Annotated in this window: 51 protein-coding genes (2 of these 51 only partly in view); 35 read left to right on the forward strand and 16 right to left on the reverse strand. The window is 75.6% G+C overall.

All coding sequences use genetic code 11. The features are described from left to right. Positions 1-1,085 carry the 3' portion of an NAD(P)/FAD-dependent oxidoreductase gene (locus SH587_RS07055; protein ID WP_320669879.1) on the forward strand. It extends 283 nt beyond the left edge of the window, so only the last 1,085 of its 1,368 coding nucleotides appear in the window; its start codon lies off the left edge, out of view; it ends in the stop codon at positions 1,083-1,085. Between the two features lie 4 nt (positions 1,086-1,089). Here SH587_RS07055 and SH587_RS07060 read toward each other — a convergent pair whose 3' ends face one another. Continuing rightward, a complete protein-coding gene (locus SH587_RS07060; RefSeq protein ID WP_320669880.1) occupies positions 1,090-1,848 on the reverse strand; it encodes an SDR family NAD(P)-dependent oxidoreductase in 759 nt (252 codons plus the stop codon). A gap of 157 nt (positions 1,849-2,005) precedes the next feature. Between SH587_RS07060 and SH587_RS07065 the strand changes: the two genes are divergently transcribed. Next, a complete protein-coding gene (locus tag SH587_RS07065; RefSeq protein WP_320669881.1) occupies positions 2,006-2,953 on the forward strand; it encodes an AraC family transcriptional regulator in 948 nt (315 codons plus the stop codon). Here the strand turns inward: SH587_RS07065 and SH587_RS07070 are convergent. From SH587_RS07070 to SH587_RS07080, 3 genes are all read right to left on the reverse strand, one after another. Beyond that, positions 2,941-3,966 (reverse strand): glucosaminidase domain-containing protein, encoded by a 1,026-nt coding sequence (locus SH587_RS07070; RefSeq protein ID WP_320669882.1) that lies wholly within the window; start codon positions 3,964-3,966, stop codon positions 2,941-2,943. The genes SH587_RS07065 and SH587_RS07070 overlap by 13 nt on opposite strands. A gap of 95 nt (positions 3,967-4,061) precedes the next feature. Beyond that, positions 4,062-5,987 carry an ABC transporter ATP-binding protein gene (locus SH587_RS07075; RefSeq protein WP_320669883.1) on the reverse strand — a complete coding sequence of 642 codons (1,926 nt, stop codon included), beginning with the start codon at positions 5,985-5,987 and terminating at the stop codon, positions 4,062-4,064. Next, positions 5,984-7,804: an ABC transporter ATP-binding protein gene (locus tag SH587_RS07080; protein ID WP_320669884.1), complete on the reverse strand. Its 1,821-nt coding sequence runs from the start codon at positions 7,802-7,804 to the stop codon at positions 5,984-5,986. The genes SH587_RS07075 and SH587_RS07080 overlap by 4 nt, the downstream gene beginning before the upstream one ends. Before the next feature lie 151 nt (positions 7,805-7,955). Between SH587_RS07080 and SH587_RS07085 the strand changes: the two genes are divergently transcribed. Next, positions 7,956-8,144, forward strand: a complete 189-nt coding sequence (locus tag SH587_RS07085) for a hypothetical protein (RefSeq protein WP_320669885.1) — start codon at positions 7,956-7,958, stop codon at positions 8,142-8,144. A gap of 28 nt (positions 8,145-8,172) precedes the next feature. Here the strand turns inward: SH587_RS07085 and SH587_RS07090 are convergent, their stop codons facing one another. Further along, on the reverse strand, positions 8,173-8,610 hold the full coding sequence (locus SH587_RS07090) for a VOC family protein (RefSeq protein ID WP_320669886.1): 438 nt from the start codon (positions 8,608-8,610) through the stop codon (positions 8,173-8,175). A gap of 15 nt (positions 8,611-8,625) precedes the next feature. Beyond that, entirely contained in the window at positions 8,626-10,257 is a 1,632-nt protein-coding gene (locus SH587_RS07095) for a DHA2 family efflux MFS transporter permease subunit (RefSeq protein WP_320669887.1), read from the reverse strand. Positions 10,258-10,375: 118 nt separating this feature from the next. Here SH587_RS07095 and SH587_RS07100 point away from each other — a divergent pair, with 118 nt between their 5' ends. Further along, positions 10,376-11,359 (forward strand): glutathione S-transferase family protein, encoded by a 984-nt coding sequence (locus SH587_RS07100; RefSeq protein ID WP_320669888.1) that lies wholly within the window; start codon positions 10,376-10,378, stop codon positions 11,357-11,359. Positions 11,360-11,416: 57 nt separating this feature from the next. Here the strand turns inward: SH587_RS07100 and SH587_RS07105 are convergent, their stop codons facing one another. Next, the gene (locus SH587_RS07105; RefSeq protein WP_320669889.1) at positions 11,417-12,232 is read right to left on the reverse strand and encodes a class I SAM-dependent DNA methyltransferase; all 816 of its coding nucleotides are present in this window, start codon (positions 12,230-12,232) and stop codon (positions 11,417-11,419) included. Positions 12,233-12,559: 327 nt separating this feature from the next. On the opposite strand from SH587_RS07105, the gene SH587_RS07110 reads away from it, so the two are divergent. The 3 genes from SH587_RS07110 to SH587_RS07120 are packed head-to-tail and all read left to right on the forward strand — an operon-like array spanning position 12,560 to position 16,680. Then, positions 12,560-14,890 carry an MMPL family transporter gene (locus SH587_RS07110; protein WP_320669890.1) on the forward strand — a complete coding sequence of 777 codons (2,331 nt, stop codon included), beginning with the start codon at positions 12,560-12,562 and terminating at the stop codon, positions 14,888-14,890. Beyond that, positions 14,880-16,007 (forward strand): sensor histidine kinase, encoded by a 1,128-nt coding sequence (locus SH587_RS07115; RefSeq protein WP_320669891.1) that lies wholly within the window; start codon positions 14,880-14,882, stop codon positions 16,005-16,007. Before SH587_RS07110 ends, SH587_RS07115 begins: the two co-directional genes overlap by 11 nt. A gap of 16 nt (positions 16,008-16,023) precedes the next feature. Then, positions 16,024-16,680 carry a response regulator gene (locus SH587_RS07120; RefSeq protein WP_375341740.1) on the forward strand — a complete coding sequence of 219 codons (657 nt, stop codon included), beginning with the start codon at positions 16,024-16,026 and terminating at the stop codon, positions 16,678-16,680. A gap of 4 nt (positions 16,681-16,684) precedes the next feature. Here the strand turns inward: SH587_RS07120 and SH587_RS07125 are convergent, their stop codons facing one another. Then, a complete protein-coding gene (locus tag SH587_RS07125; protein WP_320669893.1) occupies positions 16,685-17,449 on the reverse strand; it encodes an SDR family NAD(P)-dependent oxidoreductase in 765 nt (254 codons plus the stop codon). Positions 17,450-18,222: 773 nt separating this feature from the next. Here SH587_RS07125 and dinB point away from each other — a divergent pair. Beyond that, positions 18,223-19,506 carry a DNA polymerase IV gene (gene dinB / locus SH587_RS07130; RefSeq protein WP_320669894.1) on the forward strand — a complete coding sequence of 428 codons (1,284 nt, stop codon included), beginning with the start codon at positions 18,223-18,225 and terminating at the stop codon, positions 19,504-19,506. Here the strand turns inward: dinB and SH587_RS07135 are convergent. Both SH587_RS07135 and rlmN read right to left on the reverse strand, forming a co-directional pair. Continuing rightward, a complete protein-coding gene (locus SH587_RS07135; protein WP_320669895.1) occupies positions 19,487-20,173 on the reverse strand; it encodes an FHA domain-containing protein in 687 nt (228 codons plus the stop codon). The genes dinB and SH587_RS07135 overlap by 20 nt on opposite strands. 12 nt (positions 20,174-20,185) lie before the next feature. Then, entirely contained in the window at positions 20,186-21,172 is a 987-nt protein-coding gene (gene rlmN, locus SH587_RS07140) for a dual-specificity RNA methyltransferase RlmN (protein ID WP_320669896.1), read from the reverse strand. A 42-nt stretch (positions 21,173-21,214) separates the two neighbouring features. Between rlmN and SH587_RS07145 the strand changes: the two genes are divergently transcribed. Next, positions 21,215-22,090 (forward strand): LysR family transcriptional regulator, encoded by an 876-nt coding sequence (locus SH587_RS07145; RefSeq protein ID WP_320669897.1) that lies wholly within the window; start codon positions 21,215-21,217, stop codon positions 22,088-22,090. A 90-nt stretch (positions 22,091-22,180) separates the two neighbouring features. On the opposite strand, the gene SH587_RS07150 is transcribed toward SH587_RS07145, so the two are convergent. Continuing rightward, entirely contained in the window at positions 22,181-22,510 is a 330-nt protein-coding gene (locus tag SH587_RS07150; protein WP_320669898.1) for a thioredoxin family protein, read from the reverse strand. An 85-nt stretch (positions 22,511-22,595) separates the two neighbouring features. Here SH587_RS07150 and SH587_RS07155 point away from each other — a divergent pair, with 85 nt between their 5' ends. The 8 genes from SH587_RS07155 to SH587_RS07190 all read left to right on the forward strand — a co-directional run bounded on the left by SH587_RS07155 (position 22,596) and on the right by SH587_RS07190 (position 29,243). Continuing rightward, positions 22,596-23,387: a class I SAM-dependent methyltransferase gene (locus SH587_RS07155; RefSeq protein ID WP_320669899.1), complete on the forward strand. Its 792-nt coding sequence runs from the start codon at positions 22,596-22,598 to the stop codon at positions 23,385-23,387. Positions 23,388-23,396: 9 nt separating this feature from the next. Continuing rightward, a complete protein-coding gene (locus SH587_RS07160) occupies positions 23,397-24,116 on the forward strand; it encodes a pseudouridine synthase (protein WP_320669900.1) in 720 nt (239 codons plus the stop codon). Positions 24,117-24,186: 70 nt separating this feature from the next. Next, on the forward strand, positions 24,187-25,545 hold the full coding sequence (locus SH587_RS07165; protein ID WP_320669901.1) for a histidine kinase: 1,359 nt from the start codon (positions 24,187-24,189) through the stop codon (positions 25,543-25,545). After that, positions 25,542-26,159, forward strand: a complete 618-nt coding sequence (locus SH587_RS07170; protein ID WP_320669902.1) for a response regulator transcription factor — start codon at positions 25,542-25,544, stop codon at positions 26,157-26,159. The genes SH587_RS07165 and SH587_RS07170 overlap by 4 nt, the downstream gene beginning before the upstream one ends. 50 nt (positions 26,160-26,209) lie before the next feature. Next, positions 26,210-26,575, forward strand: coding sequence for a chorismate mutase (gene aroH, locus SH587_RS07175; RefSeq protein ID WP_320669903.1), 366 nt, complete (start codon positions 26,210-26,212; stop codon positions 26,573-26,575). 87 nt (positions 26,576-26,662) lie between these two features. Beyond that, positions 26,663-27,763 carry a histidinol-phosphate transaminase gene (gene hisC / locus SH587_RS07180; protein WP_320669904.1) on the forward strand — a complete coding sequence of 367 codons (1,101 nt, stop codon included), beginning with the start codon at positions 26,663-26,665 and terminating at the stop codon, positions 27,761-27,763. A 69-nt stretch (positions 27,764-27,832) separates the two neighbouring features. After that, positions 27,833-28,234, forward strand: coding sequence for a DUF4259 domain-containing protein (locus SH587_RS07185; RefSeq protein ID WP_320669905.1), 402 nt, complete (start codon positions 27,833-27,835; stop codon positions 28,232-28,234). A 55-nt stretch (positions 28,235-28,289) separates the two neighbouring features. Next, a complete protein-coding gene (locus SH587_RS07190; RefSeq protein ID WP_320669906.1) occupies positions 28,290-29,243 on the forward strand; it encodes a hypothetical protein in 954 nt (317 codons plus the stop codon). Here the strand turns inward: SH587_RS07190 and SH587_RS07195 are convergent. Further along, on the reverse strand, positions 29,240-30,244 hold the full coding sequence (locus tag SH587_RS07195) for a LacI family DNA-binding transcriptional regulator (protein WP_320669907.1): 1,005 nt from the start codon (positions 30,242-30,244) through the stop codon (positions 29,240-29,242). The genes SH587_RS07190 and SH587_RS07195 overlap by 4 nt on opposite strands. Positions 30,245-30,388: 144 nt before the next feature. Here SH587_RS07195 and SH587_RS07200 point away from each other — a divergent pair, with 144 nt between their 5' ends. Next, positions 30,389-32,167 carry an amidohydrolase gene (locus SH587_RS07200; RefSeq protein ID WP_320669908.1) on the forward strand — a complete coding sequence of 593 codons (1,779 nt, stop codon included), beginning with the start codon at positions 30,389-30,391 and terminating at the stop codon, positions 32,165-32,167. Between the two features lie 7 nt (positions 32,168-32,174). On the opposite strand, the gene SH587_RS07205 is transcribed toward SH587_RS07200, so the two are convergent. Next, complete coding sequence (locus tag SH587_RS07205) at positions 32,175-33,812, reverse strand: aminotransferase class I/II-fold pyridoxal phosphate-dependent enzyme (RefSeq protein ID WP_320669909.1); 1,638 nt, start codon at positions 33,810-33,812, stop codon at positions 32,175-32,177. 198 nt (positions 33,813-34,010) lie between these two features. Between SH587_RS07205 and SH587_RS07210 the strand changes: the two genes are divergently transcribed. The 3 genes from SH587_RS07210 (at position 34,011) to aroA (ending at position 36,808) form a co-directional block, all read left to right on the forward strand. Beyond that, a complete protein-coding gene (locus tag SH587_RS07210; RefSeq protein ID WP_320669910.1) occupies positions 34,011-34,139 on the forward strand; it encodes a hypothetical protein in 129 nt (42 codons plus the stop codon). A gap of 198 nt (positions 34,140-34,337) precedes the next feature. Further along, positions 34,338-35,375, forward strand: coding sequence for a 3-deoxy-7-phosphoheptulonate synthase (gene aroF / locus SH587_RS07215; RefSeq protein ID WP_375341738.1), 1,038 nt, complete (start codon positions 34,338-34,340; stop codon positions 35,373-35,375). Between the two features lie 125 nt (positions 35,376-35,500). Then, complete coding sequence (gene aroA / locus SH587_RS07220) at positions 35,501-36,808, forward strand: 3-phosphoshikimate 1-carboxyvinyltransferase (protein ID WP_320669912.1); 1,308 nt, start codon at positions 35,501-35,503, stop codon at positions 36,806-36,808. Between the two features lie 26 nt (positions 36,809-36,834). Here the strand turns inward: aroA and SH587_RS07225 are convergent, their stop codons facing one another. Together SH587_RS07225 and SH587_RS07230 are read right to left on the reverse strand one after the other, a co-directional pair. Then, positions 36,835-38,100 carry an MFS transporter gene (locus SH587_RS07225; protein ID WP_320669913.1) on the reverse strand — a complete coding sequence of 422 codons (1,266 nt, stop codon included), beginning with the start codon at positions 38,098-38,100 and terminating at the stop codon, positions 36,835-36,837. 72 nt (positions 38,101-38,172) lie between these two features. Continuing rightward, positions 38,173-38,730, reverse strand: coding sequence for a hypothetical protein (locus tag SH587_RS07230; RefSeq protein WP_320669914.1), 558 nt, complete (start codon positions 38,728-38,730; stop codon positions 38,173-38,175). A 163-nt stretch (positions 38,731-38,893) separates the two neighbouring features. Between SH587_RS07230 and cmk the strand changes: the two genes are divergently transcribed. From cmk to SH587_RS07255, 5 genes are all read left to right on the forward strand, one after another. Continuing rightward, positions 38,894-39,529 carry a (d)CMP kinase gene (gene cmk, locus SH587_RS07235; protein ID WP_320669915.1) on the forward strand — a complete coding sequence of 212 codons (636 nt, stop codon included), beginning with the start codon at positions 38,894-38,896 and terminating at the stop codon, positions 39,527-39,529. Further along, on the forward strand, positions 39,526-40,926 hold the full coding sequence (gene der / locus SH587_RS07240) for a ribosome biogenesis GTPase Der (protein WP_320669916.1): 1,401 nt from the start codon (positions 39,526-39,528) through the stop codon (positions 40,924-40,926). The genes cmk and der overlap by 4 nt, the downstream gene beginning before the upstream one ends. 4 nt (positions 40,927-40,930) lie before the next feature. Next, entirely contained in the window at positions 40,931-42,430 is a 1,500-nt protein-coding gene (locus SH587_RS07245; protein WP_320669917.1) for a hypothetical protein, read from the forward strand. After that, positions 42,427-43,647: a methionine adenosyltransferase gene (gene metK, locus SH587_RS07250; protein WP_320669918.1), complete on the forward strand. Its 1,221-nt coding sequence runs from the start codon at positions 42,427-42,429 to the stop codon at positions 43,645-43,647. Before SH587_RS07245 ends, metK begins: the two co-directional genes overlap by 4 nt. 181 nt (positions 43,648-43,828) lie before the next feature. Then, positions 43,829-44,476 carry a pyridoxamine 5'-phosphate oxidase family protein gene (locus tag SH587_RS07255; protein ID WP_320669919.1) on the forward strand — a complete coding sequence of 216 codons (648 nt, stop codon included), beginning with the start codon at positions 43,829-43,831 and terminating at the stop codon, positions 44,474-44,476. Between the two features lie 18 nt (positions 44,477-44,494). Here SH587_RS07255 and SH587_RS07260 read toward each other — a convergent pair whose 3' ends face one another. After that, positions 44,495-45,079: a PH domain-containing protein gene (locus tag SH587_RS07260; RefSeq protein ID WP_320669920.1), complete on the reverse strand. Its 585-nt coding sequence runs from the start codon at positions 45,077-45,079 to the stop codon at positions 44,495-44,497. Positions 45,080-45,168: 89 nt separating this feature from the next. Between SH587_RS07260 and priA the strand changes: the two genes are divergently transcribed. From priA to SH587_RS07305, 9 genes are all read left to right on the forward strand, one after another. Beyond that, positions 45,169-47,265 (forward strand): replication restart helicase PriA, encoded by a 2,097-nt coding sequence (priA, locus tag SH587_RS07265; protein WP_320669921.1) that lies wholly within the window; start codon positions 45,169-45,171, stop codon positions 47,263-47,265. A gap of 73 nt (positions 47,266-47,338) precedes the next feature. Beyond that, positions 47,339-47,911: a peptide deformylase gene (gene def, locus SH587_RS07270; protein ID WP_320669922.1), complete on the forward strand. Its 573-nt coding sequence runs from the start codon at positions 47,339-47,341 to the stop codon at positions 47,909-47,911. Beyond that, positions 47,908-48,753 carry a methionyl-tRNA formyltransferase gene (locus SH587_RS07275; RefSeq protein WP_320669923.1) on the forward strand — a complete coding sequence of 282 codons (846 nt, stop codon included), beginning with the start codon at positions 47,908-47,910 and terminating at the stop codon, positions 48,751-48,753. The genes def and SH587_RS07275 overlap by 4 nt, the downstream gene beginning before the upstream one ends. Further along, entirely contained in the window at positions 48,750-50,201 is a 1,452-nt protein-coding gene (locus tag SH587_RS07280; RefSeq protein ID WP_320669924.1) for a transcription antitermination factor NusB, read from the forward strand. Before SH587_RS07275 ends, SH587_RS07280 begins: the two co-directional genes overlap by 4 nt. A 70-nt stretch (positions 50,202-50,271) precedes the next feature. Further along, positions 50,272-50,490 (forward strand): YfgJ family double zinc ribbon protein, encoded by a 219-nt coding sequence (locus SH587_RS07285; RefSeq protein ID WP_007572672.1) that lies wholly within the window; start codon positions 50,272-50,274, stop codon positions 50,488-50,490. An 18-nt stretch (positions 50,491-50,508) separates the two neighbouring features. Beyond that, the gene (rpe, locus tag SH587_RS07290; RefSeq protein ID WP_320669925.1) at positions 50,509-51,222 is read left to right on the forward strand and encodes a ribulose-phosphate 3-epimerase; all 714 of its coding nucleotides are present in this window, start codon (positions 50,509-50,511) and stop codon (positions 51,220-51,222) included. A 93-nt stretch (positions 51,223-51,315) separates the two neighbouring features. Then, positions 51,316-53,754 (forward strand): RCC1 domain-containing protein, encoded by a 2,439-nt coding sequence (locus SH587_RS07295; RefSeq protein ID WP_320669926.1) that lies wholly within the window; start codon positions 51,316-51,318, stop codon positions 53,752-53,754. Positions 53,755-53,921: 167 nt separating this feature from the next. Continuing rightward, complete coding sequence (locus SH587_RS07300; protein WP_320669927.1) at positions 53,922-54,674, forward strand: ABC transporter ATP-binding protein; 753 nt, start codon at positions 53,922-53,924, stop codon at positions 54,672-54,674. Then, positions 54,674-56,755, forward strand: the 5' portion of a protein-coding gene (locus SH587_RS07305; RefSeq protein WP_320669928.1) for an ABC transporter permease. 468 nt of this gene lie beyond the right edge of the window; only the first 2,082 of its 2,550 coding nucleotides appear in the window; its start codon is at positions 54,674-54,676; the stop codon falls past the right edge of the window. Before SH587_RS07300 ends, SH587_RS07305 begins: the two co-directional genes overlap by 1 nt.

Consider the following 56,755-nt stretch of genomic DNA (forward strand, 5'->3'; position numbering starts at 1 on the left):
GCCGCGAGCTGGAGCTGCCCTACGACCAGCTGATCGTCGCGGTCGGCTCGGTCTCGCGGACGCTGCCGATCCCCGGCCTGGCCGAGCACGCGGTCGGGATGAAGACGCTGCCGGAGGCGATCGCGCTCCGCAACCGGCTGCTCCAGAGCCTCGAGGTCGCCGAGGGGATCGACGACCCGGCCGACCGCGAGGCGTGGCTGACCTTCGTCTTCGTCGGCGCCGGCTACGCGGGCCTGGAGGGGCTGGCCGAGCTGCAGGACTTCGCCACCGACCTGCTCGACCGCTATCCGCGCTGCCGCGTCCAGGGCGTCCGCTTCGTGCTGGTCGAGGCCCGCGACCGGGTGATGCCGGAGATCCCCGAGTCGCTGGCCAGCTTCGCCACCGACGAGCTGCAGCGGCGCGGGATCGAGATCCGGACCGGGACCACGATCGACGCGATCAGCGAGTCGACCGCGACCCTCGCCGGCGGCGAGGTGGTGCCGACCCGGACCGTCGTCTGGACCGCCGGGGTCAAGCCGAGCCCGGTCGTCCAGCGGCTGGGGGTGCCGCTGCACGAGCAGAGCGGCCGGATCGTCGTCGACCGGACCCTGCGGGTGCCCGGCGTCGACGGGGTCTGGGCGATCGGCGACGCCGCTCACGTGCCCGACCCGCGCGACCTGACCAAGCCGGCCCCGCCGACCGCCCAGCACGCGATCCGGCAGGGCCGGCGGGTGGCGGAGAACGTCGCCGGCGCCCTCTCCGGGACCCCGCCGCGGACCTTCCGCTACAAGACCCTCGGCGTCTTCGTCGACCTCGGCCGCGGCAAGGCGGTCGCCTCGACCCTCGGCCTCCGCTGGCGGGGCGTGCCGGCGTGGTTCCTGGCCCGCACCTACCACCTGCTCTCGATGCCGGGCCTGACCCGCAAGATCCGGCTGGTCGCCGACTGGACCGTCGGGCTGTTCTTCGGCCGCGACGGCTCGGAGCTGGGCCGGCTGGGGCACCCGGGACGGCTCGACACGCCCGACCGGATCGCGCTCGAGCGGGACGCCGCCGCGGCCGAGCAGCCGGTGGAGGAGCTGGCCGCCGGCCAGGCCGCGGGCGCCTAGCCGGTCAGAGCCGGAAGCCGCCGGAGACCTCGAGCAGCTCGCCGGTGACCCAGCCGCACTCGTCGCCGAGCAGGGCGGCGATCGCCCCGGCCACGTCCTCCGGCTCGCCGAGCCGGCCGAGGGTGGTCTCGGCGGCCAGCGGCGGGATCAGCTCCGGGTGGCGCTCGAAGGCGTCGCCGCCGAGCCGGGTCCGGGTCGGGCCCGGCGCCACGGCGTTGACGCGGATCCCGCGCGGTCCGAGCTCCTTGGCCAGGTAGCGGGTGAGGACGTTGAGCCCGCCCTTCATCGACGCGTAGGCCGCGTAGCCGGGCGAGACCGCCACCGGCAGCGCCGCGTTGCTGCTGGTGCTGACCACCGCGCCGCCGTCGGCCAGCAGCGGCAGCAGCCGGCGGGTCAGCAGGAACGGGCCCTTCAGCAGCACCCGGTAGAGGTCGTCGAGCAGCTCCTCGTCGGTCTCGGTGAACGGGGCGGCCCGCGCGAGGCCGCCGTTGTTGACCAGGTGGTCGAAGGTCGTCCGCCGCCAGCGCTCGCGCAGCTCGTCGGCGAGCCGGTCGGCGAAGGCGGGGAAGGCAGCGGCGTCCGCCAGGTCGAGCGGCAGCGCCACGGCGCTTCCGCCCTCGCGCTCGATCTCGGCCACGGCCTGCTCGGCGCCGGTCGGGTTGGCGTTGTAGGTCAGGACGACCCCGGACCCGCCCGCGGCGAGCCGGACGGCGGTGGCCCGGCCGATGCCGGAGCTGGCCCCGACGACGACGGCGATCTTCATGCGTGCTCCCTTCGTGGTGGACGCCGCCCAGTCAACCGCCGGAGGCCCCGCGGGTGGCAGAACAGAGACCGCCGATCATTGCCTGATCCTGCTCCATTGAGCTGTCGATGGTCGGAACGACCCGTATGGACCGCAGCACGGATGTACGATCCTGCCGATGGAGGACGACCCCGCGACCGCTGCCCTGCTCGCCGAGCTGCGCGAGCTGATCGCCCGCCACGTGCGCGACGACGAGACCACGGCAATCGACGGCGTGTTGCTGTCGGCGGCGACGGCGCCGCGATCGCCGCGGGCGGCCAGCTCCGGCTCGGTGCTGGCGGTGATCGCCCAGGGGCGCAAGCGGCTGGCGCTCGGCGAGCAGGTCCACGAGTACGGCCCGGGCCAGTACCTGGTGGCCTGCGTCGACCTGCCGGTGACCGGCCACTACGTCGGCGCCAGCCCGCAGCGGCCGGCGCTCGGGTTCGGCCTGGCGCTGCGGCCGGCCACGATCGCGGCCCTGCTGCTGGAGGCCCCGGTGCCGCCGGGTGCCGCCGCCCCGCGGCCGGGTGCCGCCCCGCGGCCGGGTGCCGCGCCGCCACTCGGGGTCGCCGACGCGCCCGCGCCGCTGCTCGACGCGGTCGTCCGGATGGCGCGGCTGCTCGACGCCCCCGCCGACCAGGCGATCTTGGCGCCGATGCTGGAGCGCGAGATCGTCTGGCGGCTGCTGGCCGGACCGATGGGGGCCAGCGTGCGCGAGATCGGCCTGGCCGACAGCAGCCTGACCCAGATCAGCCGCGCGGTGCGCTGGATCACCGAGCACTACGGCGAGCCGTTCCGGGTCGACGAGCTCGCGCGGCGGAGCGCGATGAGCGTCTCGGCGTTCCACCGGCTCTTCCGGGCCGTCACCGCCTCGACGCCGGTCCAGTTCCAGAAGCAGATCCGGCTGCAGCGGTCGCGGCTGCTGCTGATGGCCGGCGCCGACGACGTCGCCACCGTCGCCCACCGGGTCGGCTACGAGAGCGCCTCGCAGTTCAGCCGCGAGTACCGCCGCCAGTTCGGGCAGCCGCCCGGCCGCGACGCCGCCCGCCTGCGGGGCGCGGCCGCGACCGCCGATCAGCGGTCGTAGCGGGTCAGCTTCTCGTTCCGCATCAGCCGGATCAGGCTGTTGCTGTACGCCGGGTCGGTCGCGTAGCCGGCCTTGTGGACCTCCTTGGCGAACCGCTCCGGGTCGTCGCTGTAGTCGAAGGCCTTGGCGTAGCGGCTGTTCTGGCGCAGGAAGAGCCCGTGGTCGTCGAACGAGTCCTGCATCCCGCGGTACATCCGGAACGCGGCCAGCTGGCGGACCAGGCGCCCGGACTCGCTCTCGTAGGTCGGCTTCAGCACGCAGCCGACCGCCTCGGTCGCCCAGCGGTAGATCCCGTTCTTGCTGTCGACGGCCTGGGCCTTGATCCCGAAGTAGTTGTTGGCGCCGGCGGTGGCGGTGCCCGAGGCCGACTCGAGGATCGCCTGGGCCAGCGTCACCGAGGCTGGCACCTGGGTGGTGCGGCTGGAGGCCTGGGCCAGCGGCCCGGCGGTGGCGATGAACGCCGCCCGGTTGGCCGGCGCGGCCACCAGCGGGACCGTCGCGTAGGAGCCGCAGCGGCCCTGCTGCGGGTTGACGTCGGCCGGCGGGCCCGGCTCCGACCAGCGGCAGTAGTGGGCCACCATCGCCGTCTTCTCGTTCTGGACCGAGGCGTCGGGCACGTAGCCGTGGCGGCCGCTGGGCAGCCGCACCCGGTCCCAGATCCGCGAGGTCCCCGAGTAGCCCGAGGCCCGGACCGAGTTCATCTGGCAGAGGACCTTGACCGTCGCGCCATTCTTCAGCGAGCCGACCGTCCGCTTCTGGTTCGGCAGGTAGCGGACCTTGATCTTGCGCGACGACTGGAGCTTGATCGTGCCCACGTTCGACGGTCGCGACGACGCCTGCCGGAGGCCGGCGGTGGCGCGTCCGGCGGCGCGACGCTCGCTCGGCCCGTTCGGCGGCGAGCCGGCCGCGGGGCCGGCCAGCGCGGTCCCGCCCGGCCCGGTCGGCGAGGCGGCCGCGGCGGGGCCGGCGGCGATGGTCGCGAGCGCGCCGGCGGCCACGGTGGCGGCCAGCATGCGCATGGTCGTGGGCGCGAGGCGTGGGGTCATCTCGTCTTGCAACCGATGGGGGGTCGGGATGTTGCGGCGCCGGTCGGCGTCCGCCCGCAGTCTTACGGAGCGGCCGGGGACGGTGCGTCGGTCGTGCCCCGTTGCCAGTCCTCGTGCAGCTTGGCGTAGACGCCGCCGCGAGCCAGCAACTCGTCGTGCGTGCCGGCCTCGCAGATCCGGCCGCGCTCGACGACGGCGATCAGGTCGGCGGAGCGGATCGTCGACAGCCGGTGGGCGATCACGATCGCGGTCCGGTCGGCCAGCAGCCGCTCCAGCGCCTCCTCGATCCGGCGCTCGGTCCGCAGGTCGACGTTCGCCGTCGCCTCGTCGAGCAGCAGGATCGACGGGCCGCCGGGCCGGCCGTCGGCGGCCGGGGCGCCGGCGATCAGCGCGCGGGCGAAGGCCACCAGCTGCCGCTGGCCGGCGGAGAGCGAGCCGCCGCGCTCGCCGACCTCGGTGTCGAGCCCCTGCGGCAGCTGGTCGAGCACGTCGCCGGCACCGAGGTCGGCCACCACCCGCTCGACCTCGGCCCGGGTCGCCCCGTCGCGGCCGAAGGCGATGTTCTCGGCCACGGTGCCGGTGAAGAGGAAGCCCTCCTGGGGCACGATCCCCATCCGCGAGCGCAGCTCCCGCTGGCGCAGCTCGCGCAGGTCGACCCCGTCGAGCAGCACCCGGCCGACGGTCGGGTCGATGAAGCGGGCGGCGAGCTTGACCAGCGTCGACTTGCCGGCCCCGGTGCTGCCGACCAGCGCGACCGTGGCGCCGGCCGGGATCGTCAGGTCGATCTCGTGCAGGACCAGCGGCGGCGCCTGCCCGGCCGCGGCGGCGAACGGCGCCCCGTCCGCGGGCGAGCGGGTCGGGGCCGGCACGCCGTAGCCGAAGCTGACCCGCTCGAACCGCAGCTCGCCGCGCAGCGGGTCGGGCAGCGGCCGCGGGTCGTCGGGGTCGGTCAGCGTCGACTGCTGGTCGAGCAGGCCGCCGATCTTCTCCAACGCGGCCATCCCCGACTGGAAGGTCGTGTAGACGTTCGAGAGGTCGGCGATCGGGCCGAAGAAGTTGTCGAGCGCGGTCACGAAGCCGATCAGCACGCCGATCGTCACCGCCCCGTCGATCGCCTCGGCGCCGCCGACCAGCAGCACGATCACGATCGCCGCCGTCGACAGGTACTCGACGGCGGGGAAGTAGGCCGCGTTCAGGTAGACTGTCTTCATGTTCGCCCGGCGGTTGTCGTCGCCGAGCTCGTGGAAGCGGTCGAGGTGGCCGCGCTCGCGGCCGTAGGAGCGGATCACGCGGACGCCGGAGAGGGTCTCCTGGAGGTGCGCCGTGATCGCGCCGATCGTCTCGCGGGTGCGGGCGAAGGCGTCGACCGACGCCAGCCGGAAGGCGAGCGAGCCCAGCAGCAGCACCGGGATCGTGGTGAAGGTGATCAGGGCCAGCTTCAGGTCGAGCGAGATCAGGATCACGATCGACCCGATCAGCATCAGCAGCGACGAGAGCAGCGTCACCAGGCTCGAGCTGATCATCGTCTGCAGCGCGTCGACGTCGTTGGTCATCCGCGAGACGAGCACCCCGGCCCGCTGGCGCTCGTGGTAGCTGACCGGCATCTGCAGCAGGTGGCGGAAGATCCGCTCGCGGAGGTCGCTCAGCAGCCGCGCCCCGAGCCAGCCGACCAGCCGGTCGCGGACGACGCTCGCCACCAGCCCGACCAGCGAGACCCCGAGCAGCACCGCGACCAGCAGCGTCAGGTGGTCGAGGTTGCCCTTCGCCAGCCCGTCGTCGACCGCCTTCGCGGCCAGCGGCGCCGGCGCCAGGCTGGCGGCGGTGGCGATCAGCAGCGCCACCACCAGGATCGCGATCCGGCCGCGGTAGGGCCGCATCATCCCGAACAGGCTGCGGGTCCGGCGGCCACGGCCGCGGGTGGCGGCCCGTCGCCGGCGGAGGTCGGCCAGCGCGTCGCGGACGGCCGAGGAGCGGGCGGGGGCGCTCATGCCTCCGGCACCTCGACCGGCTCCTGCTTGCGGGTCAGGAAGACCTGGCCGGCCATCCCGTAGGTGACGATCTCGCGGTAGAGCGGCGACCGCTCCAGCAGCTCCTCGTGGTCGCCGACGGCGGCGACCCGGCCGCGCTCCAGCACCACCACCCGGTCGGCCAGGCGGACGGTCGACAGCCGGTGGGCGATCACCAGCGTCGTGCGGCCGGCCATCACCTCGTCGAGGCCGGCGGCGATCGCCTGCTCGGTGCTCGCGTCGACGTTGCTGGTGGCGTCGTCGAGGACCAGGATCCGAGGCCCGCTCGCCCCGCGGGCGGGCGACCCGGCCGGCCGGTCGGGGCGGGCCAGCAGCGCACGGGCGATCGCCAGCCGCTGCCGCTGGCCGCCGGAGAGGGTCAGGCCGCGCTCGCCGACGACCGTCTCGTAGCCGTCGGGCAGGGCGGCGATGAAGTCGGCCGCGCGGGCCTGCTCGGCGGCCCGCTCGATCTCCGCCCGGGTCGCGCCGGGGGCGGCGTAGGCGATGTTCTCCGCCACGCTGGCGGTGAAGAGGAAGGGGTCGTCGTCGACGATCGCGATCTCGCGCCGGAGCGCGATCGGGTCGAGGTCGCGGACGTCGACCCCGTCGATCAGCACCCGCCCGGCGGTCGGGTCGTAGAGCCGCGGCAGCAGCTGGATCAGGGCGGTCTTGCCGGAGCCGGTCTCGCCGACGATGGCGATCCGCTGGCCGGCGGGGATGGTCAGGTCGACCTCCTCCAGCGCCGGCCGGGTCTGGCCGGGGTAGCGGAGGGTCACGCCCTCGAAGCGGATCGCGCCGCCGCCGTCGGCCGGCAGCGTCAGCGGCGGCCGGTCGCGCGGGGCGACGATCGTCGGCTCGCGGTCGAGGACCTCGAACAGCCGCATCCCGGAGGCGGTCGCGCGCTGGCCGAGGCCGAGCATCACGCCGAGCGACCGCAGCGGCTGGATCAGCATCAGCACGTAGACGTAGAAGGCCGCGAACTGGCCGATCGTGAGGTCGCCGTCGACGACCATCCGGCCGCCGGCCAGCAGCACGATCGCGAGGCTGATCTGGGGCAGGAACTGCACGAACGGCTGGAACGCCGACTCGATCCGGACCGCCCGCAGCTGCTTGGCGAAGGCGTGCTCGACGGTCGCCTCGAAGGCCTGGCGGCGGCGCTCCTCGGCCGCGAACGCCTTCACCACCCGGATCCCGGAGATCGACTCCTCGGCGGCGGCGGTCAGCTCGGCCACCGCCTGCTGGGCGTCCTGCTGGGCCGGTCGGCCGCGGGTGCCGTAGGCGTGGCCGACGAAGACGATCAGCGGCGCCGGCAGCAGCGCCAGCAGCGCCAGCAGCGGCTGCTGGATCGTCATCGCGATCGCGGCCAGGACCACGGTCAGCAGCGACTGGACGATGAAGATCAGGCCGTAGCCGAGGAAGAAGCGGACCGCGCTCAGGTCGACGGTCGCCCGCGACATCAGCTGGCCGGTCTGCCAGCGGTCGAAGAAGCCCAGCTCGAGCGCCTGCAGGTGGCCGTAGAGCCGGTCGCGGAGGTCCTGCTCGACCCCGAGCGAGACCCGCCCGGCGACCAGCCGGCGGCCGATCGTCAGCAGTAGCCGCCCCAGCCCGAGCAGCGCGATCGCGACCGCGAAGAAGGTCAGCCCGCCGCGGTCGCCCTCGCGGATCTGGTCGATCCCGCGGCCGACCAGGTAGGGGCTGAGCACGGTCACGCCCATCGCGAGCAGCGCGAGGCCGAAGCTGATGGCCCAGGTCCCGCGGTACGGCCGCAGGAACCCGAGCAGACGACGGAACGTGGGCACCGGGAGCGAGTCTAGGGAGCGACGATCGCCGGCCCGTGGAGGCGGGCCGGCGGGTGACGGTCGCCCGACCTTAGGACTTCGAGCAGGGTCGAGGTCAAGGGTTGTGGGTCCGTCCGTGGTCGTGCGCGGCGCGGCGGGCGATACTGGACCGGTGCCGTCCCCCTTCGGTCTCTGCGACCGCTGCCTCCACCAGCGCCTGATCCGCAACACCCGCGGCTCGACCTTCTCGCTCTGCGGCCGCTCGAAGACCGACGACCGCTTCCCCCGCTACCCGCGGATGCCGGTCCAGGCCTGCCCGGGGTTCGAGGCTGGCCGCGGGCAGGAGCAGAGCTCGGCCTGAGCCGGCCGCCGGCCGCCGGCCGCCGGGCTCAGTCGCGCTGCTCGGCCAGCCCGATCAGGATCCGCTCGGGGCCGCGGACGTAGCAGAGCCGGAGCGCGTCGCCGTAGCGGACCACCTCGTCGACGACCTCCGCGCCGTGCCGCGCCAGCCGCGCGAGCGTGTCGTCGAGGTCGTCGACGGCGAACATCACCCGCAGGTAGCCGAGCGCGTTGACCGGGGCGTCGCGGTGGTCGGCGACCACCGGCGGCGCGACGAACCGCGACAGCTCGATCCGGCTGTGGCCGTCCGGGGTCCGCAGCATCGCGATCTCGACCTGCTGGCCGCGGAGGCCGGTCACCCGCCCCGACCAGTCGCCGTCGATCGTGGCCCGTCCCTCCAGCTCCAGGCCCAGCTCGACGAAGAAGGCGATCGCGACGTCGAGCGACTCGACCACGATCCCGACGTTGTCCATCCGTTGCAGCGCCATCTTCGACAGCCTCCCCTAGATCGCCTCGGCCCGCTCCGGATGGGCGGCCTCGCAGGGCTGGCCGACGAGCTGGCCGCCGGAGCACTCGCGGGCGGCGACGACCCGCCGCGGGTTGCGGATCCCGGCCGCGCCGAGCGCGCCGCCGAGCAGCAGCAGGCCGGCCGCGACGGCCATCCCGATCCGGAAGCTGTGGGTCGAGGCGCCGACCGCGGCCTCGTCGATCGCCTGCGACTCGGCCGCCGGCAGCCCGCGGACGTCCGGGCGCTTGAGCGGTGTCCCGCGGGCGTCGGCGACGACGGCACGGGCGGCGGGGGAGAGGTCGCGGCCGGCCAGGCGGGCGTCGACGTCGGCCGCGAAGCTGGTCGCCACCACCACCCCGACCGCGGCGATCCCGATCAGGCCCGCGACCCGCGCGATCGCGTTGTTGACGCCCGAGGCGGCCCCGGCGTTGGCCGCGTCGGCGTCGGCCAGCACCGTCGCCGTCAGCGGCGCGACCGCGATGCAGAGCCCGAGCCCGAAGACGACCATCGCCGGCAGCACGTCGCCCAGGTACGAGACGTCGCGGTCGAGCCGCAGGAGCAGCAGCAGGCCGACGCCCGAGACCGCCGGACCGGCGCCCATGAACCAGCGCGGCCCGATCCGGTCGGCCAGGGCGCCGAAGCGGCTGGCCAGGAACAGCATCAGGATCGTCACCGGCAGCGACGAGAAGCCGGCCTCGAGCGCGTCGAAGCCGGCGACCTGCTGGAGGTAGATCGTCAGGTAGAAGAAGACCAGCGCCAGCCCGGCGTACATCACCAGCGTCTCGACGTTGCCGACCGCGAAGTTGCGGCGCCGGAACAGCTCCAGCGGCAGCATCGGCTCGGCCGTCCGCGCCTCGTAGACCAGGAACGACGCGAAGACGGCGACGCCGCCCAGCAGCGGCCCGAGCACCGACGGCGAGCCCCAGCCCGACAGCGGCTGCTGGATCAGCCCGAAGGTGATCCCGCCGAGGCCGATCGCGCAGAGCGCCGCGCCGACCAGGTCGAGCCGGCGGGCGCTGCGCTCGGCCGAGCCCGGGATCGCCCGCACGATGATCGCCAGCGTCACCAGCACCAGCGGGACGTTGATCAGGAAGACCCACGGCCACGACGCCTGGTCGACCAGCCAGCCGCCGAGCAGCGGCCCGATCGCCGCGCCGATCCCGCCCCAGGCCGTCCAGGCGCCGATCGCCCGGTTGCGCTCGTCGGCCTCGAAGGTGGCCACGATCACCGCCAGCGCGGCCGGGGTCAGCAGCGCCCCCGACGCGCCCTGCAGCGCCCGGCCCGCCACCAGCACGCCGATCGACGGCGCCAGCGCGCAGAGCAGCGAGGTGATCCCGAACCCGGCCACGCCGAGCAGGAAGATCCGCCGCTCGCCGAAGACGTCGCCGAGCGAGCCGGCCACCATCAGCAGCGAGCCGAGCGTCAGCAGGTAGGCGTTCGAGGTCCACTGCTGACCGGCGAGCCCGCCGCCGAGGTCGTCGCTGATGTGCGGGAGGGCGACGTTGACCACCGACCCGTCGACCATCACGATCGTCGAGCCGAGGATGCAGGCCAGCAGCGTCAGCCGCTTGGTGCGGGCGTCGGCGTCGACCTTCGGGGGCGGGGCCGGCTGGGACGGACGGGGCATCGCCCGCCCAGCATCGCCGATCGGGCGCGCGCCGACCAGCCCGCCCGACGGCGCCCGCGCGGCCTGCTAGCCTAGTCGTTGCGTCCGCAACAATCAGCGACGAGCGCCAGGAGCCACGATGAGCAGCGACACCTCCCAGACCCCCTCCGCCGGCGGCTGGACCCGCGAGATCGACCGCGGCCGCTTCCAGCGCCAGCAGAGCGCCTTCCGCGAGCGGGTCACCGCCGACGGCTCCAGCGGCTACCCGGCCGCCGCCGGCCGCTACCACCTGTACGTCTCCTACGCCTGCCCGTGGGCCTCGCGGACCCTGGTCGTCCGCAAGCTGAAGGGCCTGGAGGAGGCGATCGGGGTGACGATCGTCGACCCGATCCGCGACGACCGCAGCTGGGCCTTCAGGGGCGCCGGCGTGCCCCACGCCGACCCCGACGACGCGCTGGTCGAGGTCGACCCGCTGAACGGCTGGAGCTTCCTCGCCGAGGGCTACCGCGCCACCGATCCGGCCTTCGACGGCCGCGTCACCGTCCCGGTGCTGTGGGACACGGAGACGGGTCGGATCGTCAACAACGAGTCGGCCGAGATCGTGCGGATGCTGAACGCCGAGTTCGACGCCTTCGCGAAGCACCCCGAGGTCGACCTCTACCCCGAGGACCTGCGGGAGCAGATCGACGCCCTCAACGAGCGGATCTACGCGACGGTCAACAACGGCGTCTACCGGGCCGGCTTCGCCACCACCCAGGAGGCCTACGACGAGGCGGTCGTCGAGCTGTTCGACTCGCTCGACTGGCTGGAGGAGCGGCTGGCCACCCGCCGCTACCTGACCGGCGACCGGATCACCGAGGCCGACTGGCGGCTGTTCGTGACCCTGGTGCGGTTCGACCCGGTCTACGTCGGCCACTTCAAGTGCAACCTGCGGCGGATCGACGACTACCCGAACCTGTCCGGCTACACCCGCGACCTGTACCAGCAGCCGGGGATCGCCGAGACCGTCGTGCTCGACCACATCAAGCGCCACTACTACGTGACGCACCCGTCGATCAACCCGACCCGGGTGGTGCCGAAGGGCCCGGAGATCGACTGGGACGCGCCCCACGGGCGCGGCTGACCCCGGTTCGCCGCCGGCCGGGCCACGGTGGTCCGGCCGGCCGGCGCGGCTCCGGCCTCAGTCGGCGGCGACGGTGCCGTCCAGCTCGTCGAGCCACTGCGGCACGATCTCGTCGCGCTTGCGGGCCACGTAGGCGTGGTAGTGGAGCGGCTCGCCGCTGACCGCCAGCCGGTGGCGGTAGCGGCTCTCGGCGCTGACCTCGAGCACGCCCTCGTCGTTCATCCGCCGGATCAGGCGGCTGAACCCCGACGGGTCCTCGTCGGTCACGAAGTCGTCCTTGATCGTCATCGCCAGCCAGGCGTCGTCGGCCAGGTAGTCGAAGGCGTTGGCGAAGGCCCGCGGCGGGATGTCGCCGAAGCCGAGCGCGGCGACCGTCGTCAGGCAGGTCGGGTCGAGCGCCCGCAGCGCGTCGTCGACGTCGGCGCCGGGCTCGGTCAGGTCGCAGACGTGGTACTCGTCGTAGACCTGCGGACGGTCGCGCTCGGCGGCCATCCGCGCCTCGGGCAGGATATCGACGGCGACGATCTCACCCGCGCCGAGCTGCTGCAGCTCCTCGCCGACCATCCCGTTGCCGGCCCCGAGGTCGAGGATCCGCAGCGACGCCGGATCGGTCCCCTCGCGCTCGAGCTGGCCGTGCAACAGCTCGCGGACGACCGTCGGCGAGCAGCACTCCAGCTGCTCGTAGAAGAGCCGCTCGTAGAGCCCGGGGACGGAGAAGATCCGGTCGTAGTCGTGGAAGCGCAGCCGTTCGCTGGCGCCGTCGGCGGTCACCAGCTCGCACCACTCCTCGTCCTGGTCGAGCCCGGCGGCGCGGGCGTGGGCGCGAGGCAGGCGGATCTCCAGGTCGTCGGCGTGCGGCTCGGGAACGGGCATGCGGGGGCTCCTGGGGGCGGGGGATCGTTGGGCGATCGAACCCCGTCGCGCACGCCGTGAACCGGCGCGACCGCGGCGGGATCAGGGCGACGAGCGGCACCGCGCGGTCACGATGGCGGTGCCGATGGCCCGCCGCGGCGTCGCGGGGACGCCGCAGGCCGGCCGGCCGTCGCCGACGCTATCGCAGCGGCCGGCGGTCCGCGGCGGTCGCCGGCGGCCCGGGCGCGAGGGTGGGGGAAACCCCACCGTCGATCCGGGGGCCGACCCGGGTCGGGACGGTGTTCTGCCCCAGCGACGCGGCGGCGGCCCGGCGGCAGGCTGGCGAGCATGTCCTCCACCCGCATCACGTCCCCACCGGGCGGGCCGTCCCGACCGCCCCGGACCGAGACCCACGGCCTGCTGGCCCGGGTCGTCCGCCGCACCTCGCGCGCCGCGGCCAAGCGCCCCAAGTTCACGATCCTGCTCTGGATCCTGCTGGTCGTCGGCCTGACCGTCGCCGGCGGGATGACCGGCACCAAGACGATCGACAGCTCGAAGTCGGGCGTCGGCGAGTCGAAGGTCGCCGACGAGCGGATCGCCGACGCCGGCCTCGAGGGCCGCGCGAGCGAGACGATCCTGGTCCGCTCGGGCGACGCCGCCACCACCGCCGCCACCGCCCGCGCCGTCGAGGCCCGGGTCGCGAAGCTGCCCGAGGTGGCCTCGGTCCTGAGCCCGGTCGGCCGCTCCGGCGGGGACGCCGCCGGCATGAGCCGCGACGGCGGCCGCGCGGTCCTGCTCCGCGCCGAGCTGCGCGGCGATCCCGAGGACGCCGGCGAGCACTCGAAGCCGGTCACCAAGGCGGTGGGCGCGGTCCGGGCCGAGCACCCAGGCGTGACGATCGCCCAGACCGGCTCGGGCAGCGTCAACGACGCGATCGACACGATGGTCGGCGACGACCTCCAGAGGGCCGAGCTGTTCTCGGTTCCGGTGACGCTGATCATCCTGGTGCTGGCGTTCGGCGCCCTGGTCGCCGCGTCGGTCCCGCTGCTGCTGGGGATCACCTCGGTGATCGGCGCGATGGGCGCCTCCGGCGTGGTCTCGCAGATCGCGCCCAGCGGTGACTCGACCGCCTCGCTGCTGGTCCTGATCGGGCTCGCCGTCGGCGTCGACTACTCGCTCTTCTACATCCGCCGCGAGCGCGAGGAACGGCGCCGCGGCAAGGGTCCGGAGGCCGCGCTCGACGCCGCCGCCGCGACCGCCGGCCGCGCGATCCTCGTCTCCGGCGTGACCGTGATGGTGGCGCTGGCCGGGCTCCTGATCACCGGCGTCCCCGACTTCACCTCGATGGCGCTCGGCACGATCCTGGTGGTCGCGATCGCGCTGCTCGGCTCGCTGACCGTGCTGCCCGCGATCCTCGGCCTGCTCGGCGACCGGATCGACAAGGGCCGGATCCCGCTGATCGGCCGCCGTCGGCGGCCGCGGATGGTGGCCAACGGCCGTGGCGGCGTCCAGGCCGCGGCGGCCCGCGAGCACCGGGTCTGGGGCGCGATCGCGCGCACCGTCACCCGCCGGCCGGCCGTCTCGCTGACGGTCGCCGTCTGCCTGCTCGGCGCGCTGGCGGTGCCGGCGCTGAACATGCACACGGCCGAGCAGGGCGTGAACTCGCTGCCGCCCGGGATCCCCGCGGTCGAGGCCCAGAAGCAGATCGAGCGCTCGTTCCCCGGCGCGCCCGGCAGCTCCGACATCGTCGTCAGCGGCCACGGCCTCGACGGCGCCCGGCAGACGGCCGCGCTCCACCAGCTCGGCGAGCGGGCGATCCGCGTCACCGAGGGCCGCGGCCCGATCGAGGTCCGGATCGCCGAGGACGCCCGCACGGCGGTCGTCTCGGTGCCGATGCCGGACGTCGACAACGACACCACCAAGGGCGTGGTCAAGCAGCTGCGCCGCGACGTCGCCCCGACCGCCGCCGCGATCGGCCCCGGGACGAGCGCCAAGATCACCGGCGACGGCGCCGGATCGCTCGACTTCTCCGAGCGGGTCTCGGAGTCGATGCCGCTGGTGCTGGCGTTCGTGCTCGGCCTGGCCTTCCTGCTGCTGCTGGCGAGCTTCCGCTCGGCGCGGCTGGCGGCCGCGGTGATCGGGCTCAACCTGCTCTCGATCGCCGCCACCTATGGCGTGATCACGGCGGTCTTCCAGAACAGCTGGGCGGAGGATCTCCTCAACTTCCACTCGACCGGCACGATCACGGCCTGGTTGCCGCTGATGTCCTTCGTGATCCTCTTCGGACTCTCGATGGACTACACGATCCTGGTCCTGGAGCGGATCCGCGAGGCCCGCGCCAACGGCCGCTCGCCGCGCGACGCCGCCGCCGAGGGCGTGGCCGCGACGGCCAGCACGGTCACCAGCGCGGCGGTGGTGATGGTCGCGGTGTTCGCGATCTTCGCCACCCTGCGGCTGCTGGAGATGAAGCAGATGGGCGTCGGCCTGGCCTCGGCGATCCTGCTCGACGCGACGATCGTGCGGGCGATCGCCCTGCCGGCGGCGGTCGCGCTGCTCGGCGAGAAGGGCTTCCCGCCCGCGCGGGCCCGTCGCCGGCGGCGGGCGAGCGACGAGCGCACCTGGGAGGATCGGCGGACCGTCGGCGCCCCGCAGCCGATCGTGGAGCAGCATGCCCGCTGAGCACCCGCACCCCCTCGCCGCTCCCGGGCCGTCCGCCCGGGAGCGGGACGCGGCCGGCGCCGACGCGCCGGCCGCCGGGCCGTCGGTGGCCGAGCCGGTCGCGGCCGACGCGGCGCTCGCGCTGCACGGCGCGCTGGCCGCCGTCGCCGGCCTGGTCGTGACCCTGATCTGGGGCCTGACCTCGGCCGGCTACTTCTGGCCGATGTGGGCCTGGTTCGGGCTCGCGGTGACGGTCGTCGTCCACGCGCTGGTGCGGGCCGCCGACGCCGGTCCCGGAGACCGCACGCCGACCGAGCACCGGCTGCGGATCGCCGGCGCGGCGGTCGCGGCCCTGCTCGGCGGACAGGTGCTGCTGTGGGCGATGGGCGGGGGCGGCTACTTCTGGCCGATCTGGCCGCTGCTGACGATCGGCACCGTCTTCGCCGTCGTCGCGCTGATCGCCAACCGCGGCGAGCTGCGGTGGGCACGGGCCCGCGAGCTGGCCGAGCGGGTCGACGTGCTGACCCGCACCCGCAGCGGCGCGCTCGACGTCCAGGCCGCCGAGCTGCGGCGGATCGAGCGCGACCTCCACGACGGCGCCCAGGCGCGGCTGGTGGCGCTCAGCATGCAGCTGGGCCGGGCCGAGCAGCGGCTGGAGGCGTCCGGCGACGACGCGACCCGCACGCTGGTGCTCGGCGCCCAGCGCGACGCGACCGCGGCGATCGCCGAGCTGCGCGACCTGGCCCGCGGGATCGCCCCGCCGGTGCTGGCCGACCGCGGCCTGGTGGCGGCGGTCGAGGCGCTCGCCCGCCGCAGCGCGATCCCGGTCGCGGTCGACGGGGCGGTCCCGCAGCGGCCGCTGCCGGTGGTCGAGTCGGCCGCCTACTTCGTCGTCTCCGAGGCCCTGACCAACGCGGCCAAGCACGCCGGTGAGGCGGTCGCGCGGGTGCGGCTGGCCCAGGCCGGCGGGCGGCTGACGATCGAGGTCGCCGACGACGGCCGCGGCGGCGCCGATCCGCACGGGACCGGGCTGACCGGCCTCCGCCACCGGGTCGAGGCGCTGGACGGGACCCTGACCGTCGAGCAACCGTCCCACGGCGGGACGATCGTGCGCGCGGAGCTGCCCGATGGCACCTGAGCGCGAGGCGGGCCCGCTGCGGGTGGTGATCGCCGAGGACCACGCGCTGCTGCGCGAGGGGATCGTGGCGCTGCTGCGCGAGCACGAGTTCGACGTCGTCGCCCAGGCCGAGGACGGCGAGGGGCTGCTGCGGATCGTCGGCGGCCACCGTCCCGACCTGGCGATCGTCGACGTGCGGCTGCCGCCGACCTTCAGCGACGAGGGCCTGCGGGCCGCGATCGCGGCCCGCGAGCGGCAGCCGGGGCTGGCGGTGCTGGTGCTCTCGCAGTACGTCGAGCCGGTCTACACGGCCGAGCTGCTGGAGGCCGGCGCCGGCGGGGTCGGGTACCTGCTGAAGGAGCGGGTCGGCGACGTCCGCGGCTTCCTCGACGCGGTCCGGCGGGTGGCGGCCGGCGGCACCGCGCTCGACCGCGAGGTGGTGGCCGAGCTGGTCCGCGGCCGCGACGCCGGCGGTGCCCCGGCGCTCGACGGCCTGACCCCGCGCGAGCGCGAGGTGCTGGCGCTGATGGCCGAGGGCCGTACCAACGCCGCGATCGCCGAGGCGCTGGTGGTGACCCCGAAGGCGGTCGAGAAGCACGTCTCGAACCTCTTCGCCAAGCTCGACCTGCCGGTCGGCCACGGCGACCACCGGCGGGTGCTGGCGGTGCTCGCCTACCTGCGGGCGAGCGGCTAGGGGCCTAGGCCTGCTGCTGGGTCGGGCGCACCAGCAGCTCGTTGATCGCCACGTGGCGGGGGCGGGTGACGACGTAGGCGACCGCGTCGGCGATGTCCTCCGCCCGCAGCCGCTCGACGTCGGCGAACCGCTGCCGCAGGTGGGCGAGGATCTCGGGCCGGTTGTGGTCGGGCAGCTCGGTGTCGACCGCGCCCGGCTCGATCAGCGAGACCCGCACGTGGCGCTGGGTGACCTCCTGCCGCAGGCCCTCGCTGAAGGCCCCGACCGCGTGCTTGGTGGCGTTGTAGACGGCGCTGCCGCTGCGGGCCACGCGGCCGGCGACCGAGCTGACGTTGAGCAGGTCGGCGACCTGGCGCGGGCCGTCCTCGGCGGCGGCCAGCAGGTGGGGGAGGGCGGCGTGGGCGACGTACATCAGCCCCTGGACGTTGAGCGCCAGCATCCGCTCCCACTCGCCGAGGTCGGCGTCGACCACCGGTCCCAGCAGCATCACGCCGGCGTTGTTGAGGACCGTGTCGATCCGGCCCAGCTCGGCGGCGGCGGTCGCGACGGCCTCGGTCGCCTGCGCGCGATCGGTGACGTCGGCCTCGATCGCCAGCGCCCGCCCGCCGCCGGCCTCGATCCGGGCGGCCAGCGCGTCGAGCCGGTCGCGGCGACGGGCGACCAGCGCCACCGCCGCCCCCTCGGCGGCGAGCGCCACCGCCGCCGCCTCCCCGATCCCCGAGCTGGCCCCGGTCACCAGGGCCGCCGTTCCGGTCAGTCGCTGCGCCATGCGGTCGACCCTAGAGCACGCCCGTGGCGGTCCTGGGGCGGATCGGGGTCTGGGGGGGCGGGCGGGGCCGGCGGGGCGGGGCCGGGCGAGGCGGAGCCGGCCGGGCGGGGCCGACGCGGAGGTCGTGGCGCGAGGACGCGAGGGCGAACCGCGGTCTCACCACCCTCCCAGGCGCGAGACGGCGTTCCGCCGTCCCGGCGGCGGCGAATCGCGATCTCGGCGGCCGGGCGGCGCGAGAACGCGATTGGTTGGCCGGCCGCGCGGCTGACCGATCGACCGGCCAGCCGGCGGCGGCAGCGGGCCGGCGGGGCGGGGGGCAGGGGCCTACGGCGAACCGCGGTCTCGCCGACGGCCGCGGCGCGAGGCGGCGTTCCGCCGTCCCGGCGGCGGCGAATCGCGATCTCGGCGGCCGGGGCGGCGCGAGAACGCGATCGGCCGGCCGGCGCCGCGGCCCGTCGCCCACGGCGGCGCGCGCGTCCGGCCGCGGCGGGGCAGGCCCGCGGCAAACCGCGGTCTCGCTGACGGCGCCGAGTGCGAGATGGCGATCGGCCGTCCCGACGACGACGAATCGCGATCTCGGCGGCCGGGGCGGCGCGAGAACGCGATCGGCTGGCTCGCTCGCCGCCCGCCCGCCGGCTTCGCCGGCCGGCCTCCGCCGGCCGCCGGCTCCACGGGCCGCCCCGCCGCCGGCCGGCCGCCGCCCGGTGGCCGCGAACGGCCGGCGCGGCCCGGCGGCCGGCCCGTTCCGCCGCCACGGAGGCGAACATACGTTCGTGGCGACCCGGTCGATCCTGCACGCCGATCTCGATGCGTTCTTCGCGTCGGTCGAGCAGCGGGACGATCCGGCTCTCCGCGGTCGGCCGGTCGCGGTCGGGCCGGGGGTGGTGATGGCCGCCAGCTACGAGGCCCGGCGGCGCGGGGTGCGCGCGGGGATGGGGGTCGAGCGGGCCCGCCGCCGCTGTCCGGGGCTGGTGGTGGTGCCGTCGCGGTTCGACGCCTACCTGGAGGCCAGCCGGCGGGTGCTGGCCGTGCTCGACGAGATCGCTCCCGACGTCGAGCAGCTGTCGGTCGACGAGGCGTTCCTCGACGTCACTGGCCTGGAGCGGATCTGCGGTCCTCCGCCGGTGATCGCCCAGCGGCTGCGGCGGACGGTCCGCGAGCAGGTCGGGCTGCCGATCAGCGTCGGCGGCGGCACCACCACCCAGGTCGCGAAGCTGGCCAGCGGCGCGGCCAAGCCGGACGGCGTGCTGGTCATCCCGCCCGGTCGCGAGCTGGAGTTCCTGCACCCGCTGCCGGTCGAGCGGATCTGGGGCTGCGGACCGGCGACCGCGGCCAAGCTGCGGGCCTGCGGGATCGCCACCGTCGCCCAGCTCGCCACCATCCCGCCGCCGGCGCTGGCGACGATCGTCGGCAAGGCGGCCGCCCGCAGCCTCCACGCCGTCGCCCACAACCGCGAGGGCCGGCCGCTGCAGCCGCGTCGCGGGCGGCGCTCGTTCGGCACCCAGAGCGCGGTCCGGATCCCCGCCGGCTCGCCCGAGCGGCTCGACGCGCACGCGATCGCCCTCGCCGAGCGGGTCACCCGCCGGATGCGCGGCGCCGGCCGCGAGGGGCGCACCGTCGTCCTGCGGCTGCGGTTCGAGGACTACTCGCGGCTCTCGCGGGCCGTCACGCTGCCGCGGCCGACGGCGGCCACCGTCGCCGTCCTGACCGCCTTTCGCGGGCTCCTCGCCGCCGCCCGCGAGCTGACCGACCAGCGCGACCTGACGCTGGTCGGGATCGCGGTCACCAACCTGGTGCCGGTCGCGCCCCGCCAGCTGGAGCTGCCGTTCGACGAGGACCCGGCCGCCGCCGCGCTCGACGGCGCCGTCGACGCGGTCCGCGACCGCTACGGCGCTCGCTCGCTGAAGCGCGCGCGGCTGCTCGACGCCGGTCCCGGCCTGGCCGCCTGGAGCCTGGCCGACCAGGACGGCGACGAGACCGGCCGGGTCCGCGACGCCCGCCGCCGCGACGCCCGCCGGCAACGCGCCGGCCCGCCGATCAACGGTCCGAGGGGGTGACGACCGCGGCCTGCAGCGCCGCCCGCGCCAGCCGCAGCCGCTTGGCCGCCTGCGGCACGTCCTCGAGCCCGAAGGCGGCGTAGAGCGCCTTCAGGTGCGAGCGGACCGCCTCGGCGCTGACCACCAGCTCGGCCGCGATCTCGCCGTTGCCCGCCGGCAGCGCGTCGCGGTCGCCGTCGAGCAGCGGCCGCACCAGCGCCACCAGCACCCGCCGCTGGGCGGGCGTCACCTCCGGTCCGGCGGCAGCGTCGAGCGCGGTCACCGTCCGCTCGGCGTCGGCCCGTCCGCCGGGCGCGCGGAAGACGACCGTCGAGGAGCCGAGCCGCAGCACGTCGCCGTCCTCCAGCCGCCGGCGGCCGACCACCCGCTGGCCGTCGATCCAGGTGCCGTTGCGGGAGAGCCCGTCGTCGAGCACCGCCCAGGCGTCGCCGGTCGCGACCAGCTCGGCGTGCTGGCGCGAGAGCCGCCCGTCGCCGTCGAGGACCACGTCGCAGCTGGCGGCGCGGCCGATCCACAGCCGCTCGTCGCCGGGCTCCAGCAGGTAGAGCCGCTGGGCGCCGTCGCCGTCGTGGGCGACGAGGAACGGCCGGCCCTCGCGCTCGGCCAGGATCACCGCCCGCAGCCGCACGGGGGTCGAGTCCTCGGGCCGGCCGGTGCGGACCTCCATCGGCGGCGTTGGTCAGGCCGCGGCCTTGGCGGCCAGCTGGCCGCAGGCGGCGTCGATGTCGCGGCCGCGGATCAGGCGGATCGTGGCGTTGTAGCCGCGCTCCTCGAGCGCGTCGCGGAAGGCGTCCATCGCCCCCCGCGAGGAGCCGTCGTAGATCGAGTCGGTCGGGTTGTACGGGATCAGGTTGATCTTGTACTTCCACGGCTCCAGCAGGTCGGCCAGCTGGCGGGCCTGGGCGATCGAGTCGTTGACCCCGGCGAGCATCACGTACTCGACGAAGATCATCTTGCGGCGGCGCTCGTAGAAGCGGTCGCAGGCGGCCTTGACGTCGGCCAGCGAGTAGCGGTCGTTGACCGGCATCACCTCGCTGCGGAGGTCGTCCTCGGGCGCGTGCAGCGACCACGCCAGCCGCACCGGCACGTCGCTCTCGGTCAGCCGGTCGATCCCCGGCACCCAGCCGACGGTCGAGATCCCCGTGCGGCGGTTGGTGATCCCCAGGTCGGGCAGCCGCCGGCAGACCTCGAGCACGGCGTCGAGGTTCATCATCGGCTCGCCCATGCCCATGAAGACGCAGTGGTTGAGCGCGTCGAGCCGCCGCAGGGCCAGCGCCTGGTCGAGGATCTCCCAGGCGGTCAGGTTGCGGCCGAACTTCATCTGGCCGGTGGCGCAGAAGGTGCAGGTCAGCGGGCAGCCCGACTGCGAGCTGACGCAGATCGAGCGACGGCCGTCCTTATAGCGCATCAGGACGGTCTCGATCGGCCGCCCGTCGTGGGTGGTCAGCAGCAGCTTCTCGGTCCCGTCGGAGGCCTTCGCGCTGCGCACCTGGTGGAGGGTCGAGAACGGCACCCGCTCGGCCAGCTGCTCGCGGAGGGCGGCCGGCAGGTTGGTCATCTCGTGGTAGCCGGAGACGCCGCCGGCGGTCCACTTCCAGATCTGGTCGAACCGGAAGCGCGGCTGCTCCAGCTGCTCCAGCGTGCTGCGCAACAGGTCGAGGTCCACGGGTCGATGATCGCAGGCGCGGCCGCCCGTCACGATGTGGCGATGGAGCTGCGTCAGCTGCAGTACTTCGTGGCCGTCGCGCGCCACCGCCACGTGACCCGCGCGGCGGAGGCGCTGCACGTCACCCAGCCGGCGCTCTCGCAGCAGATCCGGCGGCTGGAGGCCGAGCTGGGCGTGACCCTGCTGCACCGGACCCCGAAGGGCGTCGAGCCGACCGCCGCCGGCGACGAGCTGCTGGCCCGCGCCGAGCGGATCCTGGCCGACGTCGCCGGTACCCAGGCGGCGATGGACGCCCACGCCGGGGCCCTGCGCGGGGTGGTGCGGGTGGCGGCGCCGGCCGGCGAGGCGGCGGGGCTGCCGGCGGCGCTGGCCGCGTTCGGCGGCGACCACCCCGGGATCGGCCTGGCGCTGCGCCACGCCGGCGCCGGAGAGGCGGCCGAGCTGCTGCGCCACGGGACCGTCGACCTGGCGGTGGTGGCGACCACGCCGGAGGCCGCCGCCGGCCCGGGGCTGGAGGCGACGACGCTGGTCGACGAGCCGCTGCGGGTACTGGTGGCCGCCGGCGACCCGCTGGCCGCGGCCGGCGAGCTGGCGCTGTGGGAGCTGCGCGAGCGGCCGTTCGTGCTGGCGCCCGCGGGCAGCGCGCTGCGCGAGCAGGCGATGGCCGCCTGCGCGGCGGCCGGCTTCGGGCCGATCCCGCGCTTCGCCGTCGGCGATCCGGGCACGGTCCGGCACCTGGTGGCGGCCGGGCTGGGGGTGGCGCTGGCGCCGCGCTCGTGGGCGGGGGAGGGCACGGCGGCGGTCCGCCCGGCGACGGCGGCCGGCGTCCACCGGCTGGCGCTGCTGGCCGCCGCCGGCGACCGTCCGCCGGCCGTCGAGCTGCTGCACGAGGCGCTGACCGCCGCGCTGGCGGCCTGAGCGGGCGCGGGCGGCGGGTCGGGCGTCGCCGGCCGTGACGTTCCGGTCGCCGATCGTCCGGAACGTCACAGCGGGCCGGAGCGGGCCGGGTCAGCCGTCGAGCTCGAGGTCGGCGAGCAGGCGGGCGTAGGGGCGGAAGCCGACCAGCGTCCGGACCGGCGCGCCGTCGCGGAAGAGGATCATCGTCGGCGCGGAGAGGATCCCGTAGGCGGCCGCCGTCCGCTGGTGCTCGTCGATGTCGAGGGTCATGACCCGCAGGTCGTCGCGCTCGTCGTCGAGCCGCTCCAGCAGCGGGCGCAGCCGCCGGCAGGGCGGGCACCAGGCGGCCCAGAACTCGACCAGGACCGGCTGGTCGGCCTCCAGCACGTCGGCGGCGAAGCGGTCGTCGGTGACGGCCGGCAGGGGATGGGTGGTGGTCATCGCCCCAGGCTGCGGGTCGCGGGCGCCGGCGTCCAAGTGGTTCTCGTGATGACGTCGATCAGCGGCGTGGCATCCTCCGACCGAGATGGACGAGCACGACCACCAGATCGGCCTCCACGGCCTGGCGCTGCTGCGGGCCGGCGTCCGCGGCGACGCGCTCGGCGTCCACCGCCACCGGACCGTGATCGCCGAGCTGCTCGGCGACCCCCAGGAGGCGGCGTCGCGGCGGCTGCCCGAGGTCGGGGTCCAGGAGGGCTACGCGGCCTGGGCGACCAGCTACGACCAGCGGCGCAACCCGACGATCCAGGCCGAGGAGCCGGTCGTCCGCGAACTGCTCGCCGGCCGCCCGGCGGGGGTCGCGATCGACGTCGGCACCGGCACCGGCCGCCACGCCACCTGGCTGGCCGAGCAGGGCCACCGGGTGACCGGGGTCGACGCCTCGCGGGCGATGCTCGACGTCGCCCGCGGCCGCGCGCCGCAGCTGCGGTGGGTCGAGGCCGACGTCCGCGAGCTGCCCTTCCCCGACGGTGCCGCCGACGTCGTGGTCTGCGGGCTGACGCTCTCGCACCTGCCGAACCTGGAGGCGATCGGCGAGCTGGCACGGCTGGTCGCGCCGGGCGGGCGGCTGGTGATCTCGAACCCGCACCCGCTGGCGACGGCCGTCCTCCACGCCCGCGCCTGGACGACCACCGCCGACGGGATCCGGGTCCAGGTGCCGGAGTGGCCGCACGCGCTCGGCGACTACGTGGCCCGGTTCGTCGCCGCCGGCCTGGTGCCGGTGGCGCTCCACGAGCCGGCCCACGGCGGCGAGGACCCGCTGCTGGAGGGGATGCCGGCGGCGGTCGTGTGGGCGGCGGACCGGCCGGCCGGCGGCTGAGGCACGGCCGTGCGGCTGCAGAAGTACCTGGCCCACGCCGGCGTCGCGTCGCGGCGGGCGGCCGAGGAGATCGTCCGCGCCGGCCGGGTGACGGTCGACGGCGCGGTCGTCACCGACCCGGCCCGCGACGTCGACCCCGAGGCGGTCCCGCCGGCCGACGTGCGGGTCGACGGACGGCCGGTGGCGCCGGTCCGCCAGACGGTCGTCTTCGCCGTCCACAAGCCGGCCGGCGTGGTCTCGACGGCCAGCGACACCCACGGCCGGCCGACGGTCGTGGGCCTGGTGCCGGCCGGCGAGCGGCGGCTCTACCCGGTCGGCCGGCTCGACGCGGAGACCACCGGCCTGATCCTGCTGACCGACGACGGCGCCCTGGCCGACCTGCTCACCCACCCCCGCTACGAGGTGCCGAAGACCTACGTCGCCCAGGTCCGCGGCGGCCGGGTCGGCGAGGCGGCGCTGCGGCGGCTGCGCGAGGGCGTCGAGCTGGACGACGGCCCGACGCTGCCGGCCGAGGTCGAGCAGCCGGCCCCCGGCGAACTGCGGCTGACGCTGCGCGAGGGCCGCAAGCGGCAGGTGCGGCGGATGTGCCGCGCCGTCGGCCACCCGGTCACGGCCCTGACCCGGGTGCGGCTGGGTCCGCTCGAGCTGGGCCGGCTGCGCGAGGGCGAGTGGCGGGCGCTCGAGGCCCGCGAAGTGGCGGCGCTGCGGGACGCGGCGCGGCACCCATGACATCCGTCACCCCCGCGAGCGGACGACCGGCACTTGCGGCCATGGCGGCGAGGGCGGAGCATCGAGGGCGATGCGGAGGCCCTGGACGCGCAGCGCGACGCCCGCCGAGGACGAGCCGGTGACCGCCGGCCCGGCGGCGCTCGCGCCGCCGCTCGACGAGCTGGCGCGGCTGGAGGCGGAGGAGGCGCGCGCCTACCCGCGGCGGCGGCGGATGCTGATGAGCTGGGTGGCGCTGGTCCTGCTGCTGATCGGGATCCCGCAGGCGGCCGACGGCTTCGGCGACCTCTCGACCGCCGCCGCGATCGTGCGGGTCGGGCTCAACCTGGCCGTCCTCGGCAGCGTCCTCTGGCTGCTCTGGTCGGGCTTCGTGACCCCCGGCGGCGAGCCGCGCTGGCCGCAGCCGTGGGCGGTCACGCTGCTGCTGATCTCCGGCGGGCTGCTGGCGACGATCGAGGACGAGGCGCTGATCGTGCCGATGGGGATCGCGATGGCGGCCGGCACCCGGCTGCCGCTGCGGATCGCGCTCGGCGTGGTCGTCGCCTGCACCGGCCTGACCTTCGCCCAGTACGCCGGCGACTTCGGCAACGGCTTCGGGGCCGCGCTCGGGGTCGTCGGCTCCGGGGTCGGCACGGTGCTCGGCCGTCGCCAGTCGCTGCTGGTCCACGAGGCCCGCTCGCAACGGCTGGCCCTGGCCCGCGGCGCGGTCGCCGACGAGCGGCTGCGGATCGGCCGCGACATGCACGACCTGCTCGGCCACACGCTGCTGGCGATCACGGTCAAGAGCGAGCTGGCCCGGCAGCTGGTCCGCGCCGATCCCGACCGCGCCACCCAGGAGATCGCCGAGGTCGAGCAGACCGCCCGCCGGGCGCTGGCCGAGGTCCGCGAGACCGTCGCCGGCTACCGCGCCCCGCGGCTGATCGAGGAGGTCGACGCCGCCACCCGGATCGCCCGTGCCAGCGGTGTCGCCGTGGTCGCCGACGTCGGCGACCTGGAGGGCCTGCCGCGCGAGGTCGAGGCGGCGCTCGGCTGGGCGGTCCGCGAGGGCGTCAGCAACGTGCTCCGCCACGCCGCCGCCCGCCGGGTCCAGCTGCGGGTGGCGGTCGGCGACCGAGAGGCGGCGCTGGAGGTGGTCGACGACGGTCGCGGACCGGGCGCCGAGGGCGAGCCGGGCAGCGGCCTGGCCGGGCTTCGCGAGCGGATCGCGGCGCTCGACGGGGCGGTCACCACCGGCGTCGCGGCGACCGGCGGCTTCCGGCTGCTGGTGCGGGTGCCGCTGCTGCCCGACGCGCGCGCCGACCCGCCCGCCGGCGGCGAGGCGGACGCCGCGCCGGCCGCGAGCGGGACCGCGACCCGCGACCTCGCCGGGCGGCTGCCGAGCGCCGTCCGCCGGATCCGCCCGACCGCAGGCCGAACGGACCCCTGCGCGTGATCCGGGTCCTGCTCGTCGAGGACCAGGCGATGGTCCGCGGGGCGCTCGCCGCGCTGCTGGCGCTGCACCCCGACCTGGAGATCGCCGGCGAGGCGGGCTCGGCCGAGGAGGCGCTGGAGCTGCTGCGGGGACCGCTGGCCGCGGCCCCGCCCGACGTCGCGCTGGTCGACGTCCAGCTGCCGGGGATCAGCGGGATCGAGCTGGTCGCCGAGCTGCCGGCGGTCGCGCCCCAGGTCCAGGCGCTGGTGCTGACGACCTTCGCCCGCCCCGGCTACGCGCGGCGGGCGCTCGAGGCCGGGGCCCGCGGGTTCCTGCTGAAGGACGCGCCGGCCGACCGGCTGGCGGTCGCGATCCGGCGGGTCCGCGGCGGCGAGCGGGTGATCGACCCGGAGCTGGCCGTCGACGCGATGACCGACGGCCTCAGCCCGCTGACCGAGCGCGAGACCGAGGTCCTGCAGGCGGCGCGGGCCCACGGCACGGTGGCCGAGATCGCCGCCGCGCTGCACCTGGCGCCGGGCACCGTCCGCAACCACCTGTCGGCGGCGATCGGCAAGGTCGGCGGTCGCACCCGGGCCGAGGCGGTGCGGCGGGCCGAGGACCGCGGCTGGCTGTAGCGACCGCGGCCGGGACGCTCGCCGCGGCGCGCCTTGCGATCATCCCGCCGATGCGCCTCCACGCCCTGCGCGGGGCGATCTCCGTCGAGCGCAACGACGCCGACGAGATCCTCTCCCGCACCACCGAGCTGATGCACGAGCTGCTCGGGCGCAACGAGCTGACGCCGGACGAGATGGTCAGCTGCCTCTTCACCGCGACGCCCGACCTGAACGCGGCGTTCCCGGCGGCGGCGGCCCGCTCGATGGGGTTCGCCCACGTGCCGCTGATGTGCGCGGTCGAGATCGACGTCCCCGGCGCGCTGCCGAAGATCATCCGGGTGCTGGCCCACTACCACGCCGACCACGAGCACCGGGCGCAGCACGTCTACCTGGGCCGGGCCAAGGCGCTGCGGACCGACCTCGACGCCGCCCAGTAGCCGCGGACCGGGGTCGAACCCGCGCGCCGCCGGTCGCGACGGGGCCGCGGGCGGGCGCCGGCCGGGGCGACCTGGCACGATCGGGACGTGCGACTGAAGCTCAACCGCCACGCCGAGCAGATCCCCTACTACCCGGCGGCGGGGGGCTACAGCCTGCCGGACGGGGTCGCCCTGCTGGCCTCCAACGAGTGCCCCGATCCACCGCTGCCGCAGGTCGCCGAGGCCGCCGCCGCGGCGCTGGCGGCGACCAACCGCTACCCGGATCCCTCGTACCTGCCGCTGCGCCAGGCACTGGCCGAGCACAGCGGGGTCGACGCCGAGCGGATCGCGGTCGGCAACGGCTCCTGCGACATCCTGCTGGCGCTCGGCGACGCGCTGCTGGAGCCGGGCGACGAGCTGGTCCACGCCTGGCCCTCGTTCTCGGTCTACCCGCACCTGGAGGCGGCGTCGGGGGCGACCGCCGTGCGGGTTCCGCTCGACGGCGACCACCGCCACGACCTCGACGCGATGGCCGACGTGATCAACGAGCGCACGCGGCTGGTGATCGTCTGCAACCCGAACAACCCGACCTCGACCGGGGTCGGGCTGGACGCGATCCGCGGCTTCCTGGAGCGGGTCCCGGACGACGTGGTGGTGCTGCTCGACGAGGCCTACGTCGAGTTCGCCGAGCAGTACCGGCCGGAGGACTCGATCGCGCTGCTCGACGAGCACCCGCACCTGATCATCCTCCGGACCTTCTCGAAGATCTACGGCCTGGCCGGCCTGCGGGTCGGCTACGGGCTCTGCTCGTCGGCCGAGCTGGTGGCTGCCGTCGCCCGCGTCCGCCAGCCGTTCGTGGTCAGCGTCGCCGCGGCCGCCGCGGCGACCGAGTCGCTGCGCCACCCGGGCGAGATCGGGGCCCGGATCCGCCAGGCCCGCGAGTCGCGCGCGGTCGTGGCCGGCGGGCTCGAGGCGCTGGGGATCGCGGTCGCGGCCTCGGAGGCGAACTTCTGCTGGTTCGACCTGCCGCGGGCCGACGGCGAGGACGCGGGCGAGGTCGAGCAGCGCGTGATCGCCGCCCTCCGCGAGCAGCAGGTGCTGGTGCGGTCGGGCGGGGCGCTCGGGCGGCCGGGGGCGCTGCGGGTCACCTACGGCACGCCGGAGGAGAACCAGCGGTTCCTGGCCGCGCTCGCCGGCGCCCTGGGCTGAGGGCGGCCGGCGGGCGGTAACACGACGTTCGCATCCCAGCCGGCCCCGGGGCCTACCGTCGGAACGACCATGGGCGCCTGGGGAACCGGCATCTTCGACGACGACCTCGCCGCGGACGTCCGCGGCGACTGGGAGGACGCGCTGGCGAGCGGCGACTCGCCCGAGCGCGCCACGACGCGGCTGATCGACGACTACGCCGAGGAGGTCGCCGGCGACCGCGCGATCGCCGCGGCGTTCTGGATCGCGCTGGCCGCGGTCCAGCTCGACGACGACACCCTCGACCCGGACGTGCGCGACCGGGCGATCGCCGCGATCGACAGCGGCGACGACCTGGAGCGCTGGGAGTCCGCCGGCTTCGAGGCGGTCGATCCCGACGAGGACGAGGGCCCGGACGAGCTGGCCGAGCGCCGCCGGGTGACCGCCGAGCTGCGCTCGCGGCTGGTGCGGGCGTCGCTCGCCGACGCGGCCTAGGCGCCGCGTCGGAGGCCGGCTGGCTCACCGGTCCGCGGCCTAGGATGGGCGGCCCGTGCCGTCCCCGCCCCCGACTTCGAGCCCGCCCGACGGCATCGCGATCTCGCCGCCGGGGTCGGTGGCGTGGGACGACCCGGCGACGCGGAGATGGCACGCGCAGCGACGTCGCTGGGGGTGGTGGGGAGGCCTCTGGTGCGCGCTCTTCGCCGCGATCTGGGACTACTCCAGGCCCGAGACGGCGTGGGTGCCCGTCGCGGTGGTGCTCGTGCTGCTGTCCTGGGTGCTCGTCCTGGCGCAGCGGCACCGCACGCTGACCCGCCATCCGTGGGTGCCCTACCTGGTCACGGTGATCGGCGACGGCGCCCGCGACGTCCTTGCCGTCCTCGAGTTGCGGAGCACGCCCGAGGTGCTGCCGCTGCGGCTGGAGCTGCGCCACGGGCCGTGGACCGCGCGGACGTCCGCGGGCCAGCACCTGCTGGTCTGCGGCGACGAGCGGCGGCGGCCGCTGGTCGCGATCGAGGGCGCGGGCCTGATCGCCGTGCCGGCGGCGCCGCTCGGGCGCGCCAGCCCCGGCTGGACCGAGCTGGGCCGGGCCGAGCACGAGGTCTCGGCCGACGTCGCCGCCGCGCTCGAGGCGGCCGCGGCCGGGACGGTGACCGCACGGGTCACGTGGCGGGCGGCGGCCGACCCGGCGCGTCACGCCCGCGGCGTGGTGCCGGAGATCGGCGCCCGGCCGTGGCGGATCGAGGGCCGCGACGACCACGGCCTCCATCGCGCGCTCGACCTGGAGTACCACCAGGGCCGGATCGTGGTCGACACCGCCGTCCCCGCCGACGTCCACGCCGGCGACGCGACCGACCAGCCGGTGGCCTGGGGCGAGGGCGCGCCGCTGCGGCTGCGGATCGCCCGCCTGGCCGCCGCCGACGACTGGGAGACGCGGCTGCCGGTGGCCGGCGAGCACGACCACCTGGTCCCCGCCCGCCGCGGCCGGCGGCGCGATCGCGTCTAGCCCGCGGCGACCGTCGAGCCGCGCACGATCAGGTCGGTCGGGATCGTCGTCCGGCCGCTGGCGCCGCGGTCCTCGATCGCCTCCAGCAGCCGCTCGACGACGGCGATCCCGATCTCGTGGCCGCGGTCGTCGAGGACGGTCAGCGGCGGCGACGAGCGGCGGGCCAGCTCGCTGTCGGAGCAGGTCGCCACCCGCAGGTCGCCCGGCACGGACAGCCCGTGGCGGGGCGCGGCGCGGAGGACCGCCTCGGCCAGCTGGTCGACCGTCCCGTAGACCGCGTCGGGCGCGGCGCCGGAGGCCAGCAGCGCCTCGGCCGCGGCGTCGGCGTCCTCCTGCGACTCCGAGGCGGCCATCTCGATCAGCGGCTCGGTGCCGTGGTCCGCGCACCAGCGGCGGTAGCCCTCGATCGAGTCGCCCTGGAACGAGTCGGGCGGGTCGCAGGCGATCAGCGCCGGCCGCGCAGCACCGGTCGCGGCCAGGTGGTCGAGCACCTCGATCGCCCCGGCCACGAAGTCGTTGTCGACCACCGGGAAGCTGCCGGCGTGGTGGCCCAGCGGCCGGCCGACGGTGACGATCGGGACCGCGCGCGCCGCCAGCTGGTCGATCAGCGGGTCGTGGCTGACCGGGTCGACGACGATCACGCCGTCGACCGGCAGCCGCTCGACGGCCGAGGGCTCGGCGGGCACGACGACCAGCGCGTGGTCGTGCTCGAGCGCCGTCGCGACCGCCGCCCCGACCAGCTGCACGTAGTACTCGACCGCCCCGACGACGGTCGGCATCGGCCGGATCCCCGGCATCGTCAGGGCCAGCACCCGCGAGCGACCGCCGCGCAGCGAGCGGGCGTGGGCGTTGGCCTGGTAGCCGAGCTCCGCGGCCGCCCGCTTGACCCGCTCGCGGGTGGCGTCGGAGAGCCGGCCGGTGTCGCGCATCGCCATCGAGGCGGTGGCCACCGAGACCCCCGCGGCGGCGGCGACGTCCTTGATCGTCGGCCGCGACCGCATCGGATTTGATTGTAGATGGGCCGTTGGTATAACGTTTCACCACGCTGCACACGGGTGCAGGGGGAGAGAGCGGAAGGAGAGCCCATGAGGGGTTCGCGGATCTGGTGTTCCTGTGGCGTCCTCGCGGTCACGGCCGCAGCCGCCGTGCCAACCGCCGCCGGTGCCGTCGCGCCGGCGGACACCGTGCTGCGCAACGGCAGCGTGCTGACCGTCGACGCCCGCGACCGGGTCGCCCAGGCGGTTGCGCTGCGCGACGGGCGGATCGCCTACGTCGGCAGCGACCGCGGCGTCCGGCGCTACGTCGGACGCCGCACGAAGGTCGTCGACCTGCGCGGCCGGACGGCGATGCCGGGCCTGATTGACGGCCACGCCCACCCGCTGGCCGGCGGCGACATCCTCGACGACTGCGACCTCGGCAACGGCGAGGCCACGATCGCCGAGCTGCAGGCCGCGATCCGCGCCTGCGACGCGGCCAGCCCGGCGAAGGACGGCGACGACTGGCTGCAGGTCTCGAACTGGAACCCGGCGGGCGTGAAGCCGGCGGGGACGGTCGTCTCGCGCCGCGACCTCGACGCGATCTCGACCACGCGGCCGATCATCGTCAGCGCCTCCGACGGCCACAACGACTGGGTCAACAGCCGCGCGCTGGAGATCGCCGGGATCAGCGACCAGACCCCGAACCCGCCCGACGGCGAGATCGTCCGCGACCCCGACGGCTCGGCCCGCGGGCTGCTGAAGGACGGCGCCGGCAGCTTGGTCTCGTCGAAGATCCCGGCCAAGAGCCTCGACCAGTCGGTCGCCGACGCCCGCCGCGGCCAGCAGGCGCTGAACGCGGTCGGCGTGACGACCGCCGCCGACGCCTCGGCCGGCGCCTCGACCCTGGCCCCGTTCCAGGCCCTGGCCCGCCGCGGCCAGCTGTCGCTGCGGCTCTCGGCCTTCGTCCGGATCGGCAGCGACCAGTCGCCGGCCGCCGCCTGGAGCTACGCCTCCGGCCTGGCCCGCCGCTACGCCGCGCCCGGCCTGACCGTCCAGGGGGTCAAGTTCTTCCTCGACGGCGTGATCGAGTACCCGGCCCAGACGGCCGCGCTGCTCCAGCCCTACAACGTCCAGCGCGACGGCCGCTGGGTCGCGGGCGAGGACCGCGGCGACCTCTACTTCTCGCGTCCGGCGCTCGCCGGCCTGGTGACGACCTTCGACCGCCACGGCTGGCGGGTCCACATGCACGCGATCGGCGACCGCGCGGTCCGCACCGGCCTCGACGCCGTCGCCGACGCCCGTCGGGCCAACCACTCCAGCCCGCGCAAGCTGAACGCCACGATCGCGCACCTCCAGCTGGTCGATCCGGCCGACTACGGCCGCTTCCGCAAGCTCGGCGTCTTCGCCAGCATGCAGCTGCAGTGGGCCAACCGCGACGTCTGGACCGAGGAGGCCCTGGGGCCGTTCATCGGCTCCGAGCGGCACCGCCGGCTCTACCCGGCGCGGAGCCTGGTGCGGGCGGGCGCGCCCTTCGCCCAGGGCAGCGACTGGCCGGTCGACGCGCTCAACCCGTGGCTGGAGCTGGAGACGGCGAACACCCGCACGATCAACCCGAAGCGCGGCTCGCTGTACCGCAGCCGCCAGTCGATCCCGCTGCGGACCGCGATCCGGGCCCACACGATCGGGTCGGCGACCCAGCTCGGCCTCCAGCGCCGGACCGGCTCGCTCGAGGTCGGCAAGGCGGCCGACGTGATCGTGCTCGACCGCGACCTGCTGCGGGTGCCGGTGACGAAGGTCAGCGAGACCAAGGTCCTGCAGACCTTCCTCGGCGGCCGCAGCGTCTACCGCGACTCGAAGGCCGGCCGGGCGACGGTGCGGCTGGCGGCGAGCCACCACGAGCCGAACGGCCGCGCCCACCAGCACGACCGCGACCGCGAGCACGGCTAGCGGTCGCTCACGCCCCGTCGTCGGTGGCGGCCTCGGCCGCCACCGCGACCGGTGCCGCCGCGGCGGCGGGGGCCGCCGCGTCGTCCGTCCGCACCACCAGCATCGTCCCCAGCGCCGGGTCGGCGGCGCCGTGCAGCCGGACCCCGGCGTCGCGCAGGGTCACCAGGTGGCGGACCGCCTCGTCGGTCACCAGCTCGCCGGGCAGGACGGCCGGGATCCCCGGCGGGTAGCCGCTGATCGCCTCGGCGGCGACCCGGCCGATCGCCTGCTCGGGCGCCACCGCCTCGCGCGCCGACTGGTAGGCGTCGCGGGGGGTCAGCACGGTCTCGCCGGGGACGGCCGGTGCCGGGGTCGTGCGGCGCGGGCGGCCGCTCGGGCGGTTGGTCCGCAGCGCGCGCTTGAGGGCGCTCGGGAACTCGCGCACCAGCGACTCCGGCGCCTGGACGCCGATCACCAGCACCACGGTCGCGTCGGTCGCCAGCTCGACGACGGTGTCGAGCTCGTCGCGCAGCCGCCGCTGGAGGTCGAGCCCGGTGTGGCCGGTCCCGCGGACGTCGATCACCACCCGCAGCGGGTCGTGGGCGACGACGCCGGGGAAGGGCGCGGCCGGGTGCGACGGGCCGACCACCCGGCAGCCGTCGATCGCGCCGATCTCGTGCGAGAGCGCGCGGACGCGGGCGATCGTGACGTCGAGCAGGCCGGCGCCGTGGGCGGCCAGCTGGCGGCGGGCGCCGTCGAGCGACGCCATCAGCAGCGAGCTGGGGCTGGTCGAGCGCATCATCCGCAGCGCCCGGCCGACGTCGTGCTGCACCCGGGCCAGCCGCTCGGGCCCGGCGGCGCCGGGGAAGCTGCCGCTGGCGACGTGCAGGATCGCGCTCTGGGTCAGGCTGCCGCCGTGCTTGTGGGTCGAGGTCAGGACGACGTCGGCCCCCTGCCGCAGGGCGCTCGCCGGCAGGTCCTCGTGGAAGCCGAAGTGCGGGCCCCAGGCGCAGTCGACCAGCAGCAGCATCCCCGCCTCGTGGGCGACCCGGGCGCAGCCGGCGATGTCGGCCACCATCCCGAAGTAGGTGGGGGAGACGAGCGTCACCGCCGCCGCCTGCGGGTGGCGGCGGACCGCCTCGCGCAGCTGCTCGGGCGAGACGACGGTCGCCATCCCCAGGTCGCCGTCGTAGCCGGGGGCGACGAAGCGCGGGGTGCCGCCGCTCAGCACCAGCCCGTCGACGACCGAGCCGTGGCTGTTGCGCTGGACGATGATCTCGGTCCCGGTCGGGGCCAGGGCCAGCATCGTCGCGTGGTTGCCCTGGGTGGCGCCGTTGGTCAGGAACCAGCTGCGACCGGCGCCGTAGGCGTCGGCGGCCAGCAGCTCGGCCTGCTCGATCGGCGTCGGCGGGGCCGGCAGGCCGGGCCAGGCGATCGGCGTCGCGTCGACGCCCGGCATGTCCTGGGGGATGTCGAGCGCGAAGGCGCTGCGGCCGATCTCGCCGACCAGCCCGGGGTCGGCGCCGGGACCGCCAGTGTGCCCGGGCACGAAGTAGCGGCGCGGCCCGCGGCGGGCGAACGCGGCGACCGCCTCCAGGTAGGGCGCGCGCAGCTGGGCGGCGGGATCGTCGAAGGGCGGGCGGAAGGCGTCGGAGCGGTCGGTCATGCGGGGAGGCGGCTCGATCGGGACATGGTCAAGCGACCGAACCAACCTAGCTGGCCGCCGGGCGCCGGCGGGGCCGTGGCGGTCCAAGCGCGGACGGTCCGCTTCGTGCCCCTGCACCAAGCGCCGTCCCACCCCTGTGCCGGAGCGGTCCCACCCCCCTTGCGCCGCGAAGGGGGTGCGCTACGCTGCTCCTACCCGATGGCGACGACCCTCGACAGCGCTCTTGCCGCACCCGCCGCGCTGGCTCCGGTCGTCGTCGCCCTCCCGCAGGTCGACTCGTACGCCTATGCCGACGAGTACGCCTGGCGCACCTGGCGATTTCGCTAGGCGCACGGTCGCCACGCCCTGACGCCGCGCCGACGCGTGCCGTCTCCGGGGGCGTGGAGCCTCGTTCCCGGGAGGCGAACGATCGTGCGTCGGTAGGTGTCCAATCCCACGCCGACGGGACGGCCCTGTCCGTACGTTCGAACCACACGACGGACGCGCCCCGCGCACCGGTCGGGGGCGTCCGCGAGGAGCCACCAGATGATGATCGTGATGAAGCCCGGAGCCAGCGACGAGGAGGTCGCGGCCGTGATCTCCCGCGTCGAGGAGGCGGGCGCCCGCCCGCACGTCAGCGTCGGCGAGGAGGTGACGCTGATCGGCGCGATCGGGATCGACCAGGCCCACATCGAGCAGCTCGAGGAGCTGGTCGCCGAGCCCGGCGTCGAGAAGCTGGTCCCGATCTCGAAGCCGTACAAGCTGGCGTCACGCCAGATCGCCCACGGCGCCGAGTCGACGCTGGAGATCGCCGGTCGCCGGATCGGCGGCGGCGTCTTCGCGACGATCGCCGGTCCCTGCACCGTCGAGTCGCGCGACCAGACGCTCGAGAGCGCCCGGATCATGCAGGACGCCGGGGTCCAGTTCTTCCGCGGCGGCGCCTACAAGCCGCGCACGTCGCCGTACAGCTTCCAGGGGCTCGGCCGCGACGGGCTGAAGATCCTGGCCGAGGCGAAGGCCGAGACCGGCCTGCCGATCGTCACCGAGCTGATGGACGTCCGCGACGTCGAGGCGGTGGCCGAGGTCGCCGACATCATCCAGGTCGGCGCCCGCAACATGCAGAACTACCCGCTGCTGACGGAGATCGGCCGCAGCGGCGTGGCGGCGCTGGTCAAGCGCGGGCTCTCGGCGACGCTCGAGGAGCTGCTGATGGCCGCCGAGTACATCCTCAAGGAGGGCAACCCGAACGTGCTGCTCTGCGAGCGCGGGATCCGGACCTACGAGACGGCCACCCGCTTCACGCTCGACATCGCCGCGATCCCGGTCCTCAAGGAGCAGACCCACCTGCCGGTGGTCGTCGACCCCTCGCACGCCGCCGGGCGCCGCGACCTGGTGCTGCCGCTGTCGATGGCCGCCGCCGCGGCCGGCGCCGACGGGATCATCGTCGAGACCCACCCCGAGCCGGAGAAGGCGATCTGCGACGGTCCCCAGCAGATCCGCGCCAGCGAGTTCGCCGACTACCTGCGGCAGGTCGAGGCGGCGGCCGCGCTGGCCGGGCGGGTGCCGGCTCCCGTGGCGGCGTGAAGCCGGGGTGAACGCGACGTGACGACGGACGTCCAGCGACCGCCGGGGCGGGGGAACGGACGTTCGTCCAGGAGCGTCCGGGGGCGTAAGCACGTCGCCGGACGCTCCGTCAAACTTCCGCTGCCGTGAACGTCCGCTTCGAACCCTCAGGCCCGCTCAAGGGCCGTCTGACCCCGCCCGCCGACAAGTCGATCAGCCACCGTGCGGCGATCGTCGGCGCGATGGCGACCGAGCCGGTCACCATCACCGGCTACCTGCCGGCGGAGGACACGCTCTCGACGCTGGGGGCCGTGCAGACGATCGGCGCGCTGGTCCAGCGCGACGGCGACCGGGTGACCGTCCGCGGCACCGGCCTGCGGGCGGCCGACGCCCACGGCGAGACGATCGACGTCGGCAACGCCGGCACCCTGATGCGGCTGCTGCCCGGCTGGCTCGCCGGGCAGGAGGGGCGCTCGTTCACCTTCGACGGAGACAGCTCGATCCGCAAGCGCCCGGTCGACCGGATCGCCGTGCCGCTGCGGCAGATGGGGGCGGAGATCGCCGCCATCGACGACCGGCTGCCGCCCTTCACCGTCCACGGCCAGCGGCTGCACGGGATCCGCTACGAGCTGCCGGTGGCGTCGGCCCAGGTCAAGAGCTGCGTGCTGCTGGCCGGCATGATCGCCGACGGCGAGACGACGGTCGTCGAGCCGGTCGCCAGCCGCGACCACACCGAGCGGCTGCTCTCGCGGCTCGGGGTGCCGCTCTGGCGGACCGGCGACGCGATCACCGTCGGCCACGTCGACGAGCTGACCGTCGAGGACATCCACGTCCCGGCCGACATCTCCTCGGCCGCCTTCCCGATCGCCGCCGGCGTGCTCGTCAAGGGCTCGCGGCTGCTGCTGGAGGGCGTCGGCGTCAACTGGACCCGGGCCGGCTTCCTCGACGTGCTCGACCGGATGGGCGCGATCGTCGTCGGCGAGCGCGAGCAGCGCCGCGACGGCGAGGTCCCCGGCGACGAGCCGACCGCCGACCTCGACGTCGCCCACGGCCCGCTGAAGGCGACCACGATCGAGGCGGCGGAGGTCCCGCTGCTGATCGACGAGCTGCCGCTGGTGGCGCTGCTCGGCTGCTTCGCCGAGGGCGAGACGGTGGTCCGCGGCGCCGAGGAGCTGAAGCACAAGGAGTCCGACCGGATCGCGACCGTCGTCGACGGCCTCCGGGGCCTCGGGGCGGAGATCGAGGCGACCGACGACGGCTTCGTCGTCCAGGGCAGCGGCGGGATCCGCGGTGGCACGATCGAGGCCCACGGCGACCACCGGCTGGCGATGCTCGGCGCGGTCGCCGGCCTGGCCTCGCGCGAGGGCGTCGAGGTGATCGGGATGGAGGCCGCCGAGGTCTCCTACCCGGCCTTCGGCGAGGACGTCGCGCGGCTCCAGCGGCGCGGCGGCTGAGCGGCGACGGCCGCCGGCGGACGGCCTCAGTCCGCCGCCGCCAGCGTCCGCTCGTCGACCAGCGGATGGGCGCGCTCGTCCTCCCGCAGCCGCAGGCCGAAGAGCACGACCAGCGCCGTCGCCGCGCAGCCGACGCCGGTCGCCACGAAGACCGGCCCGAGCCCGACCAGCTCGCCGGCCGGCCCGGCCAGCGCCATCGAGATCGGCATCAGCGCCAGCGAGACGAACCAGTCGAGGCTGGCGACCCGTCCCTGCAGCCGGGCCGGCACCCGCCGCTGCAGCAGCGTGCCCCAGATCACGCCGCCGCCGGCGTCGCAGAGGCCGACCACGAACGCCACCAGCGCCATCGCCCAGAGCACGTGCAGCCAGCCCATCAGGGCCATCGGCAGCGTGCCCAGGCCCCACAGCAGCAGCATCGCGGTCAGGTAGCGGCGGGGGAAGGGCCGCGACGAGATCAGCACCGCGCCGAGCGCCGAGCCGATCCCGTAGACCGCCAGCACCAGCCCGAACTGCTCCGACCCGCCGCCGGTCTGCTCGCGGACGGCGAACGGCAGCAGCACCTCGATCGGCCCGATCACGAACAGCACCGCCACGCAGGCGAAGAGCAGCGTGCTCCACAGCCACCGCTGGCTGGTCATGTAGCGCCAGCCGGCCCGCATGTCGGCCAGCAGCGACGCGCCGCCGCCGGTGCCGGCCTCGTGCGGCGGCAGCGCGACGGTCCCGATCGCGAGCAGGCAGGCGACCGAGATCGCGTAGGTGCCGCCGTTGGCCAGCATCGCGGTGCCGGGATCGGCGATCCCGACCAGCACGCCGCCGAGCGCCGGCCCCGCCGCCTGCAGCGCCAGCGGCCGGATCACGCCCTCGAGCCCGTTGGCCGCCAGCAGCTCGTCCTCCGGCACCAGCTGCGGCACCAGGGCGGTGAAGGCGGGCACGAAGAACGCCTCGGCGGCGCCGATCGTCAGCGCCCCGAGCGCCATCTGCCAGACCTCCAGCAGGCCGGCGACCGCGAGCGCGCCGAGCGTGACCGTCGCCACCACCCGCACCAGGTCGGCCAGGACCATGATCCGCCGCCGCGAGACCCGGTCGGCGACGACGCCGCCGAGCAGCACGCAGCCGACCAGCCCGACGCTGTAGAGCGTCGCCACCAGCGACAGCTGCAACGGCCCGCCGCCGAGCTCGATCACCTGCCAGGCGACCGCGACCAGCCACAGGCCGTCGCCCAGCAGCGAGACCGCCAGCCCCATCCAGAGCAGGCGGAACCGCCGCCGCCGGAGGGGTCGCAGGGCTCGCACCGTCGCAGTATCGGCGCCACCGGCCCGGCGCGGCGGCCGGGTGGCGGCGGACCGCTCGGGTTCGAGCCCGACCTAGCGGGTCGCCTCGGGCGCGCGGGAGGGGTCGGGGCCGGGACGGATCGTGTAGCTGATCGGCCAGATCGCCCAGATCGCCAGCACCAGGCTCAGCCGCTGGATCCAGCCGAGCAGCGCCGCCGTCCGGTCGCCGTCGGCCACCAGCGCGATCGCCAGCAGCAGCAGGCCGCAGCTGATCGCCCAGGCCAGCGCCGCGCGGGCGAAGACGTGCCACTCGTGGCGGACCCGCTCGGGGCCCGAGCGCGGCACCGGCGTCGGTGCTGGCCCGTCGGCGAAGTGGTGGGCGAAGCGGACGTCGGCCCACCGCACCAGCCCCGGGCCGAAGGCGAGCGAGAAGCCGAGGTAGGCCGCCGCCAGGCCGTGCGGGAACTGGGCCGTCGCCCCGTCGCGCAGGTCGGCCACCGTCGCGCCCAGCAGCAGCAGGTCGCAGACCGGCAGCAGCAGCAGCAGGACGGCGCCGGCCCGCGGCCGCCGCAGCACGTAGCGGAGCGTCAGGCCCCAGGCCAGCAGGACCCAGAAGAGCACCTCGCAGACCGCGATCAGCGTCACCAGCATCGCCTTCCAGGGTGGTGGCCGGCCGCCGCCCCGGCATCGGCCGCGCGGGTGAAGCCCGCCCCGCCGAAGGGAGGACCGCCACCCCTCCCACTCGCGTGGCGGCCGGCCCCCGCACGCCGGGGGTCAGCCGCCACGCGAGCGGGGGCCGTCTATCCTCGCCCCGATGCTCGTCGCGATCGACGGCCCGGTCGGGGCCGGCAAGTCCACCGTCGCGCGGGCCGTCGCCCAGCGCCTCGGGTTCACCTACCTCGACACCGGGGCGATGTACCGTTGCGTGGCGCTGGCGGCGATCGAGGACGAGTCGGCCGACCACGTCCGCGAGGTCGCCGTCCTCCACATCGACTTCGAGGGCGACCGGGTGCTGCTGAACCACAGCGACGTGACCGACGCGATCCGGGCGCCGGAGGTCAGCAGCCGCTCGTCGCAGGTGGCCGCCGACCCGGCGGTCCGCGAGGCGCTGGTCGACCGCCAGCGGAAGCTGACGGCGCGCGGCGACTGGGTCGCCGAGGGCCGCGACATCGGCACCGTGGTGCGGCCCGACGCCGAGCTGAAGGTCTTCCTGACCGCCAGCGACGAGGAGCGCGCTGCCCGCCGCGCCGCCCAGACCGGGCGCCCGCTGGAGCAGGAGCTGGCCGACCTCCGCGAGCGCGACCTCCGCGACCGCACCCGCGAGGCGTCGCCGCTGCGGCAGGCCGACGACGCGGTCGAGGTCGACACCACCGGGCTCGCCTTCGAGGCGGTGGTCGACCGGATCGCGGCGCTGGCGACCGAGGTCCGCGGCGGGGAGGGGGCGGCATGAGGCAGGTCGCGATCGTCGGCTATCCGAACGTCGGCAAGTCGAGCCTGATCAACCGCCTGACCGGTCGCCGCGAGGCGGTCGTCCACGAGCGGCCCGGCGTCACCCGCGACCGCAAGCACATCGCCGCCGAGTGGAACGGCCGCCGCTTCGAGCTGGTCGACACCGGCGGCGTCGACGCGCTCGACCCCGATCCGATGGCGTCGGAGATCCTCAACCAGGTGAAGGCGGCGCTGACGACCGCCGACCTGGTGGTCTTCGTGGTCGACGCCAAGGCCGGCGTGCGGCCCGGCGACGAGGAGCTGGCCGACCTGCTGCGGCGCTGGCGCGGCCCGGTGATCGTCGCCGCCAACAAGATCGACGTCGGCAAGGACATCCCGCTGGCGGCCGAGTTCTACGCGCTCGGGCTCGGCGATCCGATCGCCGTCTCCGCCGCCCAGGGCCTCGGCACCGGCGACCTGCTCGACGAGGTCGTGGCCCAGCTGCCCGCGGGCGACAGCGATCCCGAGGACGCCGACACCCTGCGGCTGACGATCATCGGCCGACCGAACGCCGGCAAGTCGACGCTCTTCAACCGGCTGGTCGGCGACGAGCGAGTGATCGTCTCCGACGTGGCGGGGACCACCCGCGACGCGATCGACCTGCCGATCGAGATCGACGGCCGGCGGGTGGTGATCGTCGACACCGCCGGGATGCGGCGGCAGGCGAAGGTCACCGAGTCGGTCGAGTACTACACGGTCCTCCGCTCGCAGCAGGCGGTCGAGCGGGCCGACGTGGCGATCGTCGTCTGCGACGCGGCCGACGGCGTCACCAGCCAGGACTTCCGGGTCGCCGAGCTGGCGATGAAGGCCGGCTGCGCGACCCTGCTGGTGCTCAACAAGTGGGACGAGCACAACCTGACCGACGACGAGCTGGCGCACGAGCGGGCCAAGGTCCAGCAGAAGCTGCGGCTGCGGCCGCGGGTGCTGACGGCGAGCGCCAAGACCGGCCGCAACGTCCAGCGGGTGATCAGCGAGGCGCTGGCCCTCGGCGACAAGCGCAAGGGCCGGATCCCGACCAGCCAGCTGAACCGCTTCCTGGCCGAGACGGTCGAGCGCAAGCAGCCGCCGGCCGTCCGCGGCCACCGGCTGAAGATGCTCTACATCAGCCAGGTCGGCGAGCAGCCGCCGCGGTTCGCGATCTCGATCAACGACCGCAACCGAGTCGTCCGCGACTACGCCTACTACATCGAGAACCGGCTGCGGGCCCGCTTCGGGCTCGACGGGATCCCGGTGATCATCGACTTCAACGAGCGCAACACGCGCCGCGGCGAGGTCGGCTCGCCGTCCCGCGCCGCCGACGATCGGGTCGACGACGACGGCTGGGACGGCGACGGCGACGGCTGGGGCGCGGACGACTAGCGCGATGGCGGCCCGGGGGTTCGCGCGCCGCCGGGGGCCGCTGCTCGTCCTGCTCGCCGCGCTGGCGGCGGCGGTCGTGCTGGCGCTCCGCGGCTGCGGCGACGACCCGCCGCCGGCCGCGACTCCCTCGCTCTCGCTGGTGCCGGCCGACGCGCTGGTCGCGATCCACGTCTCGACCGACCGCGAGCGGCCGGCGGTGGCCACGATCGAGCGGCGGCTGCGGGCGTTCCCCGGCTGGACCGCGCTCCGCGACCGGCTGCTGCGGGGGCTCTCGGCGCCCGGCTGCGACCGGCCGGTCGAGCGCGTCGCCGGCCGCGAGGCGACGCTGGCGATCGTGCCGACCGGGAGCCAGCAGGCGGCGTCGCTGATCCTGGTCGACACCGGTCGCGCGCACCGCCGCGCGGCGCCGGTCCGCTGCGGTCCGAGCGAGGCCCGCTACCTGGGCCGCTACCTGGTGGTGACCACGCCGGCGGTGATGGACCGCGTCCGGCGGCTGCACGAGCGCCACCGGGCGGGCGCGCCCGACCGCTCGCTGGCAGCGCTGCCGCTGCACCGGCGGCTGGTCGGCGGGCTGCCGCGCGACCGGGTCGCCGACGTCTGGCTGTCGGTCGCCGGGGTCCGGCGGGTGCTGGCCCCGCGGGCGGGGCTGCTAGGGGCGCTGGCGGTGCTGCTCGACCGGCCGTCGCTGCAGGGCGTGGCGCTGTCGCTGGGGCCGCGGGCCGACGGCGCGCGGGTCGTCGTGCGCTCGCGCGGGGCGGCGGCAGGGAGCGGGACCGCGGCCGCCGCGCCGGGCCGGGCGACGGCGCCGGCGGGCGCGATCGGGACGGTCCTGACCGGCGATCCGCTGGGGGCGGTCCAGCGGCTGCTGGCGGTGACCGGCGACCAGCGGGCGCTGGGAGAGCTGCGGCGCTGGAGCACGGTCGCCGGCCAGGTCGACGCCGCCACCGGCGGGCGCTGGCGACACGACCTGGTCGACGCGATCCGCGGGCCCTCGGAGCTGGTGCTGCTGCCGTCGGGCGGGCGCAGCGGGACAGCGATGGCGCTGGCGCTGCCGGTGACCGACGGCGCGCGGGCCGGGGCGGCGCTGCGGCTGGTCGCGCGCCGCGGGGCCGCCGGCGGTCGGGTGGTGCGGGGATCGATCGGCGGGCGGCTGGCCTGGAGCGGGCGGCTGGCGGGCGGCACCCGGCTCGGCTACCTGGTCGACGGCAACCGCGTGATCGCGTTCACCAGCCGGGCGGCGGCCGCGGCGCTGCTGACGGATGGTCCCCGGATCGACGCCGGCGAGGGCTGGCGGCGGACGATCGCCGGCGCCCGGAAACCCGGGATGTCGATAGGGTTTCTCGACTTCTCGCAGCTGCTGCGGACCGCGGAACGCACCGGCCTGGCGGGCCTGCCCGAGTACCGGGCGGCGAGGGCCGACCTCGCACGGGTCCGCGCGGTCGGTATGGTCTCGCGGGCCACGGGCGGCGAGACGACCGCCGAGATCGACCTCTGGATTCCATGACCCAGTACGCCGACAACGAGTACCTGTTCACTTCGGAGTCCGTCTCCGAGGGCCATCCCGACAAGGTCGCTGACCAGATCTCGGATGGGGTCCTGGACGCGGTGCTCGCCAACGATTCCAACCCCGAGAAGGCCCGTGTGGCCTGCGAGGTGCTGGTCAACACCGGGCTGGTCGTGGTCTCGGGCGAGATCCGGACCGATGCCTATATCGATGTGCAGCAGGTCGCGCGGGACACGATCAAGAAGATCGGCTACACCCATGGTGATCTGGGGTTCTCGTTCGATTCGTGTGCGGTGCTGAACGCGATCGATCCGCAGTCGGCGGACATCGCGCAGGGTGTCGATGACGCCAGTGAGCACAAGGGCGGCAGCGCGGACGAGTTCGATCTCGAGGGCGCCGGCGATCAGGGGATCATCTTCGGCTACGCGACCAACGAGACGCCGGAGTACATGCCGGTCGCGATCCAGAACGCCCACCGCCTGGCCGAGCGGCTCGCCGCCGTGCGCAAGGCCGGCGAGCTGGACTACCTGCGTCCGGACTCCAAGACCCAGGTGTCGGTGCGCTACCGCGACGGTCGGCCGGTCTCGATCGACAAGCTGTTGATCTCGACCCAGCACTCCGAGGACGTGCTGGACCAGGGCCAGATCAAGGCGGATCTGTGGGAGAAGGTCGTCAAGCCGACCCTCCCCGCGGAGCTGTACGACGAGAACGCGCTGCTGGGCGAGTTCCTCGTCAACCCGACGGGCCGGTTCGTGATCGGCGGCCCCGTCGGTGATACGGGGTTGACGGGTCGCAAGATCATCGTCGATACCTACGGTGGTGCGGCGCGTCATGGTGGTGGTGCGTTCTCGGGCAAGGATTCCTCGAAGGTCGATCGCTCCGCGGCCTATGCGACCAGGTGGGTGGCCAAGAACGTCGTCGCGGCCGGTCTGGCGGATCGGGCGGAGATCCAGGTCTCGTACGCGATCGGGGTGGCGCAGCCGATCTCGATCTTGGTCGAGACGTTCGGGACGGAGAAGCTGGAGCACGCCAAGATCGAGCAGGCGGTGCGGTCGGTGTTCGATCTGCGGCCGTTGGCGTATCGGCGGCATCTGAATCTGTTCCGGCCGATCTTCCAGAAGACGGCGGCGTACGGCCACTTCGGTCGCGAGGACGCGGACTTCACCTGGGAGAAGCTCGACAAGGTCGACGCCCTGCGCGAGGCCGCCGGCCTCTAGCTCGTCCGGCGCGAGCCGCGAACTTCGAGGGGCGTCCTACGGGGCGCCCCTTCGTCGTTTCGGGACTCACCGGAGATGCGCGCTGGGCCACGATCGACGGCCTCGACTGCGACGTCCGGCTGCTCGCGGCCTGACCCGTCCCGCCGGCGACGGCCTGTCGCTCTGATAGACCGGACGGACGATGAACGAGCCCGAGCGCGACCCCGACGACCAACGGATCCGGACGGTCGAGGAGCTGACCGCGATCGTCGGCGAGCCGCTGCCGCGGGTCCGCGACAAGGTCCGCCGGCGGCTCCACGAGCTCGACCGGCAGTGGCTGGCGGCGTCGCCCTTCTGCCTGGTGGCGACGGCGGACGCCGACGGCCGTTGCGACGTCTCACCGAAGGGCGACCCGCCCGGCGATTTGGTCCACGTGCTCGACGACGCCACGATCGCGCTCGCCGAGCGGCCCGGCAACCGCCGCGCCGACGGCTTCCGCAACATCCTCGAGAACCCGCACGTGGGGCTGCTGTTCCTGCTCCCCGGCCGCGGCGACACGCTGCGGATCAACGGCCGCGCGCGGCTGCTGCGCGACGCGCCGTGGTTCGACCAGCTGGTGGTGAAGGGCCACCGGCCGCGGCTGGCGCTGGTGGTCGAGATCGAGGAGGTCCTCCACCACTGCGCCAAGGCCTTCCTGCGCGCCGGCGTCTGGCAGCCGGAGCAGTGGCCCGCCGCCGACGCGGTGCCGTCGCGGGCCCGGATCGCCCAGGCGCTGGAGCGGCCCGACGAGCCGCTGGAGGAGCTGGAGCGCTACTACGGCCCCGACTACGCCCGCCGGCTCTACGGCTGAGGCGCGACCGGCCGCGCCTCAGCGGTCGTCGGCCGGTCGCTCGTCGTCGTAGCGGCGCTCGTAGCCGTCGCCCCGCTGCTCGTAGCGGCTGCGGACGCTGGCGTCGGCCTCCGCCTCGGCGACCGCGGCCTTGCGGCGCTCGTCCTCGAGCGCGGCCCGCTGGGCGTTGTCGACCAGCCGCACCAGGCCCTGGGGCCGCGGCACGCCCTCCATCCGGAAGCGCGAGCCGTCGTCGCCGGCGGTGTCGTAGTCGACGGTGCCGATCATCAGCAGCCGCTGGGCGACCGTCTGGTTGACCGTCACGTTCTGGATCCGGTCGAGCCGCGTCTCCTGCAGCTCCTTGCTGATCAGGCCCTCGCGGACGTGGATCCGGTGGGTGGTGATCACGTACTTCGTGCGCGACCGCTCGAGCCACAGGAAGACCACCACGGCGATCACGACGCCGATCCCGACCAGGATCCCGATCCAGTCCGGGTCGACGGCCAGGAAGACGATCGCGCCGACGAGGATCCCGGCCACGACCGCGCCCAGGTGGAGCGTGAACTGGCTGCGCCAGGAGGGGCTCTCGGCGTAGAGGACGCGCTCGTCGGCGTGCAGATCCATGGCGCGACGATACCCGCTGGGGCGGCGGCCCACGGGGCCGTCTCGCCCGCCCAGCCGCGCCGCGCCGCCGGTCCTGCGACGATCGGGCGGTGCCAGCCGTCGTCCGCGTGGAGCCGCTCGTCACGGCCCGCGCGGTGCGGGGTCCGTTCGACTACCGCCGGACCGACGGCTGCGACGTCGGCAGCGTCGTCGAGGTGCCCTTCGGTCGCCAGCGGCTGCGGGGGGTCGTGGTCGAGCTGGCCGAGCGGTCGGAGCACCGGCTGAAGGAACCGACGGCGATCCTCGACGTCTCGCTGCCGCCCGACCTGGTGCGGCTGGCCCGCTGGATGGCCGACGACGTCGTCTCGACCCCGGCCCGCTGCCTGGAGCTGCTGCTGCCGCCCGAGGGCGTCGGCGAGCGGACCCGGCTGTGGGCCGAGCGCGCGGGAGAGGCCGCCAGCGCCGACCCCGACGGCAACCGCGACGAGCGCTACGCCGGGATCCGCCTGACCGCCAACCAGCGGGCGCTGCTCGACCGGCTGCCGGGCTGGACCGGCGACGACCTGCCCGCCCTGCGACGGCTGGAGGGCCGCGGGCTGGTGACGATCGAGCGGCGCGCCGACGGCCGCCGCCCCGACCACGTCGCGCTCGGCGCCGCCGCCGGCGCCCCGTCCCTCAACCCCGACCAGCTGCTGGCCGTCCAGCGGCTGGAGGACGCGCTCCGCGACCCGAGCGCCGGCGAGGACCGCTTCCTGCTCCACGGCGTCACCGGATCCGGCAAGACCGAGGTCTACCTGCAGGCCGCCGCCCGTGCCCTGGCCACCGGCCGCACCGCGCTGGTGCTGGTGCCGGAGATCGCCCTCACGCCGCAGACCGTCGCCCGCTTCCGCTCGCGGCTGGGCGAGACCGTCGCCGTCCTCCACTCCGGCCTCTCGAAGGGCGAGCGGCGCGACGAGTGGTGGCGGCTGCGCCGCGGCGAGGCGCGGATCTGCGTCGGACCGATGTCGGCCGTCTTCGCGCCGGTGCCCGACCTCGGCCTGGTGATCGTCGACGAGGAGCACGACCCGGCCTACAAGCAGGACGGCGATCCCCGCTACGACGCCCGCCGGGTGGCCGCCTGGCGGGCCCGCGAGAGCGGGGCGGTGCTGGTGGTCGGCTCCGCCACCCCGCGACCCGAGTCGTGGGCCGCCCTGCGCCGGATCGCGCTGCCGCGGCGGGCCGACGGCGGGGCGTTGCCGGCCGTCCGCCTGATCGACGTCCGCGGCAACCGCAACGTCCTCGACCGCCATGTCCACCAGGCCCTGACCGACGCCCGCAAGGCGATCGTGCTGCTGAACCGGCGCGGCTGGGCGACCTGGCTGGAGTGCGCCGACTGCGGCCACACCTGGGAGTGCCCGAACTGCGACGTCTCGCTGGTGCTGCACCGCGGCGGCGACGTCCTCCGCTGCCACCACTGCGGCCACGTCGAGCACCCGCCGCGCCAGTGCCCCGCCTGCGGGTCGGTCTCGGTCGGCCAGCACGGGCTCGGGACCGAGCAGCTGGCCGACCACCTGCCGGGCCACGTCTTCCGGCTCGACGCCGACGTCCGCGACCGCTCCGGGGTCCTGCAGCGGTTCCAGGAGGCCGACCACGGGATCCTCGTCGGCACCCAGATGATCGCCAAGGGCCACGACTTCCCGGACGTCGAGCTGGGGGTGGTGGTCGACGCCGACGCGACCCTCCGCTTCCCCGACTTCCGCAGCCAGGAGCGGACCTTCCAGCTCGTCGCCCAGCTGGCCGGGCGGGCCGGCCGCGGCGGCGGACCGTCGGGGACGCCGGCGACCGTCCTCGTCCAGACCCGCTCGCCCGACGACCGCGCGCTGCGCCACGCCGCCCGCCACGACGCCCACGGCTTCCTGGTCGAGGAGCTGGAGCGGCGCCGGCAGCTCGACTACCCGCCCTTCTCGACCATCGTGCGGGTGATGTGCGAGCACGAGGACGAGCAGCGCGTCCAGGCCGCCGCCAGCGTCCTCCGCGAGCGGATGCCCGAGGGCACGATGGGCCCGGTCCCGATCTTCCGCCGCCAGGGCCGCTTCCGCCGCCAGCTGCTGCTGAAGGCCCCGCGGCGGGCACCGGCGGTGGCGGCGGTGCGGGCCGCGGTCAACAGCATCGTCGGCGCCCCCGCCGCCCGCGGCCTGGTGCTGGCGGTCGAGGTCGACCCGCGGTAGGGGTCGGGCCCCCGTCGACCAGCGCCGCCGCGCCACGGCCCCGACCGTCCGCCCCCGCTACCCTGGACCGTCGATGGCCGACGTCGAGACCCACCAGGAGAGCCCCCAGATCGAGGCCGCCGCCGACGCCCGGCGGCGGGCGGCGCTGCAGGCGATCCGCCAGTGGGGCGACCCGGTCCTGAAGGCCGAGGCGCGCGCGGTGACCGTCTTCGACGAGGCGCTGCGCGAGGAGCTCGAGGTGATGGGCCAGCTGATGCGCGACGCCCGTGGCGTCGGGCTGGCCGCCAACCAGGTCGGCACGCTCCACCGGGTGCTGGTCTACGCGGTCGACGGCGGCGAGGGCCCGGTCCGCTCGCTGGTCAACCCGCAGATCGAGTGGCGCGGCGACGAGTCCGAGGTCGGCCAGGAGGGCTGCCTGTCGCTGCCCGGCGTGGCCGTCGACGTCGAGCGCACGGTCCACCTGCGGGTCCGCGCCCAGGACGGCCACGGCCAGCCGATCGTGGTCGAGGCGTCGGGCTTCGAGGCCCGGATCATCCAGCACGAGATGGACCACCTGGACGGGGTCCTGATCCTCGACCGGACGGCGCGCGACCAGCGCAAGCAGGCGCTGCGGGCCCTGCGCGCCGCGGTCGGCGACGCGGCATGAGCGACGTTCCCCGGACGGTCCTGCTCGGCACCAGCTGGTTCGCCGCCGACCTGCTGCGGCTGCTGGCCGAGGCCGGTCACGCGCCGACGCTGGTCGTCACCCGGCCCGACCGGCCCGCCGGCCGCGGCCGCAAGCTGACCCCGCCGCCGGTCGCCGACGCCGCCCGCGAGCTGGGCCTGCCGCTGATCCAGCCGGAGCGGATCGACGACGAGGCGTTCGACCGGATCGCCGCCGAGCGGCCCGACGCGGTGCTCGTCTGCGCCTACGGGGCGATCATCCGCGAGCCGCTGCTCTCGGCCTTCCCGCTGCTCAACGTCCACCCGTCGCTGCTGCCGCGCTGGCGCGGCGCGGCCCCGGTCGAGCGGGCGATCATGGCCGGCGACGCCGAGACCGGCGTCAGCATCATGGACGTCGTCGAGGAGCTGGACGCCGGCCCCGTCTTCCTCCAGCAGCGCGAGCCGATCGCCCCCGACGACGACTACGGCAGCCTGGCCCCGCGGCTGGTGCGGCTGAGCGCGAAGCTCCTGATCGAGGCTTTGGAGGCCGGTCCCGCCGACCTCCCCGCCACCCCGCAGCCGGAGGACGGCGTGACCTACGCCGAGAAGATCGCCGCCGCCGACCGCGACCTCGACCCGGACGCGCCGGCCCAGCGCCGCCACGACCAGGTGCGCGCGCTGGCGCCCCACATCGGCGCCCGGCTGCCGCTCGCCGACGGGACCAAGCTCGGCGTGCTGCGGACCCGGATCGACGACGACGGCGAGCTGGAGCTGCTCGAGGTCCAGCCGCCCGGCGGCCGCCCGATGGCCTACGCCGACTACCTCCGCGGCCGCGGCGACCGATGAGCGACCGCGAGCTGCCGAAGCGCGGATCGGGCCGTCCCGACCGCTGGGAGCGCCGTCCCAACCGCGGCCCCGCCCGCACCGGCAAGCCCGGGGCCGGCGCCCGCGCCAACGGCCCGTCGGCCCGGGGCGGCGACGGCGAGCGCGGCCGCCCCTCCGGCAACGGCCGCCCGAGCGGCAACGGCCGCCCGTCCGGCCACGGCCCGCGCGGCGAGGACCGGGCCGGCGTCGCCCGCCGGGCCGCCCACCAGGTGGTCGTGCGGGTGCTCCGCGACGGCGCCTACGCCGACCGCGCGCTCCACGGCGCCGCCGGCGAGCTGCCCCCGCGCGAGCGGGCCCAGGCCAAGCGGCTGGCCTTCGGCGCCGTCCAGCGGCGGCTGACCCTCGACCACGTGATCGGCCGCCACGTCGACCGCGAGCTCGACGTCGAGGTCCGCGCCGCGCTCCACATCGGCCTCTACGAGCTGCTCTTCAGCGACGGCACCCCGAACCGGGCCGCGGTCGCCTCGGCGGTCGAGCTGGCGAAGCCGAACCTCGGCTTCAAGCTCGTCAACGCGGTCCTGCGGAAGGTGATCGACGAGGACGGCGGCAAGCTGCGGCTGCCGGCCGACGACACCCCCGAGGGGGCCGCGATCCGCCACAGCCACCCGCTATGGCTGGTCAAGCGCTGGTGGACCTGGCTGGGGCCGAACCCGACCCGCGCGCTGCTGGCCGCCGGCAACCGGCCGACCGAGCTGGTGCTGCGGATCAACACGCTGCGGACCGGGCCGCTCGACGCCGCCGGCGAGCCGCCCGAGGGGATCGTCGTCCCCGGCGAGCGCTGCGACGACGACCTGCCCGAGGCCCGGCGGGTCAGCGGCGGGCTCGACGTGCTGGCCGACGAGGGCTGGCGGGCCGGCCACTTCGTGGCGATGTCGCGGGGGTCGATGCGCGCCGCCCGCGCCGTCGACCCGCAGCCGGGCGAGCGGGTGCTCGACCTCTGCGCCGCGCCCGGCGGCAAGACCACCCACCTGTCGGCGCTGATGGAGGGCCGCGGCTCGATCGTCGCGATCGAGAAGCACGGGGCCCGCGCCCGTGCCCTGCGGCGGACCTGCGAGCGGGTCGGGGCGGAGAACGTCGAGGTGATCTCGGGCGACGCGCTCGAGGTCGAGCTGGCGGCCGGCTCCTTCGACCGGGTGCTGCTCGACGCGCCCTGCTCGGGCCTCGGCACGCTGGCCTCGCACCCCGACCTGCGCTGGCGGATCCAGGAGCGCGACCTGGCCGAGCTGGGCCGGCTCCAGGGACGGCTGCTGGAGGTCGCCGAGCGAGCGCTGAAGCCCGACGGCCGCCTGGTCTACAGCGTCTGCACGCTGAATCCCGGCGAGGAGCGGCTGCCGGAGGGCCGGATCACCCGCCTCTGGCCGCACCGCGACCGCACCGACGGCTTCTACATCGCCGCCGTCGGCGGCTGATCCGGCCCCGGCGCCGGGGGTTCCGCAGGCGCGAGGGGGTCGGGCCGCCGGAGTTGCAATAGTCCGGGTCATGGAGGTTGACCTCGGCCTGAGCTGCCCCGGCTGTCACGAGCCGTGGCTGCGCCCGACCAACCTCCCCGGGCGCTACCGCTGCGTCAACTGCCTGCTCCGCTACGAGCTGCGGTCGGTCTGCCCGAACTGCGGCGAGCACTCGACGATCGTGCGGATGTCGAAGACGGCGACGCTGGCCTGCAACCACTGCGGCAGCTCGATGCTGGTCCAGGTCTAGCGTCGCTACGCTGACCGGGTGACCTCCACCGACCCGCGCCTGGCCCGTCTGAAGGGCATCGCCCCCTCGATCCTCGCCAGCGACTTCGGGCGCCTGCGGAGCCAGGTCGAGGAGGTCGTGGCGGCGGGCGCGAGCGTCGTCCACATCGACGTGATGGACGGCCATTTCGTGCCGCCGATCACGATGGGCCCGATCGTCGTCGACGCGCTCAAGGGGGTCGACGCGATCCTCGACGTGCACCTGATGATCGAGCGCCCCGAGCGGCAGCTGGTCGACTTCGCCAAGGCCGGCGCCGACGTCCTGACTGTCCACGCCGAGGCGACCCCGCAGCTGCACTACGCGCTCGGCCTGGCCCGCGAGCAGGGCGCGCTGGCCGGCCTGGCCCTCTGCCCCGGCACCCCGCCGCAGCCGCTGGAGGAGACCGCCGAGCTGCTCGACCTGGCGCTGGCGATGACCGTCAACCCCGGCTGGGGCGGGCAGAAGTTCATCCCGACCTCGCCGGCGAAGATCGAGCGGATGGCGGCGCTGCTGCCGGCCGACGTGGCGATCGAGGTCGACGGCGGCGTCGACCTCGACACGATCGGCGTCTGCGCGGCGGCCGGGGCGACCGTCTTCGTCGCCGGCTCGGCCGTCTTCGGCAAGCCGGACCCGGGCGCGGCGGTCCAGGCGCTCGCGGCCAAGGCGGCCGAGGCCCAGGCCGCGGTCGCCGTCCGCATCGACGGCCCGCGCTGAGCTGGCGCCCGGCCCGCCGCCGCCGGCGTTCGCCCGCGAGCGCCGCCTCGACTAGATTGCGCGGGCCGCGTCCCGCCGATCCCCCCGAGGCCGATGCTCCCCAGGAACCCGCTCGCGCGTCCGTCCCGCCGCGCCCGCGTCCGCCGTCCCTCACCGCTGCTGGCGGCTGCGCTGGTCGCCGCCTCGGCCGCCCCGGCGCTCGCCGCCGCGCCGGCCACCGCCACGGCGGCCAGCGCCCGTCCGGGCACGCTGACCGTCGTCGTCAGCGGGCTGCCGAAGGGCCAGTCGGCCAGCGTCGGCGTCCGCGGCCCGGGGCTGCGGCGCACGATCCGCGCCCGCCGCACCGTCCTCCGCCGGCTGCGTCCGGGCCGCTACGTGGTCAGCGCGCGCAAGGTCCGCGTGGCCCGCGCGGCCGGCCGCGTCCGCAAGGGCTCGACGGTGCTGCCGGTCGCCGCCGTCACCCGCATCACCGTCGGCCGCAAGCCCGCCCGCCAGACGGCCAAGGTCCGCTACGGGACGGTCGTCAACCCCGGCGTGCGGGCGCTGCCGAAGCGGATCGGCGCCGTCCGCGGCGACCGCACGAAGCCGTCGGCGATCGTCGTGCCGCGCAGCCGCGCCTACCGGACCGGCGGGCTGCTGACCGCCGGCCTCAGCGGTGCGCTGCCGGACGGGCTGGTGGCCCGGATCACGAAGGTCGTCCGCCGGGGCCGCAACGTCGAGCTGCGACTGCGGCCGGCGGCGATCAGCGAGGTCGTGCCGCGCTACGTGGCCCCGGCCGGCAGCTCGATCGCGCTGACCCCGCCGAACGCCGCCCGCCGCGCGGCGCCCTTCCCCGGCGGCCCGCTCGACTACCTGCCCTGCGGCGGCGTCCAGGGCTCGGTGGCGCTCAAGGGCGGCGCCGGGATCCGCAACGCCCGCGCGGCCAACCTGGAGTGGGAGAGCTGGCCGCCGCGGCTGGCGATGGACGTGAACATGGACCTCTACTGGGGCTGGGGCGTCGAGCTGGCGGGGAAGCTCGAGTGCAGCTTCAGCGAGTCGCTGCTGCACCGGCCGTTCCTGGTGCCGGTCGGCGGCGTGCCGATCCCGGCCTACTTCGACGTCTCGTTCTCGATCAAGGCCCAGGCCGAGCTGTCCGGCGCCTACCAGTACGAGGCCGTCCGCCACGTCGCCGCCCGGGTCGACAGCGACGCCCGCGACAAGCTGACCGTCCGCGGCAACACGGAGGCGAAGACCAAGGGCTCGCTCGGCTTCGACCTCGGCGCCTCGGCCGCGTTCACCGCTGAGCTGGGGCTGGGCGTCAAGAAGGCGGCCAACGTCTACGTCAACTTCGCCCCGAAGCTGAAGTTCGACGCCAAGCCGTGGAGCGACGGCTGCGCGCTGAACCTGGACTTCGGCGGCGCGATCGGCGGCCGCCTCGGGCTGCCGCTGAAGAGCCGCTACGCCGTCGAGTTCGGGCCGCTGACCTACCAGCTGGGGTCGGTCGAGCTGTGGCGGCGGCTCGATTGCTGGAAGCCGGACCAGCCGAGCGCTCCGGCGACGGCGGTCGCGATCGACCGCGAGCACGGCTGCGCGGTCGCCAACGGCGGCGCCGTCCGCTGCTGGGGGACCGACGTCGGCGGCCGGATGGGCGACGCCCAGCTCGGCGCCACCCGGATGCCGGTCACGGCCCTGGCCGGCGTCGACACCCGCCGGGTCGACGTCGACGGTGGCGTCGGCAGCTGCGCGGTCGTCTCCGACAGCCTGCTCTGCTGGGGGATCGTCGGCACCCGCCGCTTCGAGCGGCCGGCGACGGTGATCGCCGGCGGCGTCGGCGACGTCTCGATCGGCTACCGCCAGGCGTGCGCGATCAGCGGCGGCAGCGTCGCCTGCTGGGGCGACGACGCGCTCGACGTGCTCGGCCGGGGGACCGGCAGCGGCGCCTCCGAGCAGCCGGTGACGGTGCCCGGGACGGCCGGCGCGGCCGACGTCGCCTCGGGCTACGACAACGACTGCGCGGTCGTCGGCGGGGCGGTCAAGTGCTGGGGCCGCCACACGGTCAAGATCGAGCCGGGCAAGATCACCCGCGAGGTCGTGACCGCGATCCCGTCGGGCGCGACCGCGGTCGACGTCAGCCGGACGATGGTCGACAGCCTCAGCGGCGCGGCCCGCGTCTGCGCGGTCGTCGGCGGCGCGGTCAAGTGCTGGAACTCGGACGACACCCGCGACCTGGCCGCCGGCGACGCCGAGCCGGAGACGATCGTCAGCTCCGGCGCGACGGCGGTGTCGGTCGGCGACGAGCACGTCTGCGCGATCGTCTCGGGCGCGGTCCAGTGCTGGGGCGACAACGACTTCGGGCAGCTCGGCGACGGCACCACCGCCGCGTCGAAGACCCCGGTGACCCCGATCCGCTCCGGCGCGGTGGCCGTCTCGGCCGGCAACGGCAACAGCTGCGCGATCCTGACCGACGGCGTCCTCCAGTGCTGGGGGACCGGCCAGGAGCAGCAGTTCGGCAGCAAGCCGGCGCTGACCCCGACCACGATCCTCGGCCTGTAGGAGACCGTCAGAGAACCCTCAAGCGGCGGCCGTACGGTCGCCGCATGCCCCCGCACGTCCCGGCCGACCGCGTCGCCCCCGTTCCGCCGCCGCGGGATGGGGGATTCCCCCGAGCACCCTGGGGATTGCCCCCGCGTTCGTCCTCGAACGGCCTTCTCCGTGGTTGGATGGCCGACGTGCCTCCCATCGTCCAGGCCTCGGGCCTCACCAAGACCTACGGCAGCGGCGAGACGGCGATCACGGCCCTCGACCGGGTCTCCGTCGACTTCCGCGCCGGCGAGCTGACCGCGATCATGGGCCCGTCCGGATCGGGCAAGTCGACGCTGATGCACTGCGTCGCCGGCCTCGACCGCGCCGACGCCGGCACGGTCACCCTCGACGGGGTCGAGCTGGGGGCGCTCGACGACCGCCGCCTGACCGAGCTGCGGCGCGACCGGATCGGCTTCGTCTTCCAGGCCTTCAACCTGCTGCCGGTGCTGACGGCGGAGGAGAACGTGCTGCTGCCGCTGACGATCGGCGGCCGGCCGATCGACCGCGAGTGGATCGACCAGCTGGTGGCGACCGTCGGCCTCGAGGACCGCCGCGGCCACCGCCCGAGCGAGCTGTCGGGCGGCCAGCAGCAGCGGGTCGCGGTCGCCCGCGCGCTGGCCAGCCGGCCGGCGGTGGTCTTCGCCGACGAGCCGACGGGGAACCTCGACTCGCGCGCCTCGGACGACATCCTCGGGCTGCTGCGGCGGTCGGTCGACGACCTCGGCCAGTCGGTGGTGATGGTCACCCACGACCCGCACGCGGCCTCCTACGCCGACCGGCTGCTGGTGCTGAAGGACGGCCGGATCGTCCACGACGGCCAGGCCGGCGGCGCCGACGACGTCCACGAGCGGCTGCGGCGGACCTCCGAGCCGGGGCCGGCGGGAGCCTGATGCGCGCGCTGCTGCTGCGCGGCCTGCGGGCCCACCTGCGACGGACGCTGATGACGGCGCTGGCCGTCGTGCTCGGCGTCGCGCTGGTCGCCGGCACGCTGGTCTACACCGACACGATCGGGCGCAGCTTCGACAACCTGACCGAGGCCACCAACCGCGGGGCGGACGTGATCGTCACCCCCAACAGCGAGGAGGGTGTCGACAGCTTCGGCAGCGACCCGCCGCAGATGCCGCGGTCCGTGCTGGCGAAGGTCCGCGGCGCCGACGGGGTCCGCGACGCGACCGGCGTGGTCGGCAGCCAGCAGCTGGTGGTGTTCGAGAAGAACGGCCGCGACCGGCTCGGCAGCGGCTTCGCGCCCGGGGTCCTCTCCGGCGACGAGCGGGGAGCGGCCTGGTTCGGGTCGACCCGCTACGCCAGCGGCCACGCGCCCCGCGCCGACGGCGAGATCGCGCTCGACAAGGCGGCGGCCGAGAAGGGCGGCTACGCGCTCGGCGACCGGGTGCCGGTCCAGCTGGCAGGCCCGCAGCGGCGGCTGACGCTGGTCGGGACGGTCGAGCTGGAGGGCGTCGGCTCGTTCGGCGGCGCCACGGTCGCCCTGACCACCCAGCGGACGGCGGCGGCGCTGGCCGCGCGCACGCCCGGCAACTACTTCAGCACCGTCGCCGTCCGCCGCGACGAGGGCGTCAGCGTGGCCCAGCTGGAGCGCTCGGTGCGGGCCGCGGTCGGCGGCGCCGCGACCGTCCGCAGCGCCGCGGCGGAGTCCAGCAAGCAGGCCCAGGACATCAAGGACGGGCTCAGCTTCCTGCCGACGATCCTGCTGGTCTTCGCCGGGATCGCGACCTTCGTCGGCGCGTTCCTGATCTTCAACACCTTCTCGATCACCGTCGCCCAGCGCCAGCGCGAGCACGCGCTGCTGCGGGCGCTCGGCGCCACCCGCGGCCAGATCCGCCGCCAGGTGCTCGGCGAGTCGCTGGCGATCGGCGTGCTCGGCTCGGTCGTGGGGGTCGCGGCCGGGCTGGTGGTCGCGCCCGGCCTGCGGTCGCTGATGGCCGCCTTCGAGATCGACTTCCCCTCGACGGCGACGGTCGTCGCGCCGCGGACGGTGGTCGTCGGCCTGCTGGTCGGGATCCTGGTGACGATGGTCGCCAGCTTCGTGCCGGCCGCCCGCGCGACCCGGGTGCCGCCGGTCGAGGCCCTGCGCGAGGCGGCGGCCCCGCCGGCCCGCGGCCGCGTCCGCCGCGGCGGCGTGATCGCCGGCGCGGTGCTGGCCGCGATCGGCACCGCGCTGCTGCTGCTGGCGGTCGCCGGGACGATCGACGGCGACGGCGGATCGGCCGCGGCCGGCGTCGGCGCCGGGCTGCTGTTCGTCGGCACGGCGCTGCTGTCGCCGATCCTGGTCGCGCCGCTGGCCACGATCGTCGGCGGTCCGATGACCCGGCTCTTCGGCCTGCCGGGGCGGCTGGCGCGCGACAACGCGGTTCGCCAGCCGGGCCGGACGGCGGTCACCGCGGCGGCGCTGATGGTCGGCCTGGCGCTGATGGTCTTCGCCACCGTCTTCGCCTCGGGCATCCGCGAGACGCTGCGCGGCGACCTCGACGCGGCCGTCGGCGCGCCGCTGGTGGTCCAGAGCCGCGACGGCGGCACCTCCTCGCTGCCGCCCGACCTGCCGGCGGCGCTGCGCCGTCAGCGCGACGTCCAGGCGGCGGGGGCGGTCGGCTTCGTGGCGGCGAAGGCGGCGGGGGAGGACCTGTCGCTGAACGTCGCCGACCGCGGGGTCTTCGACGGTGGGCTGCTGCGGCTGCACGTCGCCGGCGGCCGGCCGGTCCGCGACCCCGGGCCGGACGAGATCCTGCTCGGCAAGGACGACGCGAAGACGCTCCACGCGACCGTCGGCCGGACGGTGACGGTGGTCGGCGCCAACACCCGCCGGCTGCGGCTGCGGGTGACCGGCGTGATCGCCGACGGCGGCTTCACGATGGACGGCTCGTGGGTGGCGCCGGAGACGGCCCGCCGGCTGGCCGACCCGCGGCCGGCGTTCGTGCTGGTCCGCGGCAACGCCGAGCCGGCCGCGCTGGAGAAG

Source organism: Patulibacter defluvii, assembly GCF_034096925.1.
GTDB classification, from domain to species: Bacteria; Actinomycetota; Thermoleophilia; order Solirubrobacterales; family Solirubrobacteraceae; genus Patulibacter; species Patulibacter defluvii.

Coding starts and splice junctions, on each gene's coding strand:
- SH587_RS07060 (WP_320669880.1), bottom strand. CDS start 1,848: ATGAAGATCGCCGTCGTCGTCGGGGCCAGCTCCGGCATCGGCCGGGCC.
- SH587_RS07065 (WP_320669881.1), top strand. CDS start 2,006: ATGGAGGACGACCCCGCGACCGCTGCCCTGCTCGCCGAGCTGCGCGAG.
- SH587_RS07070 (WP_320669882.1), bottom strand. CDS start 3,966: ATGCTGGCCGCCACCGTGGCCGCCGGCGCGCTCGCGACCATCGCCGCC.
- SH587_RS07075 (WP_320669883.1), bottom strand. CDS start 5,987: ATGAGCGCCCCCGCCCGCTCCTCGGCCGTCCGCGACGCGCTGGCCGAC.
- SH587_RS07090 (WP_320669886.1), bottom strand. CDS start 8,610: ATGGCGCTGCAACGGATGGACAACGTCGGGATCGTGGTCGAGTCGCTC.
- SH587_RS07095 (WP_320669887.1), bottom strand. CDS start 10,257: ATGCCCCGTCCGTCCCAGCCGGCCCCGCCCCCGAAGGTCGACGCCGAC.
- SH587_RS07100 (WP_320669888.1), top strand. CDS start 10,376: ATGAGCAGCGACACCTCCCAGACCCCCTCCGCCGGCGGCTGGACCCGC.
- SH587_RS07105 (WP_320669889.1), bottom strand. CDS start 12,232: ATGCCCGTTCCCGAGCCGCACGCCGACGACCTGGAGATCCGCCTGCCT.
- SH587_RS07110 (WP_320669890.1), top strand. CDS start 12,560: ATGTCCTCCACCCGCATCACGTCCCCACCGGGCGGGCCGTCCCGACCG.
- SH587_RS07115 (WP_320669891.1), top strand. CDS start 14,880: ATGCCCGCTGAGCACCCGCACCCCCTCGCCGCTCCCGGGCCGTCCGCC.
- SH587_RS07125 (WP_320669893.1), bottom strand. CDS start 17,449: ATGGCGCAGCGACTGACCGGAACGGCGGCCCTGGTGACCGGGGCCAGC.
- SH587_RS07135 (WP_320669895.1), bottom strand. CDS start 20,173: ATGGAGGTCCGCACCGGCCGGCCCGAGGACTCGACCCCCGTGCGGCTG.
- SH587_RS07145 (WP_320669897.1), top strand. CDS start 21,215: ATGGAGCTGCGTCAGCTGCAGTACTTCGTGGCCGTCGCGCGCCACCGC.
- SH587_RS07150 (WP_320669898.1), bottom strand. CDS start 22,510: ATGACCACCACCCATCCCCTGCCGGCCGTCACCGACGACCGCTTCGCC.
- SH587_RS07155 (WP_320669899.1), top strand. CDS start 22,596: ATGGACGAGCACGACCACCAGATCGGCCTCCACGGCCTGGCGCTGCTG.
- SH587_RS07165 (WP_320669901.1), top strand. CDS start 24,187: ATGCGGAGGCCCTGGACGCGCAGCGCGACGCCCGCCGAGGACGAGCCG.
- aroH (WP_320669903.1), top strand. CDS start 26,210: ATGCGCCTCCACGCCCTGCGCGGGGCGATCTCCGTCGAGCGCAACGAC.
- SH587_RS07185 (WP_320669905.1), top strand. CDS start 27,833: ATGGGCGCCTGGGGAACCGGCATCTTCGACGACGACCTCGCCGCGGAC.
- SH587_RS07195 (WP_320669907.1), bottom strand. CDS start 30,244: ATGCGGTCGCGGCCGACGATCAAGGACGTCGCCGCCGCCGCGGGGGTC.
- SH587_RS07205 (WP_320669909.1), bottom strand. CDS start 33,812: ATGACCGACCGCTCCGACGCCTTCCGCCCGCCCTTCGACGATCCCGCC.
- SH587_RS07210 (WP_320669910.1), top strand. CDS start 34,011: ATGGCGACGACCCTCGACAGCGCTCTTGCCGCACCCGCCGCGCTGGCT.
- aroF (WP_375341738.1), top strand. CDS start 34,338: ATGATGATCGTGATGAAGCCCGGAGCCAGCGACGAGGAGGTCGCGGCC.
- SH587_RS07230 (WP_320669914.1), bottom strand. CDS start 38,730: ATGCTGGTGACGCTGATCGCGGTCTGCGAGGTGCTCTTCTGGGTCCTG.
- cmk (WP_320669915.1), top strand. CDS start 38,894: ATGCTCGTCGCGATCGACGGCCCGGTCGGGGCCGGCAAGTCCACCGTC.
- der (WP_320669916.1), top strand. CDS start 39,526: ATGAGGCAGGTCGCGATCGTCGGCTATCCGAACGTCGGCAAGTCGAGC.
- SH587_RS07245 (WP_320669917.1), top strand. CDS start 40,931: ATGGCGGCCCGGGGGTTCGCGCGCCGCCGGGGGCCGCTGCTCGTCCTG.
- metK (WP_320669918.1), top strand. CDS start 42,427: ATGACCCAGTACGCCGACAACGAGTACCTGTTCACTTCGGAGTCCGTC.
- SH587_RS07255 (WP_320669919.1), top strand. CDS start 43,829: ATGAACGAGCCCGAGCGCGACCCCGACGACCAACGGATCCGGACGGTC.
- SH587_RS07260 (WP_320669920.1), bottom strand. CDS start 45,079: ATGGATCTGCACGCCGACGAGCGCGTCCTCTACGCCGAGAGCCCCTCC.
- def (WP_320669922.1), top strand. CDS start 47,339: ATGGCCGACGTCGAGACCCACCAGGAGAGCCCCCAGATCGAGGCCGCC.
- SH587_RS07275 (WP_320669923.1), top strand. CDS start 47,908: ATGAGCGACGTTCCCCGGACGGTCCTGCTCGGCACCAGCTGGTTCGCC.
- SH587_RS07280 (WP_320669924.1), top strand. CDS start 48,750: ATGAGCGACCGCGAGCTGCCGAAGCGCGGATCGGGCCGTCCCGACCGC.
- SH587_RS07285 (WP_007572672.1), top strand. CDS start 50,272: ATGGAGGTTGACCTCGGCCTGAGCTGCCCCGGCTGTCACGAGCCGTGG.
- SH587_RS07295 (WP_320669926.1), top strand. CDS start 51,316: ATGCTCCCCAGGAACCCGCTCGCGCGTCCGTCCCGCCGCGCCCGCGTC.
- SH587_RS07300 (WP_320669927.1), top strand. CDS start 53,922: ATGGCCGACGTGCCTCCCATCGTCCAGGCCTCGGGCCTCACCAAGACC.